Raw genomic sequence first — 45,876 nt, forward strand, 5'->3', positions numbered from 1 at the left:
GCTGACGAATACGCGCGTACGCTTCACCGTCGCCATGCTCAACAAAGCGTCCTGGCCAGTCATACACATCAATTTTCCCTGGGCTTGGCGAAACGGGGTTTTGCAGGGTTTGCAGCATCCAGGCATGCGGCTTTCGGAAATCGTAATCATCGGTGCTGTACAGACCCGGCGTCACCACGTTGTTCGCCACCAACTGGCTGATGCCCTCTTCGTTGACCGCGCCGCCGCCGGTTTGCGCATGCCAGGGAATAGTGTCGTAACCGGGAAACGCCTCCGCCTGCGAGTAGTCGTCCATCAGCACCAGCGTGTGCCCCTCTTTGCTGTGGCGAAACAGGTAGCTGATGCCTTCAAGCTCCAGCAAACGGCTGATAAAGTGGAAGCTGCTTTCACCATACTGCACGCTGTAATCCCACTGGCGATAGCTGCGCGTCAGTTTGTCTTCAACCCTGACGTTGTATTCGGAAAACAGCGTTTTGGCGATATCCGGCACGCGTTGCTGCTGGTAAATACGGAAGTTGCGATCGCGCATCATCGGCCAGAAATCGGGTTCCAGCGTCGTCTGGTACGCCGCGTACTGCGTGCCGTCCAGTTCTTCGGTACGCACCGAAACGGCGGTCACTTTCCCGGAAAGATAGCGTTCGCTACCCGGAATCTGGCACGGGATCACCACCGTCATCTCCTGCCCGAGCAGTTTTTGCCGATCAAGGGTGAAGTCTTTGCTCAGCAGGTCGACCTGAAAGCGAAAAGGAGCAGAAAGATGCTCTTCCCCTTTCAATTTCCAGAACAGGAGTGAATCACTGCCAACGGATGACAGGACGGTTATCCGGTTAACCATACGTATTCCTTGGTAGCAGCGGCGGATATTTCGGGAGAAAACGATTTGCGGGAAATCATTCAAAAGAAACTTATACGCGCGCGTATTATTTACTAACGACCAACGATTACGAATAATATTATCCACAGTTCATAAAAACGACAGCTAAATACACCTCAGAATCGTCTTATTTTATAATTAAAATAATAACTTATTTAAAATCAATTCAGTGCAAATTACCATGATAAAACAGTGGATTTCAGGTTATTCGATTCAGCTAACAATAAATAATAACGCATCATATATTCTTTTATTTCACCCAATATTTCCCTAAGCGAAATTAGCCTGTTTTAAATTAAAAACAGACGTCAGCTTACCTGCATTTTTTAACGTCGCCGCGCGCTATGGCATCCACCGTTGTCGGTTGACGCTTTCGCAACGACACGCGACCCTCGCGCTATCCACTGTCTGCCGACCAGAGGGCTTTAGCACATTTGCGCATATTCTTATCCGGATATATTGGTTTTCGCCACAGACACAATGAATATAATTCATTTTAATACGGTACCAGAATAATCAACTGGAATATTTACATAGCATTCTGCCAGCTTTTTCTGGCAATAAATGATGTGCGGAAGGTGTGTAGTGCCAACATGGTTACCCTTAGCGATCGATTCGTTCTGGCCAATGCTTTCCGCCGGGCTGAAATTTACCATTCCCTTAACGTTAAGCGCATTTATTCTTGGTCTGACACTCGGTTTTATTGTGGCGTTATTGCGTTTATATGGCCCGGCATGTTTAAAACCGATAGTCATATTTTACGTCTGGTTAATTCGCGGCACCCCGTTATTAGTACAATTATTTTTAATTTTTTACGCGTTGCCCAGCGCGGGAATGACTATCGATGCCTTTCCGGCGGCGGTGATTGGTTTTACGGTAAATATTGGTGCTTATACCTCGGAAGTGATCCGCGCCACGCTGCTCGCCGTGCCTAAAAGTCAGTGGGAAGCCGCGCATGCCATCAGCATGACCTGGGCGCAGGCGCTACGGCGCATTATTCTGCCGCAGGCCGCGCGCATCGCTGTGCCGCCGTTATCCAATACCTTTATCTCGCTGGTGAAAGACACCTCGCTGGCCTCGGTGATCACCGTGCCGGAGATGTTTCTCGCTGCGCAGCAAATAGCCGCGGTGACTTACGAGCCGTTAATTTTATATAGCGAGGCCGCGGTGATTTATCTCTTATTCAGCTCTGTCTTATCGCATTTACAAGAGAAGCTGGAGCGGAAATTAGCCGGGACAACCGTTAAGGAGCGAGCAAATGATAACGCTCTGCAACATTGAAAAAAGTTTTGCCGGTCACCGGGTGCTGCAAAATATTCATTTAACGGTAGCAGAAGGCACCGTCACCGCCTTAATTGGCCCCTCCGGTAGCGGGAAAAGTACATTATTACGTTGTATTAATTTGCTGGAAATCCCCCAGTCCGGGGAATTAACCATCGGCAAAGAAGAAATGGTATTTACGCCAGGTGCCCGTATTAAAGGCCAGGATATTCGCCGGATGAGCCGTCAGACCGGAATGGTTTTTCAAAACTTTGCGCTGTTTCCGCATATGACCGCTCTCGACAACATTACCGAGGGACTGATTACGGTGCATAAATGGGACCGCGAGCGAGCCCGCAAACGCGGCGAGGCGCTACTGGAGAAGGTTGGCATGCTGCATAAACGTAACGCACTGCCGAATACACTTTCCGGCGGCCAGCAACAACGCGTGGCGATTGCCCGCGCGCTGGCACCTTCGCCTGCGGTGTTACTGTGCGATGAGCCAACCTCGGCGCTCGACCCGGAGCTTTCCGGCGAAGTGGTCGCCGTCCTGCGCCAGCTGGCACACGAGGGCACGACGATGATTATGGCCACCCACGATCTGCGCTTAGCAGCCCATATCGCAAGCCAGGTGGTATTTCTCGAAGCCGGGGAAATTGTCGAATCGGGCAGCGCCAGCACCCTTTTTTCACAGGCGAAGAAACCACGAACCACGGAATTCATCGCCTCTTTAAGCACAGCGTTTTCGACTATCGAAGCGCATCAATAACAATATTTACGGGGTAACGCAGATGAAGGCATTCGCAACACTGGTGATAGCAGGCGTTATGCAGCTGGGCTTTGCTCACGCGGCGCTGGCGCAGGATGATCTGGCAAAAATTCAGTCCGCCGGGGTGTTAAAAATTGGCACCGAAGGGACTTATCCGCCCTTCACTTTCCATAACGCCGCCGGCAAGCTGGAAGGGTTTGATGTCGAAATCGGCCAGGAAATCGCCAAGCGCCTGAAAGTGAACGCCCAGTTTGTTGAAGGCAAATGGGATGGCCTGATCGCCGGTATTGATGCTAACCGCTACGACGCGGTGATCAATCAGGTGGGCATTACGCCGGAACGCCAGAAAAAATATGACTTCTCCGAGCCGTATATCGCCTCCAAAGCGGTGCTGATCGTCAACAGCAAAAATACGGCAATCACCCGTTTCGAGGATTTAAAAGGTAAAAAATCCGCTCATACGCTGACCAGCAACTATGCGCAGATCGCGCGCAAATATGGTGCGGAGATCGTCGCCACCGACGGCTTTAACCAGTCTGTCGATTTGGTGGTGCAGGGGCGCGCCGATGCGACCATCAACGACAACCTGTCATTCCTGGATTTCAAAAAACATAAACCCGACGCGCCGGTGAAAATTGTCGCCACGCAATCTGACGCGGAGAAATCCGGCGTGTTATTCCGCAAGGGCAACCCGCAACTGAAAGCCGCGATTGATAAGGCACTGGAAGAGATCAAAGCCGACGGCACTTATCAACGCATTTCGCAGAAATACTTCGGCGCGGATGTGTCGAAGTGATGCGTAGCCGCTGAATGGTAAGACCCCGCAACGCGGGGTTTTTTATGCCGCTGGTGCCTTGCGCACGGACACCCGTTTTATTTGCGCACGTCTTCCACAATATGCAAGTTCGACACTATGCAAAGCTGGGGCGCTGCGTTTGTGCTGCTTGCCGCAGGCGGCGTTGCGCCCACTGTTGCGATGCTACTGCTGCATCAGTTCAGCGGGCGCGGCGCATAATAACTGGCTTAAAGCTGAAAACTTTGCGGAACCCCGAGCCTGGCTGGGGGTTTTCTGTAAACAAAAAAACCCCGCCAGGCGGGGTTTTTAAATTTGCGGCGTAACGCAAATCAGAACGGAATGTCGTCGTCGAAATCCATCGGCGGTTCGTTAGACGGTGCCGGTGCAGACTGCTGCTGCGGGCGAGACTGCGCGCCGCCGCTGAACTGGTTGCCACCCTGTGGCTGCTGAGGCTGACCCCAGCCGCCCTGCTGCTGGCCGCCACCTGCCGGTGCGCCGCCACCCTGACGGCCGCCCAGCATTTGCATGGTGCCGCCAACGTTAACCACTACTTCAGTGGTGTATTTTTCCTGACCGGATTGATCGGTCCATTTACGGGTGCGCAGCTGGCCTTCAATATAAACCTGAGAGCCTTTACGCAGGTACTCGCCGGCCACTTCCGCCAGCTTGCCAAACAGCACAACGCGGTGCCATTCGGTCTGCTCTTTGGTTTCGCCGGTCTGCTTGTCACGCCAGGATTCGGAAGTAGCCAGCGTAATGTTGGCAACTGCGCCACCACTCGGCATATAGCGTACTTCCGGGTCCTGGCCCAGATTACCGACGAGAATCACCTTGTTTACGCCTCTGCTGGCCATATTGTGTCTCCTGAAAACGTTGCTTGATTCTTAGTAGTGTAAACGCGCGATTGTAGCATTACAAAGCCACACTTAGATAGCTGCGAGGAGGATTCCAGATTATCGCCGCGCGCCATAGTTTGACATACCCGAAGCGAAGATGCATGCGAATACTGTATATTCATTCAGGTTAAATTGTGTCATAATTAGCCGTTTCTGACCGCTGGTTGTCCTTCAAACACACCAGGCAAAAAAGTGTTCCTCCGGGTAAAAGGTGAATGGATTGGATAAGATAGAAGTACGGGGCGCCCGCACCCATAATCTCAAAAACATCAACCTCGTCATCCCTCGCGACAAACTGATTGTCGTCACCGGGCTGTCGGGTTCTGGTAAGTCCTCCCTGGCTTTCGACACACTCTATGCCGAAGGGCAGCGTCGTTACGTTGAATCACTCTCCGCGTATGCGCGTCAGTTTCTGTCGCTGATGGAAAAACCGGACGTTGACCACATTGAAGGTTTATCGCCCGCCATTTCTATTGAACAAAAATCGACATCCCACAACCCGCGTTCCACCGTCGGCACGATCACGGAGATTCACGATTACCTGCGTCTGCTGTTCGCCCGCGTCGGCGAGCCGCGTTGCCCGGACCACGACGTTCCGCTGGCGGCGCAAACCGTGAGCCAGATGGTGGATAACGTGTTGTCGCAACCGGAAGGCAAGCGCCTGATGCTGCTGGCGCCGGTTATCAAAGAGCGTAAAGGTGAACACAGTAAGACGCTGGAGAACCTCGCAAGCCAGGGTTATATCCGCGCAAGGATCGACGGCGAAGTGTGCGATCTCTCCGATCCGCCGAAACTCGAGCTACAAAAGAAACACACCATTGAAGTGGTGATCGACCGCTTTAAAGTGCGCGCTGATCTTGCCCAGCGCCTGGCCGAATCGTTTGAAACCGCACTGGAACTTTCCGGCGGTACGGCAGTGGTTGCCGATATGGATGAGCCGACTGCCGAAGAGCTGCTGTTCTCTGCCAACTTCGCCTGCCCGATTTGTGGCTACAGCATGCGCGAGCTGGAACCTCGCCTGTTCTCGTTCAACAACCCGGCTGGCGCGTGTCCGACCTGCGACGGTCTGGGCGTGCAGCAATATTTCGATCCCGATCGCGTGATCCAGAACCCGGAGCTGTCGCTGGCCGGCGGCGCGATCCGCGGCTGGGATCGCCGCAACTTCTACTATTTCCAGATGCTGAAATCGCTGGCGGAACACTACAAATTCGACGTGGAAGCGCCATGGGAAAGCCTGAGCGCCAACGTGCAGAAAGTGGTGCTGTTTGGTTCCGGTAAAGAGTCGATTGAGTTCAAATACATGAACGATCGTGGCGACACCTCTGTGCGTCGTCACCCGTTTGAAGGCGTGCTGCATAATATGGAGCGCCGTTACAAAGAGACGGAATCCAGCGCGGTACGTGAGGAGCTGGCGAAGTTTATCAGCAACCGACCGTGCGCCTCCTGTGAAGGGACGCGCCTGCGTCGCGAAGCACGCCATGTGTTTGTTGAAAACACCCCGCTGCCGACCATTTCCGATATGAGCATCGGCCATGCGATGGACTTCTTCAACAATCTGAAACTTTCCGGCCAGCGGGCAAAAATCGCCGAGAAAGTGCTGAAAGAGATTGGCGATCGCCTGAAGTTCCTGGTAAACGTCGGCCTGAACTACCTGACGCTTTCCCGCTCGGCGGAGACGCTCTCTGGCGGCGAAGCGCAGCGCATTCGTCTGGCAAGCCAGATTGGCGCGGGTCTGGTAGGTGTCATGTACGTGCTGGATGAACCGTCAATTGGCCTGCATCAGCGCGATAACGAACGTCTGCTTGGCACGCTTATCCATCTGCGTAACCTCGGTAACACGGTGATTGTTGTCGAACACGACGAAGACGCCATTCGCGCCGCCGACCATGTGATCGACATCGGCCCTGGCGCGGGCGTACACGGCGGCCAGGTTGTGGCGGAAGGGACGCTGGATGCCATCATGGCGGTGCCGGAATCCCTGACCGGGCAGTACATGAGCGGCAAACGTAAAATTGAGCTGCCGAAACAGCGCGTGAAAGCCGATCCAGAAAAAGTGCTGAAGCTGACTGGCGCGCGCGGTAACAACCTGAAAGATGTAACGCTGACGCTGCCGGTGGGCCTGTTCACCTGTATCACCGGCGTTTCCGGCTCCGGTAAATCGACGCTGATCAACGATACGCTGTTCCCAATCGCCCAGCGTCAGTTGAACGGCGCGACCATCGCCGAACCTGCGCCGTATCGCGATGTGCAGGGGCTGGAGCATTTCGACAAAGTCATTGATATCGACCAGAGCCCGATTGGGCGTACGCCGCGCTCCAACCCGGCCACCTATACTGGCGTCTTTACGCCAGTGCGCGAGCTGTTTGCCGGTGTGCCGGAGTCCCGCTCGCGCGGTTACACGCCGGGGCGCTTCAGCTTTAACGTGCGCGGCGGTCGCTGCGAAGCGTGCCAGGGTGATGGCGTCATTAAGGTTGAAATGCACTTTCTGCCGGATATTTACGTGCCGTGCGACCAGTGCAAAGGCAAGCGCTATAACCGTGAAACGCTGGAGATCAAATACAAAGGCAAGACCATCCATGAAGTGCTGGATATGACTATCGAAGAAGCACGCGAGTTCTTCGATGCTGTTCCGGCGCTGGCGCGTAAGCTGCAAACGCTGATGGATGTTGGCCTGACCTATATTCGTCTTGGACAGTCGGCGACGACGCTTTCCGGCGGTGAAGCCCAGCGCGTGAAGCTGGCGCGCGAGCTGTCGAAACGCGGCACCGGCCAGACGCTCTATATCCTCGACGAACCAACCACTGGCCTGCACTTTGCTGATATCCAGCAGTTGCTGGACGTGCTGCATCAGTTACGGGATCAGGGCAACACCATTGTGGTGATTGAGCACAACCTGGACGTGATTAAAACGGCGGACTGGATTGTCGATCTCGGCCCGGAAGGCGGCAGCGGCGGCGGCGAGATCCTGGTCTCCGGCACGCCGGAAACGGTCGCCGAATGCGAAGCCTCTCATACGGCGCGCTTCCTCAAACCGATGCTGAAGTAATTACACGGAGAGTTGCTGCCGGACCTGTTCCGGCACCAACTCAATCGCCTGCTGATACGACGCATCCACCAGGTAGTAAATCTGCGAATCCGGTAACGAACCATCCAGGTAAACGGTGCTCCAGTGCGCTTTATTTAAATGGCGGCTGGGGCGCACATCTTCATGCTGCTGGCGCAGCAAATCCGCCAGTTCTGGGCTCGTTTTCAACGACGCTGCCGGCCGGCCTTCCACCTCTTTCACCATCACAAACAGCACATCCGCAACTTTGATTTGTGTTGCTTTCCAGTCGCTGTGCACGCTCTGTTCAGCGCCAGGCTTCGCCATGCAATATTGCAGTAACTCGGAAATTGTCACTTTTGCTTCTCCTTGTCATGTCGTGGTGGGGTATCGCGATCGGCATAAATACATCATTAAAGCGTAGTGTATGGATAAAAAAATCGTGGGTCGTTACAAAACCTGACGATTAACACAACCTAAACAGAATTGAGAACGCTGGAACCTTTTGTGTTTTAGAGTGACAAATAGTTACAACCAGAAAGTAACAGTTATTTTTTCATTTTTTTCAAATAGATAAAAGCAGCACACTGATGTGCAATTGATTACGGATTAAAGAGAAAACTCCCGGAGATGCCTGATGAGCATATTACATGGCGAGAAGAAAACCGTCCTTGTCGCTGAAGATGATAGTGATATTGCTGGTGTTATTATTGCTTACCTTGAACGCGACAAGTTCGCGGTGATTCATGCCCCTGATGGTGAAAAAGCGGTCATGATGGCCGAAAAATACCAGCCTGATTTTATTATTCTGGATATCAAGATACCGAAAAAGGATGGCTGGCAAGTATTGATGGAGCTGCGCCAGAAAACCGATATCCCGATTATGATGCTGACCGCATCAGGCGCCGATACGGATAAAGTTCTGGCATTAAAAACGGGCGCTGATGATTATGTAGTAAAACCGTTCAACCCCGAGGAATTAGTCGCCAGGGTGCATGTTATTTTAAAAAGAAGCCAACAATATCATGCGCGAGAAAATCTGAAACTGTATAAAACCAGAAACATTGAAATAAATAAAATAACGCATCAGGTATACGTTGGCCCGAAGAAAATGGATTTATCTACAGACTTAACCTCTACAGAGTTTAAGATATTGATGCATTTAATTCGCTACCCGCAGCGCATCTTTACGCGTGAAGAGATTATGAATTCCTGCATGCCAGAGGGAAACGCCTGCGATCGTACCGTAGATAGCCATGTCAGCAAATTAAGAAAGAAGATCCAGCAGGCGGGCATCGTCAATGTGCCGGAGTGCGTACGCGGCTTCGGCTATCGGTTAGGAGATTGATGTAGCCTAACAGGCTCCCGGCGGCGGATAAGCCCCGCCGGGAGCGTTCATTAAAACAGCGTCCTGCCCAACGGCAGAATGTCGCACCACTGTTTTTTATAGCTCCAGTAATCTTTATAGACCCCGAGAGAAAATTTAAATTTTTTATCTTTCGCGAGACATAATTCTTTTGCTTTGCAGATATTCACCCACAACAAAATACTGCCCAGATTAAATTCAGGATAGTTCTGAGAATACCCACCATTAATATCATCGAAATAAAAATAGCCATCGCACTCGGCCATAAAAATGATATCAAACGCGCAGGGGTGACCATGCATAAACAACACCGCGCCAAAGAGTAAATGTCGCAATGCGGCGAATGTTCTGATTAAGTCATCACGCGCAAAACAGTAAATTTTACTCTGCCAGCGCTGCCTGAACACGTCGATATATATGTCGGCCAGTTCACTATCTGAAAAGTCATCAACCCACCGAACTTCACCGCCACAGGCAAGAAACTTTTTCATTTCGCCGTTGCGTTTTTTCTGTGACGCTTTCGACAGGCTCTCTTTGACGTAGCAGATCTTGTTTTTTAAATAACCGCTGAATAAAACATTGAGAAAATCGGATTGATGATGTGGAGATAACCGCTTGGTAACGGCAGGTAAATACCCCACTTTTTTCGTTTCCAGCGGCAGTATGATGTCATCGAAAACAAAGGGATAACGCCGATCCTGTAGCGATAACGCCCCATTCACCGCGTAACACGCGCCAACATAAACCTGCTGGCGACGAATAGCGTAAAAAGCCAGCTTCGCTCCCGTTTCAACACTTAAAAATTGCAGCACATCCGGATGTGTACAGACAGAACCGCCAAATTGTTGCCAGACCATTTTGTAGGTGGCGAAATCGCACGGTTCCCAACCGTACAGCCACGCGAAAACATTCCGTAAAACCATAACTACCCCGTGTTATCAGACGCACCCACACGTCTTTATGCAGGCTTATAACCGGGGTATATGGAGGTTTGATGGAGCGACTACTCTCCCTGCAGCGTGGCGATGATTTTTCGCGAGCCACCGTGAATACGGTGCTCGCCAAGCCAAATTCCCTGCCACGTACCCAGCACTACGCGCCCTTTTTGCACGGGTAACAGCAGCGAAACGCCAAGCGTGGAGGATTTGATATGCGACGGCATATCATCCGGCCCTTCGTAATCATGCTCATACGGCGCGTTGTCCGGCACGGCTTGCAGAAAATGCTGCTCCATATCGTGGCGCACGGTGGGATCGCAATTTTCGTTCAGGGTGAGCGAAGCGGAGGTATGTTGCAGCAACAAGTGCAGCAAACCAACGTTAATGCGGGAGATATCGCGAAGTTGCCCAAGCACCTCGTCCGTCACCAGATGAAATCCGCGCGACTTCGCGCCAAGCGTAAGGGTTTGTTGATACCACATGCACATCTCCTGTCAGCAAAATGAACTCTTGTCAGTGTGGCAGCAGGCTGCGAAACAGGAAAGCCGGGGCTAATATTCGGAGTTCACAATCACTTCCTCACCCAACGCACCCGCCTGCGGTAAAGGGCGATAGGTCGAGTTTGAAGCGCGTAGCACGCGAATTGGCCGGGCTTCGCTTTCGCGCGCGGCGGTGATATCGCTGTCTGAATCGCCATAGAAAATGCGGATTTTATTGGCCTTCAGCCACTGGGTTTTGCTGTTCTGGCCAGGCTTATCACCGGCGAAAATCACCGGGTTCATATTGGCCGCAGGAATAAGAAAATCGTCCTGTAACGTTTTACTAACCGTTTCTGTTTTTGTCGGGCTACGTCCGGTGATGAAAAAGATGGTGTCACCGCGCTTTACATGCATCGCAATCAGATGGCGGGCCACTTCTTTCGGAATACTGAAGTCGTCCCAGCCGTTGTTCATCTTTTCCCAAAACGCCGGGTTTTGCAGATAGGCATCGCTATCCGGCGACCAGGTTTTTTTACCGCGCCAGAAACCGGGGCTGGAAAACAGCACCGTGTCGTCAATATCAAACCCGACCGCCATTGGCGGGCGTTCGATCAGAGAATTTTCGATTTGCGCCACGGAAACCCAGTGAACGGGCGCCTGTTCGGCGAGTCTGGCAACATTGGTGCCTTCAGATACCGGCGTGGGCGCCGAAGCGTAAACCGCGCTGCCAAACGTCATCCACAGGCAGACCGCGCCGAGCGCGCGTATGAACTTTCGCATATTTATCCCTAAATTATCAGTTCGTTATATTTTATAAATGGTGCGAATGGTCAAAATGTTACCAGACCATACCCTGTGAAGCCGATGAAAAAAAGGATTTTTTGCAGATTATTCAGAGAATAAGCGAATATTGAGGCATAAATAATCCCCTGCCAGAACGCAGGGGACGGACAAAAGTAAGTGGGTGCTTACATTACTGCGGCAAATGCTTGCGCCACGCGGTGCACGTTGCGGCTATTCAAACCGGCAACGCACATCCGCCCGCTGGCGATGAGATAAACGCCAAACTCTTCACGCAGACGATCGACCTGCGCCGCGCTCAGGCCGGTATAACTGAACATGCCGCGCTGTTTAAGCAGATAATCGAAATTACCGCCCGGTACCGCCTCTTTCAGCACGGTGACCAGCTCCTGGCGCATCGCCAGAATGCGCGTACGCATGGCTTCCACTTCCGCCAGCCAGGAGGCTTTCAGACCGGCGTCGCCAAGTACTGTTGCGACCAGTTGTGCGCCAAAATTCGGCGGGCTGGAGTAGTTACGGCGCACGGTGGCTTTGAGCTGCCCCAGCACGCGGCTGGCGGCGTCCGCATCGTCACACACCACGGAAAGCCCGCCAACGCGCTCGCCATACAGCGAGAAAATTTTCGAAAATGAGTTGCTGACCAGCGCAGGCAGCCCGGCGTGGGCAACCGCGCGGATGGCATAAGCATCGTCTTCCATTCCGGCACCAAAGCCCTGATAGGCGATGTCGAGGAACGGGATCAGATTGCGCGCTTGCAACACCTCAACCACCTGGTCCCACTGCGCGTGAGTCAGATCCGCTCCGGTTGGGTTATGACAGCAGGGATGCAGCAGCACAATGCTCTGGGCGTCCAGGGTGTTCAGTTTTTCCAGAAATGCTTCAAAACGCACGCCGTTAGTCGTGCTGTCGTACCAGGGGTAAGTACTCACTACGAAGCCAGCGCCTTCAAAAATAGCGACATGGTTTTCCCAGGTCGGGTCACTGACCCACACGCCGGAATCTGGAAAGTAACGTTTCAGAAAATCTGCGCCGACTTTCAGCGCACCGGAGCCGCCTAATGTCTGGATGGTGGCAACGCGGTTTTGCGCCAGTACCGGGTGTTCTGCACCGAACAGCAGCGGAGCGATCGCGTTGCGATAGCTATTGAGCCCTTCCATCGGCAGATAAACTGACGCACCGTGCGGCTGCGCATTCAGGCGCGCTTCGGCTTCGGCGACCGCCTGCAAACGCGGAATAATGCCATCTTCGTTGTAGTAAAGCCCGATACTGAGATTGACCTTGTCGCTGCGGGGATCTTCTTTAAAGCGCTCCATTAACGACAGAATCGGGTCGCCGGCGTAGGCGTCAACTTTCTGAAACACGCGTGTACTCTCCAGGTTTACAGTAGGCAAGAACCACCACAATAAACCGGAAGCGGAGGAAGATCGAGAGCAGCAACCGCGGTGATAAAAAATAAGCGATTTAGCCGCGCAGCGCGGCCAGTATTTGCGCCACACGCTCGCTTACCGAACCACGTACACGCAGAAAGGGAATGCCGCGTTGCGTCAGCTGTTCGTTGTACCAGGCCTGCTGGCGCTGGCGGAAGGTTTCATCCTGGCGGGTGCCGTCCTGCACAAACGGGAAATCGTCGTCGCACAGCACCACGAGGTGATAATGCCGCTGCGCCAGTGCATAGAGCGCATCCGGCGCGTGACCAAACATCGCCAACGTATAAAACAACGTTGTTAGCGGCGAGGTGTCACATACCAGCCACTGCCGGGCATCGGCGGCTTCTTCACGCTGTACCTGCGTTTGTGCAATCGCCAGCATATCGTCATAAACCAGTTCACCGCCCTTTTCGTCCCAGCGCTCGCGGCCATATTCCGCCACATACGCCGTCTCCAGTGCCTGCGCCAGTGCGATGCTCAGCGTGCTTTTGCCGGTCGATTCGCCACCCAGCAGGCAGATGCGCTGAACGAAATCCCGGTAAACAACAGGCGCTAACATCTGCCGCCAGCGGTGAACATCACTGCGAATCAGTGTGCCGGAAGGTGCCTGCTCTCCTTGCTCACGCTGCAAACGGACATGTACGACGGGGCTGGCGAAGCGTTCGCTGAGTACGCGGGCAAAGCCGTCACCGTACTCTTCGGCGGTAAAAACCGCCTGCGGTTGGCAGTGCAGCACCTGCAAACAGATATCGGCCATATAGTGGCGATGCAGATCGCCGTCGGCCTCGTTATGCGGTGGCGCGCTCAAGCCATAATCAGCAAGACGCTGGGGGGTGAGAACCAGAATGTCGCATTGCGGAAAACGCGCACGAAGCCAGCGTTCACGCTTTTCCGGCTCGCATCCAGGCAACTCTGGCACAGAGTAGCTGACGATCCACAGGCGTTCGCACTGTTCCAGCGCGGCGTTAATCAATCGTTCGTGGCCGCAGTGTAACGGCGCAAATTTACCGACGATTAACCCGCTGGCAAAGCGTTTCATCGCGCGGCCATCGCTTTGCGCCATTGATACAGACCATGCCAGGCGTTACACCAGAAAACAAGATATAACCCGGCGGTGAGCCAGAGATCGCGGGCGGCATACAGCGGCACGGCAATGGTGTTAACCAGCAGCCAGAAATACCAGCTTTCGAGCCTGCGCCCCATCAGCATAAATTGCGCGAGCACGCTGAAAACCATAATGACGGAGTCCAGCCACGGCGACCACGCGTTGGTAAAGCGGTGCAACAGCCAGGCGTAACACCCGGCGACAACCAGCGCGCCCGCTAACATCAGCAACAAATGGTTAAGCGGCGTTTTACGCACCGCCAGTTCGCTACCGTGGTTGCCTTTCAGCCAGTTGATCCACCCGGCAATACTGCTGGCGATAAAGAACAGTTGCAGCGTGACATCGGCGTAGAGCTGTACGGAGTAGAACACCCAGCCATACAGCACGCAGCCAATAATCCCCGTCCACCAGGTGTGCATATTGTTGCGCGCGGCAAGCCATACAGAGAGGGCATAAGCCAGGCAGGCGGCGATTTCCATTGGCGACAAGGCGCAATCCTTTTAGTCGATGTATTTTAAAGTCGCCCGCGAAGTCAGGCGCGTGATAAGTTCGTAAGCACTCACTTTTGTTGCTTCAGCAATGCGTTCAACGGGTAAACCTTCGCCCCACAGCACCACTTCATCACCGGCTTTGTCTTGCGCATCCAGGCCGAGATCAACGCAAATCATATCCATCGCCACACGACCAACAATCGGCACTTCGCGACCATTAACCAGCACCGGCGTGCCGGAAGGCGCAGCGCGTGGATAGCCATCGCCATAGCCCATCGCCACCACGCCTAAACGCGTGTCGCGCGTGCTTTCCCACGTTCCGCCATAGCCCACCGCATCGCCCGCTTTATGCTCGCGCACGGCGATCAGTTGCGAAGTCAGCGTCATGACGGGCTGAAAACCGAAATCGGCACCCCACGGTTTATGATCGAGCGGCGAAACACCGTACAAAATAATGCCAGGGCGAACCCAGTCGAAGTGCGATTGCGGCCACAGCAGCGTACCGCCGGAAGCGGCTATGGAACGCAGACCAGGTTTGCCATCAGTAAAGGTGGTGAAGATATCAAGCTGGCGCTCTGTTGCGCCGCATTCCGGTTCGTCGGCGCGGGCAAAATGGCTGGCAACGTTAACTGGCTGGCGCACATTTTTGCACTGTGACAAGCGCGCATAGAACGCCTCAGCCTCGTGCGGATGTACACCCAGGCGGTGCATACCGGTATCGAGCTTCATCCACACGGTCACCGGCGCTTTCAGCGTTGCGGTTTCCAGCGCTTCCAGCTGTTCAAGGCTATGAATAACCGTGTGAAGCTGGTGTTCAGCGACCAATGGCAGATCGCTGGCGGCGAAGAAACCTTCCAGCAGCAAAATCGGTTGTGTGATGCCGCCCGCGCGTAATTGCAGGGCTTCTTCAAGACGGGAGACACCGAAAGCATCGGCATCGGGGAGCGTTCGCGCGGTCTCGAGAAGACCGTGTCCATAGGCGTTCGCTTTCACGACCGCAACCACGCGGCTGGCGGGAGCCAGTTCACGCAGGCGTTGCAGATTGTGTCGCAGAGCGCGGCGGTTAACTACTACGGTTGCCGCTTGCATTTACATTACCCTATCAAGCAATCGTCAACATCATTCGTCTACAGGAAGACGACAAGACCGTCGATCCCGGCGGTTTGGTATAAACCAGGCGACCGGGATCCACGGACGCGGTCAACGTCCCTGGAATGCGAAGGATGAAGAGGATTTATTCGTCGTCGTATTGTGGCCCTGCATAATTATCAAAGCGCGACCACTGCCCGTTAAATGTCAGACGCACGGTACCAATTGGGCCGTTACGCTGTTTACCAATAATAATTTCTGCAATGCCTTTTAAGTCACTGTTTTCGTGATAAACCTCGTCACGATAAATAAACATGATCAAGTCGGCGTCCTGCTCGATGGAGCCGGATTCACGCAAGTCGGAGTTCACCGGACGTTTGTCGGCGCGCTGCTCCAGCGAGCGGTTAAGCTGCGACAGCGCCACCACCGGCACCTGTAACTCTTTCGCCAGCGCTTTTAGCGAGCGGGAGATTTCGGCGATTTCCAGCGTACGGTTATCCGACAACGACGGTACACGCATCAGTTGCAGGTAGTCGATCATGATAAGCCCAATGCCGCCATGCTCGCGAGCGATACGCCGCGCACGGGAACGGACTTCCGTCGGCGTCAGGCCGGAAGAGTCATCAATATAGATATTGCGTTTTTCCAGCAGGATGCCCATGGTGCCGGAGATGCGCGCCCAGTCTTCATCGTCCAGTTGGCCGGTACGAATACGCGTCTGATCGACACGCGAAAGGGAGGCCAGCGAACGCATCATGATCTGTTCGGAGGGCATCTCCAGACTGAAGATTAATACCGGTTTATCCTGCAACATCGCCGCGTTTTCGACGAGGTTCATCGCAAAAGTCGTTTTACCCATCGACGGACGCGCGGCAACGATAATCAAATCCGACGGCTGTAAACCTGCCGTTTTCTTATTAAGATCGTCGTAGCCCGTGTTAACACCGGTGACACCGTCGTGCGGCTGCTGGAAAAGCTGTTCAATGCGCGAAACGGTCGCTTCAAGCACATCGGCGATGTTTTTCGGGCCTTCGTCTTTATTCGCGCGGCTTTCGGCGATTTTAAAAACGCGGGATTCGGCAAGGTCGAGCAGATCTTCACTGCTGCGCCCCTGCGGATCAAAACCGGCGTTGGCGATTTCATTCGCCACCGAAATCATTTCACGAACTACCGCACGTTCACGCACGATATCGGCATAGGCACTGATGTTCGCAGCACTTGGCGTATTTTTGGAGAGCTCCGCCAGATAAGCAAAGCCGCCAACAATGTCCAGTTGCCCCTGCAGTTCCAGCGATTCCGCAAGCGTTATCAGATCGATGGGTTTGCCCATCTCCTGCAGGCGGTGCATCTCGGTAAAAATATGGCGGTGCGGGCGCGTATAAAAATCATCCGCCACGACGCGTTCGGCGACATCATCCCAACGCTCGTTATCCAGCATTAAACCGCCCAACACCGACTGCTCCGCTTCAATAGAATGCGGAGGCACTTTCATCCCCTCGAGCTGTACGTCGCGGGTTTCAGTCTGTTTGTTGAAGGGTTTATTTCCTGCCATAGTGAATGGAGCTATCCGGGTAATGAATGGGTTGAGAGATTATCACATCAGGAGGAAGCATGGCGACGAGAATAGAATTTCAAAAGCATGGTGGGCCTGAGGTGCTTAAAGCGGTTGAGTTCACCCCCGCAGCGCCAGCGGAAAACGAAGTGCAGGTAGAAAATAAAGCCATTGGTATCAACTATATCGATACCTATATCCGTAGCGGATTATATCCGCCGCCAGCGTTACCAAGCGGGCTGGGCACCGAAGCGGCAGGCGTGGTAAGCAAAGTGGGCAGCGGCGTCACGCAGGTGAAAGTGGGCGATCGCGTGGTGTATGCGCAATCGGGCCTGGGTGCGTATAGCTCGGTGCATAACGTTTTGGCGGATAAAGTCGCGGTGCTGCCGAACGCGATCTCCTTCGAACAAGCTGCGGCGTCATTCCTGAAGGGGCTGACGGTGTTTTATCTGCTGCGCAAAACCTACGAAATCAAGCCAGATGAAATGTTCCTGTTCCATGCTGCCGCCGGTGGTGTCGGGTTGATTGCCTGCCAGTGGGCAAAAGCTCTTGGCGCGAAACTGATTGGCACCGTGGGTTCCGCGCAAAAAGCGCAGCGCGCGTTACAGGCCGGTGCCTGGCAGGTGATCAACTACAGCGAAGAGAATGTGGTGGAACGTGTCAAAGAGCTCACCGGCGGTAAAAAGGTGGCGGTGGTGTACGACTCGGTAGGGAAAGACACCTGGGAGACGTCGCTTGATTGTCTGCGCCGTCGCGGGCTGATGGTCAGTTTCGGTAACGCTTCCGGCCCGGTGACCGGCGTGAATCTGGGTATTCTTAACCAGAAAGGCTCGCTCTACGCCACGCGCCCTTCCCTCAATGGCTATGTCACTAACCGGGAAGAGTTGCAGGAAGCCAGTAATGAGCTGTTTTCGCTGATTGCCAGCGGGGTTATCAAAGTGGATGTGACCGAGAGCCAGAAGTTCGCGCTGCACGATGCACAGCGGGCGCATGAAGTGCTGGAGAGCCGGGCGACGCAGGGCTCCAGTCTGTTGATCCCTTAAGCTAATCGCCTGAAAGAATTAGGGCTTCCCGTGGGAAGCCCTTTCTTTTTTAGTTCGGCTGCATTGTAGGGTACAGCGCGATGAATTCGTTAACGTCGCGATAGTGACAGATTTAATAAGTAAATCCTATTCGGTTCTAAGCAATGTACCGGGAAAAGTCTTCGGTATGTGACGAACCACGCAATACTTTAGTAACGCCAACGGTTATTGCGTTGATAACGTGGGATCTTCGGTTCTTTCACGGCACGGATAATCCAGACAACGGCGACGGCCAGCAGCAGCCATGGCAATAGCTTGATCATCAACGCGAAAAGCCCGCCGAGGAACATAACAGCCGTTGCCACCAGCAGCGCCGCGATGATGCCCAGCAGCGAAACGCCGGTCACCAGCAACATGATAAAAAAGCCCACGATAAACAGTAATTCCAGCATGATGGATCTCCCAAAGAGGTAACTCCCCGGTTATTACAAGAACCATGCCAGGAAAAATTAGCTTATTTATCAATAAAAAAGCTCCGCAGCAGAAGGCGGAGCTTAGTGAATTTGACTACCTTTTAGTGAAACTTTAACGCTTTGAGGCCACCAGGTTGAGCGCGTGTTCCACTACCGCGATATCCGCACCGGCTTTATGCGCATTTTCACTCAGATAACGACGCCACTGACGCGCGCCGGGAACGCCCTGAAACAGCCCCAGCATATGCCGTGTGATATGTCCGAGATACGCGCCCTGGCTCAGCTCGCGCTCAATGTAGGGATACATCGCGCGCACCACGGCGACCGGATCGGCATCCGCCACGTCTGCGCCAAAGATCTCGCGGTCAACAGACGCCAGTATGCCAGGGTTCTGATACGCTTCACGACCGACCATCACGCCATCCATATGCTCCAGATGCGCTTTGGCTTCTTCCAGCGATTTGATACCGCCGTTAATGGCCATTTTCAGGTGCGGAAAATCACGCTTCAACTGATACACACGCGGGTAATCCAGCGGCGGAATTTCCCGGTTCTCTTTCGGGCTTAACCCCGAAAGCCACGCTTTGCGCGCATGGATGATAAAGCTTTCGCACTCGCCTTTTCCGGCCACGGTGCCAATAAAATCGCAAAGAAATTCGTAGCTGTCCTGATCGTCAATGCCAATACGCGTTTTGACAGTGACCGGAATCGACACCACATCACGCATCGCTTTAATGCAATCCGCCACCAGTTGCGCTTCGCCCATCAGACACGCGCCGAAACGACCATTCTGCACACGATCGGACGGACACCCGACGTTGAGGTTAATTTCATCATACCCGCGCGCTTCGGCCAGCTTTGCACAATGGGCAAGCTGCGCCGGATCGCTGCCGCCGAGCTGCAACGCGACCGGATGTTCTTCTTCGCTGTACGCCAGGTAATCCCCCTTGCCATGAATGATGGCACCGGTAGTGACCATTTCGGTGTAGAGCAACGTCTGGCGCGACAGCAAACGCAAAAAGTAGCGGCAATGTCTGTCCGTCCAGTCAAGCATCGGCGCCACGCTAAACCGGCCATTCCAGTGTTGAGTGGAATTGAGCGTCGTTGCGTTGGTTTGATGGGGGTTTGTCATTTCAGGGTTACCGTGCATTTTGGACAGTTAAAAAGGTTTGTCGTATCTGATTTCCACTCAGGTCCGGCAATCGCCAGCGTCTGAAATAGCGGGGCATTATTCTAGCATAGAGGAAGCACGTAAACCCGCTGACACAATGCATGGTCAGCATTTGTTATGGATATATGTCCGGGGTCGCCTTGTACAAAACGGAACCACTACCTAACATTTTTGGTAGGCATAGGAAATGTTCATTAATAGCGAAAGCTATTTATAACCGTAACAGGTCAAAGGGAGTTAAGGAAAATGACTAAACCGTATGTACGTCTTGATAAAAACAATGCCGCTGTGTTGCTCGTCGATCATCAAACGGGCTTGCTATCACTGGTCCGGGATCTCGATCCGGATAAATTCAAAAACAACGTGCTGGCGCTGGCCGACCTCGCTACATATTTTAAGCTACCCACCATTCTGACAACCAGCTTCGAGACTGGCCCGAATGGCCCTCTCATGCCGGAACTGCAAACACTATTGCCTGCGGCGCCCTACATTGCTCGTCCTGGTAATATCAACGCCTGGGATAACGAGGATTTTGTGAAAGCCGTAAAAGCAACGGGTAAGAAGCAGTTGATTATTGCGGGAGTCGTAACGGAAGTTTGCGTGGCATTTCCAGCGTTATCTGCCCTGGAAGAGGGCTTCGAGGTGTTTGTCGTCACCGATGCGTCAGGTACATTTAATGAAATTACCCGTCATTCAGCATGGAACCGTATGTCGCAGGCCGGGGCGCAGTTGATGACCTGGTTTGGTGTTGCCTGCGAGTTACACCGCGACTGGCGTAACGATATTGAAGGGTTGGGCAATCTTTTCTGTACTCATATTCCTGATTACGGCAATTTGATGACCAGCTATGCCAAGATGAGCAACATTTAATTCCACTTCCTGGCTTAATCATCTGATTTATAAGCCATAAAAAAACCGGAGGCATCAAGCCTCCGGCCAGAACATCTTAGAATGTGACGCTTAGCTGTGCGCCTGCGCCCCAGGTTTCATCTTCACCAACCAGACCCATCAAATCGACATGGACACGGTTAAACGGTGCAAAACCGACACCGCCTGTGAAGACGTTTTTATCATCACCTTTCACATCCGCGCGGTAACCGGCCCGCACCGCCAGCCAGCTAAGCGGGCGAACTTCCGCACCAACGCCCACGTACTGGGAGTTTTTCTCGCTCTTAAAGCCTTTGGTTTCGGTTAAATCCCCGTCGGCGCTTAATGTCACCAGCTCATTATGCCAGGCCGCGCCAGCCGTCACTACCGGGCTAATCTGGTAGGTGTCTTTGTAATTGGTGACCACACCGGTTCTACCATTGCGAATTCGAATATTCTGTGTATCGATATCGCGCGAGATAAGGTTGGTGCCGGTTAAGCCCACAGTGATGTTTTCACTAAGATCTGCCGCAGCACCGACATCGATGTTAAAGCCTGTGTCATCGGTACGATAACGGCTGTCTCTCAGGTCGCTGCTCTTATAGTCATAAATAGACGCGGTGTAGTTGTAGACCCACGTTTTTTGCAGTTTCGGCGTCACGCCAAGGGATAACGGCACGCCAGCAACTTCAAACTGGCGCGCCATGGCAATACCAAAGTCAGAGACGATTGCCGCACGACCGGCAGCGGTAGAGTTAAGGTTTTTGGTGATCTCTTCGCTACCGTTTGGCGAGACAACCGCCCGCAGCGCTTCGCTCAAAGCAATACCGTCGTTGTTCTGAATGCCGCGCAGGTAATCAATATCTTGTTGATCGATATTCGAGCTGACACGGGCGTGGGCGTAGGCTTTGGTAACAAAGGCCAGCGAAAGCACATCATTGGGAATACTAACGGCAAGCCCGGCAGCGGCTTTGGCCTGCGCGGTTTTGCCTTTCAGGAACACCAGTTCGTCAGCCAGATCTTTCGCCGCCCCCTGGAACTGATTTAATGTACCAATCGGGTTAGCAATGATCTGTGCGGCGGTCAGGTTACCGACCACATCCTTGTAACCATCAATTTTGTCATTGATGTTATCGATTTCATCGCGAAGGTTATCTTTGTCGGTAATTTGCGCCTGCACGCTCGGCAGGATAATCGTGACGTCATCTTCCGGTTTGGCTTTCGCCAGCAGCGCCGGGTTGATGAGTGCCCCACTACCATAATTTGCCGATGCAACACCGGTTCCTCCCATTGCATCGTTACGTGCTTCTGCCCAGGTATTGGCTGCTCCTGCCTGATTTGCTGCAAAGAAGGAGACAGCGATAGCGACCACTGAAAGTTTACGTTTTTTATTCACAATATGTGTCTCGTAGCCAGATGAGTTTTTTTAAGCCTGTTTATTTTAAAAGAAACAGGAATTCACTATTGCTGCGAACAACGACCAAAAAAGAAGCTAAATCATGTGAACGTACAGGATATATATGAACGTTATAGTTATTGAGGAAACTCTCAATATTTATAGAAGAGGAAATTCGTTTCGGGAAGGAAAGTGAGAAAAGGAGTTTACGGGCGGCGATCTCGGCGTTTTGGGCAGGACATGGTAAAGTGTGGGTTTCTGTTCCCACCACCCCGAGGGCGCCAATGGATAAGACCACTTCGCAAGAGATGTTAGTGCAGGCTGAAAAGCTGTGCGCGCAGCGCAATGTGCGCCTGACTCCCCAGCGCCTTGAAGTGTTGCGATTACTGAGCCTGCAACAAGGAGCGATCAGCGCGTATGATTTGCTCGACCTGCTGCGCGAGAGCGAACCGCAAGCAAAACCGCCGACAGTTTATCGCGCGCTTGATTTCCTGCTGGAGCAAGGCTTTGTCCACAAGGTTGAGTCCACCAACAGTTACGTGCTGTGCCACCTTTTTGATCAGCCGACGCATACTTCTGCGATGTTTATTTGCGACCGCTGCGGTTCGGTGAAAGAAGAGCAGGCCGAAGGCGTGGAAGATATTATGCATGCGCTGGCGGCGAAAATGGGTTTTGCCCTGCGTCATAATGTGATTGAAGCCCATGGCCTGTGTGCCGCCTGCGTGGAAGTGGAAGCCTGCCGCCATCACGATCACTGCCACCATGACCATAGCGTCCCGCTAAAGAAAAAACCGCGATAATGGTTTCCCGTCTTTTATCAGCTCTTTATTACCTGCAACACAACCCGCCAGGTTTCGCATTTTAATGGCGGCGAGCAAGCGCATGCTGCGGGAGCCGTGGATCGGGCGAACTGTTGGTAAAACGAGGCAGACAGAGGGATGCGATAAGAGCACAAAATCAGGAAGTTTGTGCGCAAAACAATGTAGTTAGAGTTAATAAATATGGAATCTGGAGGGGTGGTACATCCTTGTACCTTCGGGCAGGGTAGCCTTCAGAGGGTTAACACATTTGAGGGGATGTGCTGGCTACCAACGGTAATCATTACGCGTTTCCCAGTCCGTCACTTCTTTTTCCGCCTGATCTTTTGCGTAACCGTAACGTTCCTGGATTTTACCCACCAACTGATCACGTTTACCTTCAATGATAGTCATATCATCGTCGGTGAGTTTGCCCCATTTCTCTTTCACTGTGCCTTTAAACTGTTTCCAGTTACCGCCGACTTCGTCTTTATTCATCATGGACTCCTTATCGTTCGGTTAAAATGACGTTCTCACCGTGCTGAACGTACTGATTATTATAGTCAGGGATTCGGCATTATGGATTTTATTCGGAATCTTTAACCATTTAACAAGATAAAAGCAGCGTAAACGAGACGAGAAAATCGGAGCGTTACCTTAGAAAATAAAGCGCTATCAGGAAGGATCGCTGGCAGCAAACCAACTGTTGTTACGCCAGTGACGGCGCCATATTATCGCCAGCGTCAGCCCACGCAGGGCAAGGAATACAGCAAGTGACAGCCACAAACCGTGATTGCCTAAAACAGGCACGGTGAGTAGCGTAGCGGCAAACCCCGCCGCCGCCACTGCCATACTGTTACGCATTTCGGCCGCGCGCGTGGCACCGACAAACATACCGTCCAGCAGATAACACCACACCCCCACTAACGGTAAGATAACCTGCCAAATCAGATAATGTCCGGCAAGCTGTTGCAGCGCGGGCAACGATGTTAACAGCCCGATAATTTGCTGACCCGCCACTGCATACATAACGGCAAAGAACAGCGCCACCAGACCGGCCTGCCGGCAGGCAGCCCGCCAGATATGCATCAATTGACTGCCGTCTCTGGCACCGTAAGCCTGCCCGGAGTGCGCCTCAACCGCATACGCGAAACCATCCAGCGCATAGGCGGTAAAGGTTAAAAACATCATCAGCACCGCATTTGCCGCCACCGTCTCATCCCCGAGCCGGGCACCAAACACCGTTATCGAACCAAAGCAGAGTTGCAGCAGCAGCGAACGCAACATGATATCGCGGTTCAGCGCCATCAAACGCCGTACGCCACCGCGCCATGCATTTTTCAGCGTCAGCAATGAAATGCCGCGCATTACCAGTACGTGTCGCACCATCCATAAACCAATAGCGAAGGTGGCGTATTCTGCAATGACCGTGGCAAGTGCTGCCCCTTGCACATTCATATGCAGCCCCATGACCAGCCACACATCGAGCACGATGTTGAGCAGATTCCCCACCACCAGCAATATCACCGGTGCACGCGCATACTGCACGCCGAGCAACCAACCGAGCAACACCAGATTGCCCAGCGAAGCAGGCGCACTCAACCAGCGAATATCCAGGAACCGTCGCGCCTGTTCCAGCACCGCCTCGCTACCGCCAGTGATATGCAGCGCCAGGTCGATAAGCGGCGTGCGCAACAGGGTAATCAACACGCCGGCCCCTAGCGCCAGCAGCAAAGGCTGGACTAACGCACGCGCCAGCGCGGGCGCATTTTTCGCGCCGAACGCCTGAGCTGTCAGCCCGGTGGTGCTCATGCGCAAAAAGAGCAGCAGCATAAAGAGAAAACTGGTCGCCGTTGCGCCAATCGCCACACCACCCAGGTAAACCGGGCTGTCCAGATGCCCCACTACCGCCGTATCCACCAGCCCCAGTAATGGGACAGTGATATTTGAGAAGATCATCGGCAGCGCAAGCCGCCAGAGCGCTTTGTCAGATGCGGTTAGCAGTGGCATGGTTTGAATGTGAAATTTAATGAGGGAAAAGAGGAGATCGCTGCGGAACCTGAACCCGCCCCGCAGCAAAGCGAATGTGCGTTACAACCACGCGCCATTACGAATAACACCGACCGCCAGCCCTTCGATGGTGAAGTTTTGATCGCGAAGATCGACAACGATCGGGGAAAACTCGCTGTTTTCCGGCAACAGTTCGACGGTGTTACCCTGCTTTTTCAAACGCTTGACGGTCACTTCGTCTTCAATGCGCGCTACAACGACCTGCCCGTTACGCACATCCTGCGTTTTATGCACCGCCAGCAGATCGCCGTCCATAATGCCAATGTCACGCATCGACATGCCGCTAACGCGCAGCAGGAAATCCGCATGAGGTTTAAAGAGACTCGGATCGACCTGGTAATGGCCTTCGATATGCTGCTGAGCCAGCAGCGGCTCACCCGCAGCGACGCGACCAATCAGCGGTAAACCGATATCGTCCTCTTCTTCTTCAAGCAGCAGACGAAGGCCGCGTGATGCGCCAGATACGATTTCGATAACCCCTTTGCGCGCCAGCGCTTTGAGGTGTTCTTCCGCCGCATTTGGGGAACGGAACCCCAATTGCTGTGCGATTTCCGCACGCGTTGGTGGCATACCGGTTTGAGTGATGCGATCGCGAATAAGATCGAACACCTCTTGCTGCCTGGCCGTTAATGCTTTCATCCCGCCCCCTGGGTGTATATACAGTTATGCTGTGAGTATATACAGCTAAAGGCGATTTTGGAACCAAATTTAAGCAAAAAACCAGGGCGTTATCGAATTCTGGAAGCGTTATCGAAAATGTGACCAGAGTAATGCGATCCAGGTAAACAGCGCCAGCAGGATGGACATCAGCACCGCCGCCGACCCCATATCCTTCGCCCGCCCGGAAAGTTCATGGAATTCCGAACCAATTCTGTCTACCACGGCTTCGATGGCACTGTTCAGAATTTCGACAATCATTACCAGCGTCACAGAACCAATCAGCAGTACGCGCGTCATTGTGTCAATATCGAGCCAGCAAGCGATTATAATTGCCAGGATAACCGCAACGGACTCCTGACGAAATGCCGCTTCATTAATCCAGGCAGCGCGAACGCCTTTCCAGGAGTATCCAGCGGCTTTAATGATCCGGGTGAAACCGGTGGTATTATTAGCCATTTAAAAGAACCTTTTTATTAAATTGGCGTCAATGTCTCAGCAAGCGCGCAGCGGTACAACAGAAATTATGTGCGCTTTCTGATATTCTTGCGGCGCAATGGCACTATTAACCAGAGGCTTTACATCCTTTATGTCCGGCTGGCCACGAATTTACTACAAATTACTGAATTTACCATTAAGCGTGCTGGTAAAAAGTAAATCGATTCCCGCAGAACCTGCACAGGAACTGGGTCTCGATACATCACGCCCCATCATGTACGTGCTGCCTTATAACTCAAAGGCAGATTTACTGGCTTTACGCGCGCAGTGTCTGGCGCATGAGTTGCCCGATCCGCTGGAACCGCTGGAAATCGACGGCGCGTTGCTGCCGCGTTTCGTGTTTATCCACGGTGGGCCGCGCGTGTTCACTTATTACGCGCCAAAAGAAGAGTCGATCAAGCTGTTCCACGACTACCTGGATTTACACCGCAGCCATCCCGATTTGGATGTGCAAATGGTGCCGGTATCGGTGATGTTTGGCCGTTCGCCCGGACGTGAAAAAGGCGAAATTAATCCGCCGCTGCGCATGCTGAACGGCATCCAGAAATTCTTTGCTGTTTCCTGGCTTGGCCGCGACAGCTTTGTGCGTTTTTCACCGCCGGTTTCGCTGCGCCGTATGGCGACGGAGCACGGCACCGATAAAATTATCGCGCAAAAACTGGCGCGCGTGGCGCGTATGCACTTTGCCCGCCAGCGTCTGGCCGCAGTAGGCCCACGTCTGCCGGCGCGTCAGGATTTGTTTAACAAATTGCTCTCTTCTAAAGCGATTGCCCGCGCGGTCGAAGATGAAGCGCGCAGCAAAAAAATCTCCCATGATAAAGCGCAGCAAAACGCCATCGCGCTGATGGAAGAGATCGCCGCGAATTTCTCCTACGAGATGATCCGCCTGACCGACCGCATTCTGGGTTTTACCTGGAACCGTCTCTATCAGGGCATTAATGTGCATAATGCAGAGCGCGTACGCCAGCTGGCGCACGACGGTCACGAAATTGTCTATGTGCCCTGCCATCGTAGCCATATGGACTACCTGCTGCTCTCCTATGTGCTCTATCACCAGGGGCTGGTGCCGCCGCATATCGCTGCCGGTATCAACCTGAATTTCTGGCCCGCCGGGCCGATTTTCCGCCGCCTGGGCGCTTTCTTCATTCGCCGCACCTTTAAAGGCAACAAGCTCTATTCCACCGTGTTCCGCGAATATCTGGGTGAGCTGTTCAGCCGCGGTTATTCGGTAGAGTACTTCGTTGAGGGCGGGCGTTCGCGCACCGGGCGCTTGCTGGATCCGAAAACCGGTACGCTGTCGATGACCATTCAGGCGATGCTGCGCGGCGGTACGCGCCCCATCACGCTGGTGCCGATTTACATCGGGTATGAACACGTGATGGAAGTGGGCACTTACGCCAAAGAGCTGCGTGGCGCGACAAAAGAGAAAGAGAGCCTGTTGCAGATGCTGCGTGGTTTAAGCAAGCTGCGTAACCTCGGTCAGGGCTATGTGAACTTCGGCGAACCCATTCCGCTAATGAACTACCTGAACCACCATGTTCCGGAGTGGCGCGAAGCCATCGATCCCATTGAATCCATCCGTCCGGCGTGGTTAACACCAACGGTGAACACCATTGCCGCTGATCTGATGGTGCGCATCAACAACGCCGGTGCGGCTAACGCCATGAACCTGTGCTGTACGGCGTTGCTGGCTTCCCGCCAGCGTTCGCTGACCCGCGAGCAACTGACCGAGCAGTTAAGCTGCTATCTCGAGCTGATGCGCAACGTGCCTTATTCGCCGGATTCGACCACGCCGTCGGCCAGCGCCAGCGAGCTTATCGACCACGCGCTGCAGATGAACAAGTTCGAAGTCGAGAAAGACACCATCGGCGATATCATCATTCTGCCGCGTGAGCAGGCGGTGTTGATGACGTACTACCGCAACAACATCGCGCATATGCTGATGCTGCCGTCGCTGCTGGCGGCAATTGTCACCCAGCACCGCGCGATCTCCCGTAGCGAGATCCTGCGCCACGTCGAGTTACTTTACCCGATGCTGAAAGCCGAGCTGTTCCTGCGCTGGGAAAAAGCGGAGCTGGCGCAAGTGCTGGAGAACTTGACGCAGGAGCTGCTGCGCCAGGGCTTGTTGACGGTGAAAGACGATCGTCTGAGCATCAATCCGGCGCACTCCCGCACCTTGCAACTGCTGGCGGCAGGCGCGCGAGAAACCTTACAGCGTTATGCCATCACTTTCTGGCTGCTGAGCGCCAACCCGGCGATGAACCGCAGTACGCTGGAAAAAGAGAGCCGTACGCTGGCGCAGCGCCTGTCGGTGCTGCATGGTATCAACGCGCCGGAGTTCTTCGATAAAGCGGTATTCAGTACGCTGGTGCTGACGCTACGCGATGAAGGTTATATCAGCGATACCGGCGATGCGGATCCGGCGCGTACCTTAAACGTGTACCAGATGCTGGCGGACTTGATAACGTCGGATGTGCGTCTGACGATTGAGAGCGCGACGCAAGCAGAAGTGTGAGGGTAAATGTTCCCCTCTCTTGCCAGAGAGGGGAAAAAACTCAAGGCAAATGCAGGTAACTTAACGCCAGCCCTAAAAACAGCACCAGCCCCACATAGTTATTGTTCATAAACGCTTTAAAACAGGCATCACGGTCACGCCCGGCAATCAACTTTTGCTGGTAAACAAACAGCGCACCGGCGATCAGCACCGTCCCGTAGTAGGTCCAGCCCAGCCCATTCAGCCAGCCAATCGACGCCATCAGCATCAGCACTGCCACCTGCAAAATGCCGATAATCAGCTTGTCGAAACGACCAAACAGAATTGCCGTCGACTTGATGCCAATCTTCACATCGTCGTCACGGTCAACCATCGCATACTGTGTGTCATACGCGACCGCCCACAGGATATTGGCGAGAAACATAATCCAGCAGCTCAGCGGTACAGATTCACTCACGGCTGCAAACGCCATCGGAATCGACCAGCCGAACGCCGCCCCGAGCACCACCTGCGGCAGATGCGTATAGCGCTTCATAAACGGGTAAACCCACGCCAGCGCCAGCGCCGCGACGGAGAGCAAAATGGTCATGACATTTAGCGTCAGCACCAGCGCGAAGGCCAGCAGCACCAGCACCACAAACAGCACGCGCGCTTCATTTTCCGTTACCGCGCCGCTTGGCAACGGGCGATTTGCCGTGCGTTTAACATGACCGTCGAATTTACGATCCGCATAGTCATTGACGACACAACCGGCAGCGCGCATCAGCCAGACGCCCGCGACAAAAACCAGCAAAATCCACAGCGGCGGCACGCCCGGCGTCGCCACCCACAGCGCCCACAGCGTTGGCCACAGCAGCAACAAAGCGCCAATTGGTTTGTCCGTACGCATAAGCCTGTGAAAGGCCAACAGCTTATTCTGCGTGAGACTCCACTCCATTTTCTTTTCCTCTTAGTACAGCGGCGATGCAGGCAAAAACAGTTCGGTCAGCATCAGCGGTTTCCCGCCCAGACGCAGACGGGAACGGCGTCCCCAGAGCTGCTCATGACGACCAATTTCAATAAAGTCACGCGTAAGCGTAGATGAGGTAAAGAGATATCGCCCAAGCGGCGTTTTACCCAGGGTTTGCAGCGCCAGTTCCGGACCGCTCAGCGTAGATTCCGGCACCACGGTGCGTCCGGCGAGCCAGGGCTCCCCGTCGGCGCAGAGAATAATTTCCCGCAACCAGTAACGATCCTCCTTCGGCAGACTGTCGCGTTCTTCGGCGATCTCATCCACCGTCACAAAGCCTTCCCGAATCAGCGTAACGCTGACCGTCTTGCCTTGTTGCTCAAAACGTTTGGTCATTGAATCTTCCAGCAACAGCCACTCGAGCAGTTGCGGTTCAAGCGCGGGAATTGCGTCTACGTAGCGCAGCGCTCGCAGTTGCGTAAGCGCAGGGTGTGACATGCCTTACTCTCCGGTACATAACGTAGCGTTATTGTATCGCAGAACCGGCGCACGGGGCGGGGAAACTTCATTCAGTTTTCATCAGCGCAACAGATGCGCAACAGCGCGCATCTGCGCCGGAAAAAAAGGTGCGTCAGGCGACGCACCAGTTGCTGCAAATATCAGCATTGTGGGGAGAGATTACCCCTTGCCTTTTACACTGCTGATAAAAGTGGCACGGGCGGATTTCGACCCGAGGCGTTCTGCTTCATTCAATAATTTCAGCGCCTTATCAATATCACCTTTGGCAGCGGCTTGTTTGATGGCCTGGTTAAAGTAGCTCTCTGTATCGTTAAGCATCGGCTCGCTTTTCGCCACTGGCGCAGGAGCCGCAGCGAGCGCGGCGGCAGGAGCCGGTTGCGTGTTGTAAGCCGGTGCAGCGGTATTGCCTACGGTAACGGAAGCCGGGCCAGAAGAGCCAAACAGCGGGCCGACTAATACACTGGAACCACTACTATTTTTCACCTTCAGGTTTACCACTCCGTCAGCAATATGACGGGCAATCGGATCGGGGATATCAGGGATCGCGTTGCCCACGCCTTTAGCATAGGCTTTGGCCGGATCGAGCAGTGTGGTGGTTTTCTGCAAATCACTTTCGGTCGTAAATGCAAGGATATAGAGCTTCTGCTGGCCCAGCGCAGGCGTCAGGCGCATAACCCCTTCCAGACGGTCAGCATTTAATACCCCCGGCTCCTGGTAGGTAAAATAGCTACTGGGGAAATAAGCCGCAGGCGACATGTTTTGATCAAATACCAGCACATTTGGCGCAAAAACCCCTGTATTTTTATTAACATCGCTGGAAAGCGTCAGCGTAAGCTCACCAATATTGGCAGGCACGCTAAACGCCGCAACGGGGCCGGTTATGCCCGCGACGTTCAGATGCTGCCCACCTGTTGCAAGCCGAACCGTCTGGCTTTTGGACGTATCGACAGGTGTCCAGGTGAGTTGTTGAAGTGCAGAGTTTGGAATCGACGGCGCTGCCGCGGTGTTCTGTGGGACGATATTTACATCAGCAAAACTGATACCCGGTGTGCCCGCCAGCAAACCCGTGGAGAGACACAGAGCGATGAGACTTTTTTTCATTTTCATTGTTATCACCTTCAGGATGCGAAACAGCGGTGGCCAGGCAATAGCGCGCTGTTTATCAGGAGTAGAGGGGCTTTCGCCCCTCTTTTGGTCATTGCATGAGGGAAAAACTTACCACCAGATTTCCATCTGGGCACCGAAGCTCCATTCGTCGCTGTCGCCACGACCGAAGCTTGAGCCGCCCGTACCATTGCGGGTTGCCAGACCATAGTTGGCATTCGTGCCCGGATTACCGCTGGTGTTGTAGCCCCATTTTTCATCCCATTTCGCATAGGTTGCGAATACACGGATTGCCGGACGAGACCAGATGCTGTCGCCTGCTTGCCACTGTTGCGCAAGGGTGATTTTGTACTGATTGTTGGTGTCGTTAGTGCGCTGGGATTTGACGTTGTCATAACCGACTTCCAGCAAGGTGCTCATGATTGGTGTCCATTTGTACATTGGGCGCACGCCGACGGTCCACCATTTGGTACCATTCTGGTTATCCCAATCAATGTCCTGATACATACCGACGTACATCAGATCCCAATTATCACCCAGAGAAATTGCACCGTGGTCGAGGATACGCAGCAGGGAGCCGTTGTTGTTGGCGCTATAAGGCAGTTTACTATTGCCCTCGATGCCAATACCGGAGCCTTGCGATAACCCTTTGCCCTGTGATGTCAGCGCATCGGTCGCATACTGCACGACAAATTTGTTATAGCCTTTCAGCATGCTCTGAACGTGTTCAGCGGTGAACATCCAGCCATCTTTCGTTTCGGTATTATCGTATAAATGGTAACCGTCACGGGTATTGGCGCGGCCATAGTCAACGCCGAACTCTAATGTACCGCCCGGGTTGACTGCCATCTGTGCCAGACGCACATCAAACACATCGTTAGCCGTTTTTTCGGTGTAATCATAAATACTGTTGCTGGCGAAGGTAGCGGAGCCGCCTGCTTCCGTCGAACGGGTTGCGGCCAGAGAGAGTTTACCAAAGCCGAGATCGACGTTTTCCAGACCAGCGCCCGGGCCGGAGATGTCCCAGTAATAGAAGTCGATCATATGTACGTCATGACGCTGATAGAAGCGTTTACCTGCCCAGATCGTGGAGCCCGGCAGCGCATCAATCAGGTTTTTACCTTGTACGTTGGCTTCACGAAATGCTGGGTCAGTAGCTTCCCAGTCATTTTGCTGCGCGACTGAGTACGCAACGTTCGTGTCGAAGTAGAAGCTTTTATCGCCTTCTTTCCACACTTCCTGACCGAGTTTTAATTCTGCATAGGTTTCACATTCGTTACCGAGACGGTATTTGGAACCTGCACCAGTGGCCTGGAAGCATTGCTGCTCGCCGCCGCTGCCGGTCCAGCCAATCCCCGAACGGGCGTAACCTTTGAAATCAACAGCACCCGCCTGTGCAGACAGTACGCCTGTCGCGATGGCGAGAGCCAGTGGAAGTTTGCGCAGAGTAATCATCGTTCTATCTCCTGAGCTTGCTTTTCTTTTTTTACACATCCCCCTTAGCGCTATCTCTTTATTGGCTGCCGTCATGAATCCCGGTCAGGTACTTTTGTACGCTGCCGGAGAGTCATCACGTTGCCGCCTCGACATAATGCGAATGGCTTTGTGTAAACGCTTTGTGGGGTACGCTTAAACGCCCGGTTCTTTATGTAACCGGCGGCAGGCGGTGCCATCTTCACGGAACAGATGGCAACGCTCCGGCGGTAAGCCGATGGCGAATGTGGCACCCTCTTCTACCAGCACCACGTCGTTCTGGCGGTAGACCAGGTTCTGACGTATTGCAGGGATCTGGATATGAATTTGTGTTTCGTGGCCAAGCTGTTCGACGACCTGAACTTCGCCCTCCAGCGTGACATCAGCGATGTCGCTGGGCAGCAGATGCTCCGGGCGGATGCCCAAAGACATATTTGCGCCGACCTGCACATTGGCGCTGTCCACCGGCAGCCACACGCGCTGGCGGTTAGGCAGCTCAACCTGAACCTGTTCAATGGCGGTAGAGGTCACTTTTACCGGCAGGAAATTCATCTTCGGCGAGCCGATAAAACCGGCGACAAAACGGTCTGCCGGGTAGTGATACAGCTCCAGCGGTTTACCCACTTGCGCCACGCGCCCGGCATCGAGCACCACGATTTTGTCGGCCAGCGTCATCGCTTCCACCTGATCGTGGGTGACGTAAATCATCGTGCGGCCAAGACGTTTGTGCAGACGGGAGATCTCAATACGCATCTGCACACGCAGGGCGGCATCAAGGTTGGAGAGAGGTTCATCAAGCAAGAAGACGCTGGGTTCAGCCACCAGCGTACGACCGATCGCCACACGCTGACGCTGACCGCCAGATAGGGCTTTCGGTTTGCGATCCAGTAAATGCGCCAGTTGCAGCACTTCCGCTACTTGCGTGACGCGCGATTTGATCATCTCTTTTTTCGCGCCCGCTAACTTCAGGCCGAAAGACATATTTTCCGCAACCGACAAATGCGGATAGAGCGCGTAGGACTGAAACACCATGCCAACGCCGCGTTCTGCGGGAGGAACCTCATTCATGCGGGTATCGCCAATCAGCAAATCCCCGCTGGTGATGGTTTCCAGCCCGGCAATCATGCGCAGCAGCGTCGATTTACCACAGCCTGACGGACCGACAAACACCACGAATTCTCCTTCGTGGATGTCGAGACTGATGTCTTTCGACACCACCACATCGCCCCAGGCTTTCGTTACATTACGCAGCTGTACGCTCGCCATGCCCTTCTCCCTTCGTTACAACCTGTCACCAACAGAAACATTCAACGTGGGCTGACTATGGAGCATCGATTCAGCGGGCGAATCCTCCACCCCCCTGGTTTTTTGTGGGGGAGGAGGCGGGAGGATGAGAACAATGTCTCTGCCCCCTGGACAGGCGGGCTGCGGGCATTTTCGTGATGGGCTCTGCAAAAATCGGCGCTTTTTTATGTGCGCTAACACACATAATGCAAATCTCTGTAACAGAGATCACACAAATCGCCCCAGGGGCGTAGGGTTAAGGAGGATGAGAAGCGCTTGTCAAAAAAGGAGACTAATCCCGTCGAACTACCTTGAGCGTATCCACGAGCACATCACCTAAAGGACGGGATATATGAAAATCAAAACAGGCGCACGCATCCTCGCTTTGTCCGCAGTGGCGACGATGATGTTTTCCGCCTCTGCCCTCGCCAAAATCGAAGAAGGTAAGCTGGTCATTTGGATCAACGGCGACAAAGGCTATAACGGCCTTGCCGAAGTGGGTAAGAAATTTGAGAAAGACACCGGCATTAAAGTCACCGTAGAACACCCGGATAAACTGGAAGAGAAATTCCCGCAGGTTGCTGCAACCGGCGACGGCCCGGACATTATTTTCTGGGCACACGACCGCTTTGGTGGCTATGCGCAATCCGGTCTGCTGGCAGAAGTCACCCCGGATAAAGCCTTCCAGGACAAGCTGTACCCCTTCACCTGGGACGCGGTGCGTTACAACGGTAAGCTGATTGCCTACCCGATTGCTGTCGAATCCTTATCGCTGATTTACAACAAAGACCTCGTGCCAAACCCGCCGAAAACCTGGGAAGAGATCCCGGCGCTGGATAAACAGTTGAAAGCGAAAGGTAAGAGCGCGTTGATGTTCAATCTGCAAGAACCGTACTTCACCTGGCCGCTGATTGCTGCCGATGGCGGTTACGCCTTCAAGTTTGAAAACGGCAAATACGACGTGAAAGATGTCGGCGTCGACAACGCAGGCGCGAAAGCGGGTCTTAGCTTCCTCGTGAAGCTGATTAAAGACAAACACATGAATGCCGACACGGATTACTCGATTGCAGAAGCGGCGTTCAACAAAGGTGAAACCGCGATGACCATCAATGGTCCGTGGGCGTGGGCCAACATTGATAAGAGCAAAGTCAATTACGGCGTCGCGCTGCTGCCAACCTTTAAAGGTAAGCCTTCTAAACCGTTCGTTGGCGTGCTGAGCGCAGGCATCAACGCCGCCAGCCCGAACAAAGAGCTGGCGAAAGAGTTCCTCGAAAACTATCTGCTGACCGATCAAGGCCTGGCAGACGTTAACAAGGACAAACCGCTGGGTGCGGTCGCGCTGAAATCCTATCAGGATCAGTTAGCGAAAGACCAACGCATCGCCGCGACCATGGATAACGCGAAAACCGGTGAAATTATGCCGAACATCCCGCAAATGGCCGCCTTCTGGTACGCCACACGCACCGCGGTTATCAACGCCGTTAGCGATCGCCAGACCGTCGACGCCGCGCTGAAAGACGCCCAGGGTCGTATTACCAAGTAAAAATGTGAATGCCTTATCCCCGCACGGGGATAAGGCGAATTGGACATGTTGTATACGCGGCATCCTTCACGCGCATCATGGCGGCAACGTTGAGTATCCCGGCGCGCTTACAAAAGTAAGCTACCAGCGTGCGCAACCGCAGCCAACAACGCGGCAGCGTGAAGGGTGTTGAGTAGAGAGGAAATCCCCATGGATGTAAGAAGAAAACGCCACTGGTGGCAAAGCCCGCAACTCGCATGGGCGGCCATCACCGTTGTTGGCCTGTTGGTGGCTTACCTTGTCGTTATGATGTATGCCCAGGGGGAATACCTTTTCGCCATTACCACGCTCGTCCTCAGCTCGGCGGGCCTCTATATTTTCGCCAACCGTAAAGCCTATGCCTGGCGCTATGTTTACCCCGGCGTGGCAGGTATGGGGCTGTTTGTCCTGTTCCCGCTGGTTTGTACCATCGCCATCGCGTTTACCAACTACAGCAGCACTAACCAGCTCACTCAGGAGCGCGCGCAGCAGGTGCTGCTCGATCGTTCCTACCAGGCAGGCAAAGCGTATAACTTTGGGCTCTACCCGGCGGGAGATGCGTGGCAACTGGCACTGACCGACGGCGACAGCGGTAAAAACTACGTTTCCGATGCGTTCAAACCCGGCGGCGAGCAGCAACTGACGTTAAAAGAGGCTGACGCCCTGCCCGCTGGCGAGCGCGCCAACCTGCGCATCATCACGCAAAATCGCCAGGCGCTGAACCAGCTGACCGCCCTTCTGCCGGATGGCAGCAAAGTGGCCATGAGTTCGCTGCGCCAGTTCTCCGGTACGCGACCGCTGTATCAGCTTGAACAGGATGGCACGCTGCTCAACAACCAGAGCGGCGCGAAATACCGCCCGAACAATGAAATCGGCTACTTCCAGGTGATTAACGCCGATGGCAGTTGGGGCAGCGAAAAGCTCAGCCCCGGCTATACCGTGACCATCGGCTGGGATAACTTCACGCGCGTCTTTACCGATGAAGGCATTCAAAAACCGTTTATTGAGATCTTTATCTGGACGGTGGTGTTCTCGGTGCTGACCGTGGTTCTGACCGTTGCCGTGGGCATGGTGCTGGCCTGCGTCGTGCAGTGGGAATCCCTGAAAGGCAAAGCGATTTATCGCGTGTTGTTAATTCTGCCGTATGCCGTACCGTCGTTTATCTCCATTTTGATCTTCAAGGGGCTGTTTAACCAGAGCTTTGGCGAGATCAATATGATGCTGAGCGCGCTGTTTGGCATTAAACCGGCCTGGTTTAGCGATCCCACCACCGCGCGCTCAATGATCGTGATCGTCAACACCTGGCTCGGTTATCCGTACATGATGATCCTGTGCATGGGGCTGTTGAAAGCGATCCCCGACGATCTGTATGAAGCCTCGGCCATGGACGGTGCCGGACCGCTGCAAAACTTTTTCCGCATCACCTTCCCGCTGCTGATCAAGCCGCTGACGCCGCTGATGATCGCCAGCTTCGCGTTTAACTTTAACAACTTCGTGCTGATCCAACTGCTGACCAACGGCGGGCCGGATCGCATCGGCACCACCACGCCGGCCGGTTATACCGACTTGCTGGTGAGCTACACCTATCGCATCGCCTTTGAAGGCGGCGGTGGTCAGGACTTTGGGCTCGCTGCCGCTATTGCCACGCTGATTTTCCTGCTGGTAGGTGCGTTGGCTATCGTCAACCTGAAAGCTACGCGCATGAAATTCGATTAAGGAGGACGAAAATTATGGCTATGGTGCAGGCGAAATCGCAAAAGCTGCGGCTGTTTATCACCCATTTGTTATTGCTGGTGTTTATTGCCGCGATTATGTTCCCGCTGCTGATGGTGGTCGCCATTTCGTTGCGTGAAGGTAACTTCGCCACCGGCAGTTTAATTCCGGAAAATATTTCGTGGGAGCACTGGCGCCTCGCGCTGGGCTTTAGCGTCGAACACGCCGATGGCCGCGTCACGCCGCCGCCGTTCCCGGTGCTGCTGTGGCTGTGGAACTCGGTGAAAATCGCCGTGATCACCGCAGTCGGCATTGTGGCGCTCTCTACCACTTCTGCGTACGCCTTTGCCCGTATGCGCTTTCGCGGCAAAGCGACATTGCTGAAAGGGATGCTGATTTTCCAGATGTTCCCGGCGGTGCTGTCGCTGGTGGCGCTGTACGCGTTGTTTGACCGGCTCGGCCAGTACGTGCCGTTTATCGGCCTGAATACCCATGGCGGGGTGATCTTCGCTTATATGGGCGGGATCGCGCTGCATGTATGGACGATCAAAGGTTATTTCGAAACGATCGACGGTTCGCTGGAAGAAGCCGCCTCGCTGGATGGCGCAACACCGTGGCAGGCGTTCCGCCTGGTGCTGCTGCCGCTGTCGGTGCCGATCCTGGCGGTGGTGTTTATTCTGTCGTTTATCGCCGCCATTACCGAAGTACCGGTTGCCTCACTGCTGCTGCGCGATGTTAACAGCTACACGCTGGCGGTCGGGATGCAGCAATATCTCAACCCGCAAAACTACCTGTGGGGCGATTTTGCCGCGGCGGCGGTGCTGTCCGCGATCCCAATTACGGTTGTCTTCCTGCTTGCGCAGCGCTGGCTGGTTAACGGCCTGACAGCAGGCGGTGTGAAAGGTTAATTTTCATTGTTGTTATTGCGCCTTAAATAGTTCGGGTTAGAGCAAGGCGGCGACTGCATGAATCCCCGCGAGCTGACTGAAGTCAGTGACCGGGGTGAGTAAAGGAAGCCAACGCAGCTATCACCCGAAAGATGACCGGCGTTGCCACTGCACCCTCAACTTGTATCACCCAACTTGTGAAGTCATTGGCGATCCCCGGATCGCCCTTTTTTTATTCACGCCTCAGCCGCTTCGAGTTACACAACCACAGCGTGATCACCAGCAACAGGATCGCCGCCGAGTAGATCAACACATCCATTGGCGACTGGTGATCGACGATGATCAACCGCACAATCGCGGTAATACCAATGTAGATAAAGTAGCGCAGCGGGAAGTGAAACCCGGACTGAAAGTACTTCACAATCAGGGCGATAAATTCGAAATAGAGAAAATAAACCACCAGCCCTTCCACCAGCTCATATTTGCTGGTTTGCACCGGCGCGAACAGCACATCCGCCAGATGCAGTGTCTCTTTGCCCAGAAAGACAATCAAAATCAGACCGAGGCTGAGCAAACCAAGATTCAGCACGGTCTGCAATATGGTCGAAATAAATTCAACGCGTGGACGAGTTAGCGATGTCATAGCGGCACCTCATTACTGGTGAACAACGCTTTGTATATCGCAAAAATGTGATCTGGATCTACATTATTTGCTTATATTTTGTGACACCACGTGATGACATGTTGCACAGACATGTCCACGCAGGAGACGAAAAAGAGCATGCTTACCGTACGTAAAGCTGAAATCGCGGACGCCGCGTTACTGAGTGAAATGGGCTACGCCAGTTATCGCCATCATTTTGCCCCTCTGTGGCGCGAACCGGCCGAGCTGGAGGCATTTCTCCGCCAGGAGTATTCCCCGGCAGTAATCGAGCAGAGCCTGCAAAGCGAAGCGGGCAGCTGGTTTATCGCGCAGAATGCGGCGCCTGTCGGTTTCGCTAAAGTATCCTGGCATCGCGCGGTCGACGAGCACGGCCCGGCGGGTACGCTGCTGCACAAACTCTATCTTCTTCCGGGCGAAACGCGTAAAGGCTACGGCGAGCAACTGCTGGCAGAAATAGAACGCCTGGCGCAACAGCGTGGTGAGCGGTTTATCTGGCTGGAAGTGCTGGACGCCAACCCGAACGCGCGGCGCTTTTACCACCGGCTGGGATTCACGCATCTCAAAGACACACTATTCAGTACCGCGTCGCAGCAAAGTACGCTGCATATTCTGGGCAAACCGCTTTAAGGAGGGAGGATGGCAAGCGCCGCTTTGCGCCAAACCGCCGTACGCAATGTAACCTGCGGCGAAAACGTGGTGATTTATGAACCCGCGAATTTATACAACTGCACGCTGGCGGACGATGTGTTTGTCGGCCCGTTTGTCGAAATCCAGGGGCATACCCAGATCGGTAAAGGTTCGAAGATACAGTCGCACAGCTTTATTTGCGAATATGTCACCATTGGTGAGCGCTGCTTTATCGGTCACGGCGTGATGTTTGCCAACGATATGTTTCGTGATGGCAAACCGGACCCCGACAGCAACAACTGGGGGCGCATCGTGATTGGTAATGACGTGTCGATTGGCAGCGGCGCGACGATTCTGGCAGTGACTATTGCCGATGGCTGTGTGATAGGCGCGGGCAGCGTGGTGACCAAATCGATCAGCGAGAAAGGGGTGTATGCGGGAAACCCGGCGCGGCTGTTGCGCCGGTTATAAATGCAACTGTCCCTCCCCACACGGGGAGAGAAACAGGGTTGAAGATGGGGAAAGACAGGCTTGCGGCCACTCTCTCCCCGCACGGGGAGAGAGAAGGCTTACTGGAAGTTGACCGTCTTATCGTTGGTCATGTTGTAAAGCTCAAACTTACGGCCCAGCATCTGACCACCGTCACGCGTCAGCGGCGTCCAGCCAACGCCAGCGCGGCTGCGGGTCGGACCGGTGCTGAACAGATCCAGCGGAACCGAAATGTAGACCCCTTTGGTGAAGTCCCCTTCCCCGTACTGCGCGGCTGAAACGTTGGTTTTGGTGGCATACGCGCCCACCACAATCCCGCTGTCGAAGTGCTTCGACACATCCAGCGTGACGCCTTTATCGCCCGCCAGATATTGACCGACGCTGGCTTTCACCAGCACATTTTCGGCGAACCACGGCGTCCAGTAAGCGGTAAAGTGGCCGGTTTTGACGCTGTAATCGGTGAATTTCATCATGTCCTGCGCACTGCGCCAGTCACGCTGTTTCACGTAGTTGCCGTCAATACCAAACGCCCAGTGACTATCAACCGGACGCCACAACAGTTCGGCACCGGCACCGCCGTACATGGTTTCCAGATACCCGGCATACACCTGGCCATAGAAATTATTGCCCAGGTACTGGAAGTAGTTCGCCTGCATGTTGTTGACGTAAATATCGTTCTGCACATATTCACGCACGCGGGTACGCACACGCGGCAAGGCGGTGTCTCTCGGCGGGTTGGTGTAGTTAAACTTGTCGTAGTTATTGGTCAGGTTGCCAAACAGGCTACCGGTGGTCAGCAGGTGATCCGTGAGCCACCAGTCGGCAGTGGCCATCACGCCAAGCTGGTACATGTAGAAAGCTTCCGGCCCGCCGAATGACTGGTTAAGCACCGGGTCGATGTGGAAATCGAACGAGGATTTATCAATATACCAGCCCTGCTCCGGTTTATCCGGCACGATAGGCGTTTCGCGTTTTTGCACCAGTTCCGTATCCTGCCCCAGCGGTTCGCCTTCAAGATGGCGCTTCAGGCTGGCAACATCCGTTTCGGTGGTGACAACCGGCATATTGAGGCGGTTTTCCGTCACGCGAATAGTGCGAATGCCATCCGGCAAATCATTCATGATGATGCGATTCGCGCGCTCAACCCCTTCCTGGGTATTGCGGTATTTCACCTGCTCGCCGGTGACATACAGCGTGTCACCTTTCACCTGAATTTGCGGATCGGTAAGCCCGGCGTTGTATTTCAGTAAGGTCAGCTGATTCGCCACCACCGAATGCTGGAGGATCGCATCTTGCGGCTGTGGCTGATATTTTGGCCGCGCGTTGTCGATATACGATGGGCGCAGATCGCTGAAGTTGTTACGCAGGGTAAAGCCGAACATCCAGGTATTCCCGCGCTCATAGCTCAGGTTGATGTCCGCCCAGTCGGTAACGCGGTAAATCGCGCCGACGTTGACTTTGCTGCGCTGCGGCAGTTTACCGGCGAAGTCCTGCTGGTAGTTGTTCCCTTCATATTCCAGTTTCAGGCGCAGCGGGTTCCACGGCGTCTGGTACTCCACCCCGCCAAACAGCGCGGTCGGGCCACGGAACATCTGGCTGGTATCTGTGGAGCCAGCGGCTTTGTAACGGGTGTCGCGCGTACAATATTTCTCGTCGTAGGAGCAGAGCGGGTTTTTGATATTACCGCTGGTGCCAAGGTAGCCCCAACCGATACCCAGCGAGAAATCGAACGGCCCCCAGGCTTTGTTCGCCACCAGATATTCGCCGTCAAACAGCCCGGTACCGCCAATATCGCGCGCGCCCACGGAAACTTCCGGCAGCCAGTAGCCTTCTTGCCACAGGCGCAGTTTTAAATCGAAGGCTTTATCTTTGTAGGACTGATTGCCCGAGAAGGCTTCTACCGAACTGTATTTCCGCGTCCGCACATCGGTGTAGCGCAGCGTTGTTTCCAGCCACGGGAAGAGCTGCACCGAACCGGAGTAGTAACGGTACTGATTGTTATCGCGGTAGTTAAAGCTCAGTTCACCCTCGCGCGACATCCGCGCGGTGGGCGTTTGCAGCAGGCCAACGCCGCCGAAGTCCGACTGCGATGGGCCAATCGGTTCCGGGTACGATTCTGCGTGACAGGCGGCGCTAATCCCCAGCGCCAACAGGCTAATGACAAACGATTTTTTCATTATTATTCCGGTATCCGATGCGTCAGGGACTGAAGAATGTCGGCATTCAGCTCGTCATACTCGTTGCTCCACAAACCCGGTGCGAAACCGACAAAAATCACGCTGCCGGGCATCGGCTCCACGTGGCGTCGGTTCCAGTAGCCAACCGGTACCTTTTGCGTTTTGCCGTTGGGGTAAATCACCCAGGCATAGCTGCGTTCCGCGCCGCTCAGCAGGCTCATCTCATCCAGATAGCTCACCACATCGCGTCCCGGCGTGAACACTTTTTTGCCCGGGCTGCTGATAAGCCCAACCACGGTGATGGTGGTCGGCTGCGAGCCAACCCATAAGGTGTACTGCCCTTCTAATGGCCGGTTGGCGAGGCGGTGGGTACGCAGGTAATCTGGATCCAGCTCAACGATTTGTCGACCGGTGACCTTCATCGCCTGCAACTGCTGACGCAGCGCGTTGATCGCCGCGGCGCTGTTGTCGCTCTCATCGGCGGCAAGTGCGCTAAGCCGCGCAAGAAGCGCCTGATGGCGAGCCTGTTCGGCAATCGTCGCCTGCCGTTCGCTGACCACCGCGCCGGGCCACCAGCTATTCGCCAGACGGGGCTGCCCAACCAGATCCACCAAGTGTGCGGCGTTGGTTAAGGTTTTCGGCTTGCTATCGCCCTCGGTATAGACATCAACAGTGCCGACAGCGAACGCCAGCGGGGAAGCGAGGCTGGCTAACAGCGGAAGAAGAGCGCGTTTTTTCATTATTTCGCCGCCTTAATCAGGGTGGTTTTCACCGGGAACCAGTCCGCGCCAAGGTACTGCTCGGATTGCCGGATAACCCCTTGTTCATCCACCCAATAGCGGTTGCGCCAGCGTTTCTGGTCGGTCGTCACCTCTTCATCGAGGATGCGTACTGCGGTGACGTCGCTCGCCAGCTTCACCGTGTCGGTACCATTCCAGCGGAAGACAGAACGGGCGGTGGCGTAGCGCACCTGCTTGTGTTCCGTCCAGCCCATTAAGCGTGTCCAGCTCGCGCCATCGACAATCTGGTTCGGTTTCGCCAGCGGATCTGCCGCCAGGTTATTAACATCCAGCAGGTTGTCGCCAGGCAGATGCGTTTTCACGATGCGATAGTTTTGCGTGACGATGGTGGACTGATCCTGCGTCACCCATTTCTGCTGCCCGTTTTCGGCGAAAGCGAGCACCACAAACAGTTGTGGGCCGTTGTTGAGCTGCATGTACTGGCTGGCATACGGCATATTGAGGATTTCTTCATCCGTGAGCTGCACGCCCGGCATACCAAATACGCTGTTCCAGAGTGAATTCCCGAGGCCTTTGATGGGGCCTGAACATGCCTGAAGGAGCAGGCAAATCAAGATGATACCAGGTCGCTTCACGACTCTTCTCCGAAAGGGGCGGAATAACCACACCGAAGTGTGGTTATAGTTAATGTACCCGCTATTACTGGGTACTTGTGGTCGTGGTGGTCGTGGTTCCCGTGTTGGAGCCATCACCGCCACCGGTTGCCGCCAGCGCGACACCCACCGCAGACCCTACGGTGCTAACGCTCGTTGCTGCGGAGCTACCCGCAGAAACAGAGGTCGCTGCCGACCCTGCCGCTTCACCGATTTGCACCGGTGCTGCAAAAGCAGAAGTCGCCGCAAGCGCGGATATGGCAAAAATGCCATACAGGACTTTTTTCATATCAATTTCCCTTCATTGAATGAATGGAGATTTACCTGAAAGAATTCAGGCGATATCGAGTATACACAACTACAGCAGAGGGTTTACGCATCGGGAAATAGCGGGGAACGTTTTCGGAAAATTGGTATCAGACATTTAAAAAGAGAAGACAAAAATCAAAAATTGCATATCTTTCAATCAATTAAATAATGACAAAATATTGACACAATAAGGCTAGTCCTAAAATTTATAGCCGCCGCTTATCCACCTGTAGCGTTTTTCAGATAAACCTGATGATAGATATAGAAACAGCGAACCAGGAATAATCCCCGTAATTTAGCTTTAAAATATCGATATCGGAATTGCTTATATATATCGGGCGAAATCCTCGCGCAATATAACCTTGCAGGAATAAATATAATCGGTAAAAAAAAGCGCCGCCGAAGCGACGCTTATGTGGCTTAACCGCGCCAGGATTTGTAGCGGTTAATCAGACCATTGGTTGAGCTGTCGTGGCTGGAGATGGATTTGTCATCGCCCAGCTCCGGCAGAATGCGGTTCGCCAGCTGTTTACCCAGCTCCACACCCCACTGGTCAAAAGTGAAGATGTTAAGGATTGCGCCCTGGGTGAAGATTTTGTGCTCGTACAGCGCAATCAACGCGCCCAGGCTAAACGGGGTGATCTCGCGCAGCAGAATAGAGTTAGTCGGGCGGTTGCCTTCAAACACTTTGAACGGCACAACGTGGTTAAGCGTTGCCGGATCTTTACCCTGATCGCGATATTCCTGCTCGACCACCTCGCGGGATTTACCGAACGCCAGCGCTTCGGTCTGCGCAAAGAAGTTCGACAGCAGTTTCTGGTGGTGATCGGAAAGCGCGTTATGGGTGATAGCCGGCGCGATGAAATCACACGGAACCATTTTGGTGCCCTGGTGAATCAGCTGATAGAACGCATGCTGACCGTTGGTGCCCGGCTCACCCCAGATGATCGGGCCAGTCTGGTAATCCACCGCGTTGCCGTTACGGTCAACGTATTTACCGTTGGACTCCATATTGCCCTGCTGGAAATAAGCGGCAAAACGGTGCATGTACTGGTCGTACGGCAGAATCGCTTCGGTTTCAGCGCCGAAGAAGTTGTTGTACCAGATACCAATCAGCGCCAGCAGCACCGGCAGGTTTTTATCAAGCTCAGTGGTGGAGAAGTGCTTGTCCATCGCGTGCGCGCCGGAGAGCAGCTCAACAAAGTTGTCGTAACCGACGGAGAGGATGATAGACAGGCCAATCGCCGACCACAGAGAGTAGCGGCCACCAACCCAGTCCCAGAATTCAAACATGTTCGCGGTGTCGATGCCGAACTCACCCACCGCTTTCGCGTTGGTGGAGAGCGCCGCGAAGTGTTTCGCCACGTGTTTGTTGTCACCGGCGGTTTTCAGGAACCAGTCGCGCGCGCTGTGGGCGTTGGTCATGGTTTCCTGGGTGGTAAAGGTTTTGGACGCCACGAGGAACAGCGTGGTTTCCGGGTTCACTTTTTTCAGCACTTCGGCGATGTGTGTACCATCGACGTTAGAGACGAAATGCATGTTCAGGTGGTTTTTGTACGGGCGCAGCGCTTCGGTCACCATGAACGGGCCGAGGTCGGAACCGCCGATACCGATGTTCACCACGTCGGTGATCGGTTTACCGGTGTAACCTTTCCAGCTACCTGAAATGATCGCTTCAGAGAAGGCTTTCATCTTCTCCAGCACCGCGTTGACTTCCGGCATTACATCTTTGCCATCCACCACAATCGGCGTATTGCTACGGTTACGCAGCGCGACATGCAGCACGGCGCGATCTTCGGTGCGGTTAATTTTCTCACCGGAGAACATGGATTTGATCGCACCCGCCAGATCGGTCTCTTTGGCCAGTGCCAGCAGTTTGTCCAGCGTCTCTTGCGTGATGCGGTTTTTAGAGAAATCCACCAGCATCAGGTCGTTAAACGTTGCGGAGAATTTGCTAAAGCGGTCGCCCTCTTTCGCGAACAGATCCGCGATAGTGACGTCCTTCATGTCAGCGTAGTGTTTCTGTAATGCCTGCCAGGCAGATGTCTGCGTTGGATTGATGTTTTTCATAGCAATACTCTTCTGATTTGAGAATTGTGACTGCCGTCGATTGTAGCGCCTGCCGGGGAAAATTGTGATGGTTTTTGTGCCGGCTCGCCGTACACGCGGGCGAATAACGACCAAAAATCGCCGAATTTGAGCACAACATAAGTCATTTTACTGACGACCAATGCAGCATGAAAAATCCGCATAATCCCGGCGTTGACAGCATGCCCGCTAACCCTTTATTTATAAACGCACTACCCGCGCATGCGCGGGTTTGCATTACCCAAGCATTTCGCGTTGCAGCAAGGCGGCAACTGAGCACATCCCCGGGAACTTACATAAGTCAGTGA

43 protein-coding genes (1 of these 43 running past the window's edge) are annotated in these 45,876 nt (G+C 54.0%); 14 read left to right on the plus strand and 29 right to left on the minus strand.

Features of this window, described 5'->3' with window-relative positions; genetic code table 11:
* On the minus strand, positions 1–835 hold the start of the coding sequence (locus RT644_RS16755; RefSeq protein WP_313627327.1) for a type VI secretion system Vgr family protein. Its footprint begins 1,385 nt before the window's first position; only the first 835 of its 2,220 coding nucleotides appear in the window; it begins with the start codon at positions 833–835; its stop codon lies off the left edge, out of view.
* 624 nt (positions 836–1,459) lie between these two features.
* On the opposite strand from RT644_RS16755, the gene RT644_RS16760 reads away from it, so the two are divergent.
* Genes RT644_RS16760 through RT644_RS16770 form a run of 3 tightly spaced genes read left to right on the plus strand, consistent with a single transcriptional unit; the run spans position 1,460 to position 3,699 of the window.
* A complete protein-coding gene (locus tag RT644_RS16760) occupies positions 1,460–2,155 on the plus strand; it encodes an amino acid ABC transporter permease (protein ID WP_162836381.1) in 696 nt (231 codons plus the stop codon).
* The gene (locus tag RT644_RS16765; RefSeq protein ID WP_020456133.1) at positions 2,133–2,903 is read left to right on the plus strand and encodes an amino acid ABC transporter ATP-binding protein; all 771 of its coding nucleotides are present in this window, start codon (positions 2,133–2,135) and stop codon (positions 2,901–2,903) included. Before RT644_RS16760 ends, RT644_RS16765 begins: the two co-directional genes overlap by 23 nt.
* A gap of 22 nt (positions 2,904–2,925) precedes the next feature.
* The gene (locus RT644_RS16770) at positions 2,926–3,699 is read left to right on the plus strand and encodes an amino acid ABC transporter substrate-binding protein (protein WP_020456132.1); all 774 of its coding nucleotides are present in this window, start codon (positions 2,926–2,928) and stop codon (positions 3,697–3,699) included.
* Between the two features lie 329 nt (positions 3,700–4,028).
* Here the strand turns inward: RT644_RS16770 and ssb1 are convergent, their stop codons facing one another.
* Positions 4,029–4,553: a single-stranded DNA-binding protein SSB1 gene (gene ssb1, locus RT644_RS16775; protein ID WP_017459456.1), complete on the minus strand. Its 525-nt coding sequence runs from the start codon at positions 4,551–4,553 to the stop codon at positions 4,029–4,031.
* 262 nt (positions 4,554–4,815) lie between these two features.
* Here ssb1 and uvrA point away from each other — a divergent pair, with 262 nt between their 5' ends.
* Positions 4,816–7,641, plus strand: a complete 2,826-nt coding sequence (gene uvrA / locus RT644_RS16780; protein ID WP_020456130.1) for an excinuclease ABC subunit UvrA — start codon at positions 4,816–4,818, stop codon at positions 7,639–7,641.
* Here uvrA and RT644_RS16785 read toward each other — a convergent pair whose 3' ends face one another.
* Positions 7,642–7,995 (minus strand): MmcQ/YjbR family DNA-binding protein, encoded by a 354-nt coding sequence (locus RT644_RS16785; RefSeq protein WP_020456129.1) that lies wholly within the window; start codon positions 7,993–7,995, stop codon positions 7,642–7,644.
* A gap of 280 nt (positions 7,996–8,275) precedes the next feature.
* On the opposite strand from RT644_RS16785, the gene RT644_RS16790 reads away from it, so the two are divergent.
* Positions 8,276–8,986: a response regulator gene (locus RT644_RS16790; RefSeq protein WP_045511752.1), complete on the plus strand. Its 711-nt coding sequence runs from the start codon at positions 8,276–8,278 to the stop codon at positions 8,984–8,986.
* 50 nt (positions 8,987–9,036) lie between these two features.
* Here RT644_RS16790 and RT644_RS16795 read toward each other — a convergent pair whose 3' ends face one another.
* The 8 genes from RT644_RS16795 to dnaB form a co-directional block, all read right to left on the minus strand.
* Positions 9,037–9,927, minus strand: coding sequence for a transcriptional regulator (locus tag RT644_RS16795; RefSeq protein WP_313627328.1), 891 nt, complete (start codon positions 9,925–9,927; stop codon positions 9,037–9,039).
* A gap of 80 nt (positions 9,928–10,007) precedes the next feature.
* Positions 10,008–10,424 (minus strand): secondary thiamine-phosphate synthase enzyme YjbQ, encoded by a 417-nt coding sequence (locus RT644_RS16800; RefSeq protein ID WP_020456126.1) that lies wholly within the window; start codon positions 10,422–10,424, stop codon positions 10,008–10,010.
* A 69-nt stretch (positions 10,425–10,493) separates the two neighbouring features.
* Positions 10,494–11,201 (minus strand): acid phosphatase AphA, encoded by a 708-nt coding sequence (aphA, locus tag RT644_RS16805; RefSeq protein ID WP_097406557.1) that lies wholly within the window; start codon positions 11,199–11,201, stop codon positions 10,494–10,496.
* 188 nt (positions 11,202–11,389) lie between these two features.
* Positions 11,390–12,583, minus strand: coding sequence for an aromatic amino acid transaminase (gene tyrB / locus RT644_RS16810; protein ID WP_313627329.1), 1,194 nt, complete (start codon positions 12,581–12,583; stop codon positions 11,390–11,392).
* A gap of 100 nt (positions 12,584–12,683) precedes the next feature.
* The gene (locus RT644_RS16815) at positions 12,684–13,712 is read right to left on the minus strand and encodes an AAA family ATPase (RefSeq protein ID WP_409521877.1); all 1,029 of its coding nucleotides are present in this window, start codon (positions 13,710–13,712) and stop codon (positions 12,684–12,686) included.
* Complete coding sequence (pnuC, locus tag RT644_RS16820) at positions 13,685–14,242, minus strand: nicotinamide riboside transporter PnuC (RefSeq protein ID WP_313627330.1); 558 nt, start codon at positions 14,240–14,242, stop codon at positions 13,685–13,687. The genes RT644_RS16815 and pnuC overlap by 28 nt, the downstream gene beginning before the upstream one ends.
* 12 nt (positions 14,243–14,254) lie before the next feature.
* Positions 14,255–15,334, minus strand: coding sequence for an alanine racemase (gene alr, locus RT644_RS16825; protein ID WP_045511737.1), 1,080 nt, complete (start codon positions 15,332–15,334; stop codon positions 14,255–14,257).
* 145 nt (positions 15,335–15,479) lie between these two features.
* The gene (dnaB, locus tag RT644_RS16830; protein ID WP_017459445.1) at positions 15,480–16,886 is read right to left on the minus strand and encodes a replicative DNA helicase; all 1,407 of its coding nucleotides are present in this window, start codon (positions 16,884–16,886) and stop codon (positions 15,480–15,482) included.
* Positions 16,887–16,945: 59 nt separating this feature from the next.
* Here dnaB and RT644_RS16835 point away from each other — a divergent pair, with 59 nt between their 5' ends.
* On the plus strand, positions 16,946–17,929 hold the full coding sequence (locus tag RT644_RS16835; RefSeq protein WP_097406554.1) for a quinone oxidoreductase: 984 nt from the start codon (positions 16,946–16,948) through the stop codon (positions 17,927–17,929).
* A 188-nt stretch (positions 17,930–18,117) separates the two neighbouring features.
* Here the strand turns inward: RT644_RS16835 and pspG are convergent, their stop codons facing one another.
* On the minus strand, positions 18,118–18,360 hold the full coding sequence (pspG, locus tag RT644_RS16840) for an envelope stress response protein PspG (protein WP_313627331.1): 243 nt from the start codon (positions 18,358–18,360) through the stop codon (positions 18,118–18,120).
* Positions 18,361–18,493: 133 nt separating this feature from the next.
* Positions 18,494–19,531, minus strand: coding sequence for a tRNA dihydrouridine(20/20a) synthase DusA (gene dusA / locus RT644_RS16845; RefSeq protein ID WP_313627332.1), 1,038 nt, complete (start codon positions 19,529–19,531; stop codon positions 18,494–18,496).
* 267 nt (positions 19,532–19,798) lie between these two features.
* On the opposite strand from dusA, the gene ycaC reads away from it, so the two are divergent.
* Positions 19,799–20,422: an isochorismate family cysteine hydrolase YcaC gene (ycaC, locus tag RT644_RS16850; protein ID WP_313627333.1), complete on the plus strand. Its 624-nt coding sequence runs from the start codon at positions 19,799–19,801 to the stop codon at positions 20,420–20,422.
* Positions 20,423–20,498: 76 nt separating this feature from the next.
* On the opposite strand, the gene traF is transcribed toward ycaC, so the two are convergent.
* Entirely contained in the window at positions 20,499–21,815 is a 1,317-nt protein-coding gene (gene traF / locus RT644_RS16855; protein WP_313627334.1) for a conjugal transfer protein TraF, read from the minus strand.
* Between the two features lie 284 nt (positions 21,816–22,099).
* Here traF and zur point away from each other — a divergent pair, with 284 nt between their 5' ends.
* Positions 22,100–22,615, plus strand: coding sequence for a zinc uptake transcriptional repressor Zur (gene zur, locus RT644_RS16860; RefSeq protein WP_020456115.1), 516 nt, complete (start codon positions 22,100–22,102; stop codon positions 22,613–22,615).
* A gap of 285 nt (positions 22,616–22,900) precedes the next feature.
* Here zur and RT644_RS16865 read toward each other — a convergent pair whose 3' ends face one another.
* From RT644_RS16865 to RT644_RS16880, 4 genes are all read right to left on the minus strand, one after another.
* Positions 22,901–23,110 carry a CsbD family protein gene (locus RT644_RS16865; protein WP_007372427.1) on the minus strand — a complete coding sequence of 70 codons (210 nt, stop codon included), beginning with the start codon at positions 23,108–23,110 and terminating at the stop codon, positions 22,901–22,903.
* Between the two features lie 177 nt (positions 23,111–23,287).
* Positions 23,288–24,622, minus strand: a complete 1,335-nt coding sequence (gene dinF, locus RT644_RS16870; protein WP_313627335.1) for an MATE family efflux transporter DinF — start codon at positions 24,620–24,622, stop codon at positions 23,288–23,290.
* An 81-nt stretch (positions 24,623–24,703) separates the two neighbouring features.
* Complete coding sequence (gene lexA / locus RT644_RS16875; RefSeq protein WP_017459437.1) at positions 24,704–25,321, minus strand: transcriptional repressor LexA; 618 nt, start codon at positions 25,319–25,321, stop codon at positions 24,704–24,706.
* A 108-nt stretch (positions 25,322–25,429) separates the two neighbouring features.
* Positions 25,430–25,798 (minus strand): diacylglycerol kinase, encoded by a 369-nt coding sequence (locus RT644_RS16880; RefSeq protein WP_020456113.1) that lies wholly within the window; start codon positions 25,796–25,798, stop codon positions 25,430–25,432.
* Between the two features lie 130 nt (positions 25,799–25,928).
* Between RT644_RS16880 and plsB the strand changes: the two genes are divergently transcribed.
* Positions 25,929–28,352, plus strand: coding sequence for a glycerol-3-phosphate 1-O-acyltransferase PlsB (gene plsB, locus RT644_RS16885; RefSeq protein WP_313627336.1), 2,424 nt, complete (start codon positions 25,929–25,931; stop codon positions 28,350–28,352).
* A gap of 40 nt (positions 28,353–28,392) precedes the next feature.
* On the opposite strand, the gene ubiA is transcribed toward plsB, so the two are convergent.
* From ubiA to malK, 5 genes are all read right to left on the minus strand, one after another.
* Positions 28,393–29,268, minus strand: a complete 876-nt coding sequence (ubiA, locus tag RT644_RS16890) for a 4-hydroxybenzoate octaprenyltransferase (protein ID WP_313627337.1) — start codon at positions 29,266–29,268, stop codon at positions 28,393–28,395.
* 12 nt (positions 29,269–29,280) lie between these two features.
* A complete protein-coding gene (gene ubiC / locus RT644_RS16895; RefSeq protein WP_017459433.1) occupies positions 29,281–29,778 on the minus strand; it encodes a chorismate lyase in 498 nt (165 codons plus the stop codon).
* A 180-nt stretch (positions 29,779–29,958) separates the two neighbouring features.
* A complete protein-coding gene (gene malM / locus RT644_RS16900) occupies positions 29,959–30,906 on the minus strand; it encodes a maltose operon protein MalM (RefSeq protein ID WP_313627338.1) in 948 nt (315 codons plus the stop codon).
* Between the two features lie 108 nt (positions 30,907–31,014).
* A complete protein-coding gene (locus RT644_RS16905; RefSeq protein WP_313627339.1) occupies positions 31,015–32,358 on the minus strand; it encodes a maltoporin in 1,344 nt (447 codons plus the stop codon).
* Positions 32,359–32,532: 174 nt separating this feature from the next.
* Positions 32,533–33,642, minus strand: coding sequence for a maltose/maltodextrin ABC transporter ATP-binding protein MalK (gene malK / locus RT644_RS16910; RefSeq protein WP_020456108.1), 1,110 nt, complete (start codon positions 33,640–33,642; stop codon positions 32,533–32,535).
* Positions 33,643–34,012: 370 nt separating this feature from the next.
* On the opposite strand from malK, the gene malE reads away from it, so the two are divergent.
* The 3 genes from malE (at position 34,013) to malG (ending at position 37,842) form a co-directional block, all read left to right on the plus strand.
* Positions 34,013–35,203, plus strand: a complete 1,191-nt coding sequence (gene malE, locus RT644_RS16915) for a maltose/maltodextrin ABC transporter substrate-binding protein MalE (RefSeq protein WP_045511719.1) — start codon at positions 34,013–34,015, stop codon at positions 35,201–35,203.
* 189 nt (positions 35,204–35,392) lie between these two features.
* Positions 35,393–36,937, plus strand: a complete 1,545-nt coding sequence (gene malF / locus RT644_RS16920) for a maltose ABC transporter permease MalF (protein WP_020456106.1) — start codon at positions 35,393–35,395, stop codon at positions 36,935–36,937.
* A 14-nt stretch (positions 36,938–36,951) separates the two neighbouring features.
* Positions 36,952–37,842: a maltose ABC transporter permease MalG gene (gene malG, locus RT644_RS16925; RefSeq protein ID WP_017459427.1), complete on the plus strand. Its 891-nt coding sequence runs from the start codon at positions 36,952–36,954 to the stop codon at positions 37,840–37,842.
* A gap of 211 nt (positions 37,843–38,053) precedes the next feature.
* Here the strand turns inward: malG and psiE are convergent, their stop codons facing one another.
* Positions 38,054–38,464, minus strand: coding sequence for a phosphate-starvation-inducible protein PsiE (gene psiE / locus RT644_RS16930; protein ID WP_020456105.1), 411 nt, complete (start codon positions 38,462–38,464; stop codon positions 38,054–38,056).
* 138 nt (positions 38,465–38,602) lie between these two features.
* Between psiE and RT644_RS16935 the strand changes: the two genes are divergently transcribed.
* Together RT644_RS16935 and RT644_RS16940 are read left to right on the plus strand one after the other, a co-directional pair.
* Complete coding sequence (locus RT644_RS16935) at positions 38,603–39,112, plus strand: GNAT family N-acetyltransferase (protein WP_097406547.1); 510 nt, start codon at positions 38,603–38,605, stop codon at positions 39,110–39,112.
* A gap of 9 nt (positions 39,113–39,121) precedes the next feature.
* Positions 39,122–39,583 (plus strand): acyltransferase, encoded by a 462-nt coding sequence (locus tag RT644_RS16940; RefSeq protein WP_313627340.1) that lies wholly within the window; start codon positions 39,122–39,124, stop codon positions 39,581–39,583.
* A gap of 98 nt (positions 39,584–39,681) precedes the next feature.
* Here the strand turns inward: RT644_RS16940 and RT644_RS16945 are convergent, their stop codons facing one another.
* The 5 genes from RT644_RS16945 to pgi all read right to left on the minus strand — a co-directional run bounded on the left by RT644_RS16945 (position 39,682) and on the right by pgi (position 45,550).
* Complete coding sequence (locus tag RT644_RS16945) at positions 39,682–41,778, minus strand: YjbH domain-containing protein (RefSeq protein ID WP_020456102.1); 2,097 nt, start codon at positions 41,776–41,778, stop codon at positions 39,682–39,684.
* 2 nt (positions 41,779–41,780) lie between these two features.
* The gene (locus RT644_RS16950; protein ID WP_313627341.1) at positions 41,781–42,518 is read right to left on the minus strand and encodes a capsule biosynthesis GfcC D2 domain-containing protein; all 738 of its coding nucleotides are present in this window, start codon (positions 42,516–42,518) and stop codon (positions 41,781–41,783) included.
* Positions 42,518–43,153, minus strand: a complete 636-nt coding sequence (locus RT644_RS16955; RefSeq protein ID WP_313627342.1) for a YjbF family lipoprotein — start codon at positions 43,151–43,153, stop codon at positions 42,518–42,520. Before RT644_RS16955 ends, RT644_RS16950 begins: the two co-directional genes overlap by 1 nt.
* 64 nt (positions 43,154–43,217) lie before the next feature.
* The gene (gene yjbE, locus RT644_RS16960) at positions 43,218–43,460 is read right to left on the minus strand and encodes an exopolysaccharide production protein YjbE (protein WP_007372406.1); all 243 of its coding nucleotides are present in this window, start codon (positions 43,458–43,460) and stop codon (positions 43,218–43,220) included.
* Between the two features lie 440 nt (positions 43,461–43,900).
* On the minus strand, positions 43,901–45,550 hold the full coding sequence (gene pgi, locus RT644_RS16965) for a glucose-6-phosphate isomerase (protein WP_020456099.1): 1,650 nt from the start codon (positions 45,548–45,550) through the stop codon (positions 43,901–43,903).
* Between the last annotated feature and the right edge of the window lie 326 nt (positions 45,551–45,876).

This window comes from Kosakonia sp. (assembly GCF_032104925.1).
In the GTDB taxonomy this organism is placed as follows: domain Bacteria; phylum Pseudomonadota; class Gammaproteobacteria; order Enterobacterales; family Enterobacteriaceae; genus Kosakonia.

Bases quoted from the DNA above. Each gene is read 5' to 3' on its own strand.
- RT644_RS16765 (WP_020456133.1), top strand. From the start codon at position 2,133: ATGATAACGCTCTGCAACATTGAAAAAAGTTTTGCCGGTCACCGGGTG.
- RT644_RS16770 (WP_020456132.1), top strand. From the start codon at position 2,926: ATGAAGGCATTCGCAACACTGGTGATAGCAGGCGTTATGCAGCTGGGC.
- ssb1 (WP_017459456.1), bottom strand. From the start codon at position 4,553: ATGGCCAGCAGAGGCGTAAACAAGGTGATTCTCGTCGGTAATCTGGGC.
- RT644_RS16790 (WP_045511752.1), top strand. From the start codon at position 8,276: ATGAGCATATTACATGGCGAGAAGAAAACCGTCCTTGTCGCTGAAGAT.
- RT644_RS16795 (WP_313627328.1), bottom strand. From the start codon at position 9,927: ATGGTTTTACGGAATGTTTTCGCGTGGCTGTACGGTTGGGAACCGTGC.
- RT644_RS16800 (WP_020456126.1), bottom strand. From the start codon at position 10,424: ATGTGGTATCAACAAACCCTTACGCTTGGCGCGAAGTCGCGCGGATTT.
- aphA (WP_097406557.1), bottom strand. From the start codon at position 11,201: ATGCGAAAGTTCATACGCGCGCTCGGCGCGGTCTGCCTGTGGATGACG.
- RT644_RS16815 (WP_409521877.1), bottom strand. From the start codon at position 13,712: ATGGCGCAAAGCGATGGCCGCGCGATGAAACGCTTTGCCAGCGGGTTA.
- alr (WP_045511737.1), bottom strand. From the start codon at position 15,334: ATGCAAGCGGCAACCGTAGTAGTTAACCGCCGCGCTCTGCGACACAAT.
- dnaB (WP_017459445.1), bottom strand. From the start codon at position 16,886: ATGGCAGGAAATAAACCCTTCAACAAACAGACTGAAACCCGCGACGTA.
- RT644_RS16835 (WP_097406554.1), top strand. From the start codon at position 16,946: ATGGCGACGAGAATAGAATTTCAAAAGCATGGTGGGCCTGAGGTGCTT.
- pspG (WP_313627331.1), bottom strand. From the start codon at position 18,360: ATGCTGGAATTACTGTTTATCGTGGGCTTTTTTATCATGTTGCTGGTG.
- dusA (WP_313627332.1), bottom strand. From the start codon at position 19,531: ATGCACGGTAACCCTGAAATGACAAACCCCCATCAAACCAACGCAACG.
- ycaC (WP_313627333.1), top strand. From the start codon at position 19,799: ATGACTAAACCGTATGTACGTCTTGATAAAAACAATGCCGCTGTGTTG.
- zur (WP_020456115.1), top strand. From the start codon at position 22,100: ATGGATAAGACCACTTCGCAAGAGATGTTAGTGCAGGCTGAAAAGCTG.
- RT644_RS16865 (WP_007372427.1), bottom strand. From the start codon at position 23,110: ATGAATAAAGACGAAGTCGGCGGTAACTGGAAACAGTTTAAAGGCACA.
- dinF (WP_313627335.1), bottom strand. From the start codon at position 24,622: ATGCCACTGCTAACCGCATCTGACAAAGCGCTCTGGCGGCTTGCGCTG.
- lexA (WP_017459437.1), bottom strand. From the start codon at position 25,321: ATGAAAGCATTAACGGCCAGGCAGCAAGAGGTGTTCGATCTTATTCGC.
- RT644_RS16880 (WP_020456113.1), bottom strand. From the start codon at position 25,798: ATGGCTAATAATACCACCGGTTTCACCCGGATCATTAAAGCCGCTGGA.
- plsB (WP_313627336.1), top strand. From the start codon at position 25,929: ATGTCCGGCTGGCCACGAATTTACTACAAATTACTGAATTTACCATTA.
- ubiA (WP_313627337.1), bottom strand. From the start codon at position 29,268: ATGGAGTGGAGTCTCACGCAGAATAAGCTGTTGGCCTTTCACAGGCTT.
- ubiC (WP_017459433.1), bottom strand. From the start codon at position 29,778: ATGTCACACCCTGCGCTTACGCAACTGCGAGCGCTGCGCTACGTAGAC.
- malM (WP_313627338.1), bottom strand. From the start codon at position 30,906: ATGAAAATGAAAAAAAGTCTCATCGCTCTGTGTCTCTCCACGGGTTTG.
- RT644_RS16905 (WP_313627339.1), bottom strand. From the start codon at position 32,358: ATGATTACTCTGCGCAAACTTCCACTGGCTCTCGCCATCGCGACAGGC.
- malK (WP_020456108.1), bottom strand. From the start codon at position 33,642: ATGGCGAGCGTACAGCTGCGTAATGTAACGAAAGCCTGGGGCGATGTG.
- malE (WP_045511719.1), top strand. From the start codon at position 34,013: ATGAAAATCAAAACAGGCGCACGCATCCTCGCTTTGTCCGCAGTGGCG.
- malF (WP_020456106.1), top strand. From the start codon at position 35,393: ATGGATGTAAGAAGAAAACGCCACTGGTGGCAAAGCCCGCAACTCGCA.
- malG (WP_017459427.1), top strand. From the start codon at position 36,952: ATGGCTATGGTGCAGGCGAAATCGCAAAAGCTGCGGCTGTTTATCACC.
- psiE (WP_020456105.1), bottom strand. From the start codon at position 38,464: ATGACATCGCTAACTCGTCCACGCGTTGAATTTATTTCGACCATATTG.
- RT644_RS16935 (WP_097406547.1), top strand. From the start codon at position 38,603: ATGCTTACCGTACGTAAAGCTGAAATCGCGGACGCCGCGTTACTGAGT.
- RT644_RS16940 (WP_313627340.1), top strand. From the start codon at position 39,122: ATGGCAAGCGCCGCTTTGCGCCAAACCGCCGTACGCAATGTAACCTGC.
- RT644_RS16945 (WP_020456102.1), bottom strand. From the start codon at position 41,778: ATGAAAAAATCGTTTGTCATTAGCCTGTTGGCGCTGGGGATTAGCGCC.
- RT644_RS16950 (WP_313627341.1), bottom strand. From the start codon at position 42,518: ATGAAAAAACGCGCTCTTCTTCCGCTGTTAGCCAGCCTCGCTTCCCCG.
- yjbE (WP_007372406.1), bottom strand. From the start codon at position 43,460: ATGAAAAAAGTCCTGTATGGCATTTTTGCCATATCCGCGCTTGCGGCG.
- pgi (WP_020456099.1), bottom strand. From the start codon at position 45,550: ATGAAAAACATCAATCCAACGCAGACATCTGCCTGGCAGGCATTACAG.